General features: G+C 59.4%; 55 protein-coding genes, 2 tRNA genes, 1 pseudogene and 1 riboswitch (1 of these 59 cut by a window edge). Of the genes and pseudogenes, 36 read left to right on the forward strand and 22 right to left on the reverse strand.

All coding sequences use genetic code 11. The features are described from left to right. Positions 1 to 450 precede the first annotated feature (450 nt). From ACTQX9_RS04335 to folB, 10 genes and pseudogenes are all read left to right on the forward strand, one after another. Positions 451 to 1,050 (forward strand): annotated as a pseudogene (locus ACTQX9_RS04335) (alpha-amylase family glycosyl hydrolase); the annotation flags it as partial. 32 nt (positions 1,051 to 1,082) lie between these two features. Continuing rightward, positions 1,083 to 1,349: a hypothetical protein gene (locus tag ACTQX9_RS04340; protein WP_441540719.1), complete on the forward strand. Its 267-nt coding sequence runs from the start codon at positions 1,083 to 1,085 to the stop codon at positions 1,347 to 1,349. Between the two features lie 33 nt (positions 1,350 to 1,382). Then, a tRNA-Gly gene (locus tag ACTQX9_RS04345) sits at positions 1,383 to 1,458 on the forward strand. A 3-nt stretch (positions 1,459 to 1,461) separates the two neighbouring features. Beyond that, positions 1,462 to 1,536: transfer RNA gene (locus ACTQX9_RS04350), tRNA-Val, on the forward strand. Positions 1,537 to 1,752: 216 nt separating this feature from the next. Then, positions 1,753 to 1,935 carry a hypothetical protein gene (locus ACTQX9_RS04355; RefSeq protein WP_154517425.1) on the forward strand — a complete coding sequence of 61 codons (183 nt, stop codon included), beginning with the start codon at positions 1,753 to 1,755 and terminating at the stop codon, positions 1,933 to 1,935. Positions 1,936 to 2,502: 567 nt separating this feature from the next. Then, the gene (nrdD, locus tag ACTQX9_RS04360; protein ID WP_427718616.1) at positions 2,503 to 4,725 is read left to right on the forward strand and encodes an anaerobic ribonucleoside-triphosphate reductase; all 2,223 of its coding nucleotides are present in this window, start codon (positions 2,503 to 2,505) and stop codon (positions 4,723 to 4,725) included. Positions 4,726 to 5,151: 426 nt separating this feature from the next. Next, complete coding sequence (gene nrdG / locus ACTQX9_RS04365) at positions 5,152 to 5,733, forward strand: anaerobic ribonucleoside-triphosphate reductase activating protein (RefSeq protein ID WP_441015851.1); 582 nt, start codon at positions 5,152 to 5,154, stop codon at positions 5,731 to 5,733. Positions 5,734 to 5,800: 67 nt separating this feature from the next. Next, the gene (gene folE, locus ACTQX9_RS04370) at positions 5,801 to 6,358 is read left to right on the forward strand and encodes a GTP cyclohydrolase I FolE (RefSeq protein WP_441540597.1); all 558 of its coding nucleotides are present in this window, start codon (positions 5,801 to 5,803) and stop codon (positions 6,356 to 6,358) included. Positions 6,359 to 6,360: 2 nt separating this feature from the next. Further along, on the forward strand, positions 6,361 to 6,942 hold the full coding sequence (locus tag ACTQX9_RS04375; RefSeq protein WP_195838586.1) for an HD domain-containing protein: 582 nt from the start codon (positions 6,361 to 6,363) through the stop codon (positions 6,940 to 6,942). A gap of 43 nt (positions 6,943 to 6,985) precedes the next feature. Next, a complete protein-coding gene (folB, locus tag ACTQX9_RS04380; RefSeq protein WP_427718610.1) occupies positions 6,986 to 7,471 on the forward strand; it encodes a dihydroneopterin aldolase in 486 nt (161 codons plus the stop codon). Positions 7,472 to 7,477: 6 nt separating this feature from the next. Here the strand turns inward: folB and ACTQX9_RS04385 are convergent, their stop codons facing one another. Both ACTQX9_RS04385 and ACTQX9_RS04390 read right to left on the reverse strand, forming a co-directional pair. Beyond that, positions 7,478 to 8,254 carry a M48 family metallopeptidase gene (locus ACTQX9_RS04385; RefSeq protein ID WP_441540598.1) on the reverse strand — a complete coding sequence of 259 codons (777 nt, stop codon included), beginning with the start codon at positions 8,252 to 8,254 and terminating at the stop codon, positions 7,478 to 7,480. 74 nt (positions 8,255 to 8,328) lie between these two features. Further along, a complete protein-coding gene (locus ACTQX9_RS04390) occupies positions 8,329 to 9,342 on the reverse strand; it encodes a dipeptidase (protein ID WP_427747977.1) in 1,014 nt (337 codons plus the stop codon). A gap of 120 nt (positions 9,343 to 9,462) precedes the next feature. Here ACTQX9_RS04390 and ACTQX9_RS04395 point away from each other — a divergent pair, with 120 nt between their 5' ends. The 3 genes from ACTQX9_RS04395 (at position 9,463) to ACTQX9_RS04405 (ending at position 11,354) form a co-directional block, all read left to right on the forward strand. After that, positions 9,463 to 9,891, forward strand: a complete 429-nt coding sequence (locus ACTQX9_RS04395; protein ID WP_117640821.1) for an FKBP-type peptidyl-prolyl cis-trans isomerase — start codon at positions 9,463 to 9,465, stop codon at positions 9,889 to 9,891. A gap of 3 nt (positions 9,892 to 9,894) precedes the next feature. Then, positions 9,895 to 10,473, forward strand: a complete 579-nt coding sequence (locus ACTQX9_RS04400; RefSeq protein ID WP_441041021.1) for an urease accessory protein UreE — start codon at positions 9,895 to 9,897, stop codon at positions 10,471 to 10,473. An 83-nt stretch (positions 10,474 to 10,556) separates the two neighbouring features. Continuing rightward, complete coding sequence (locus tag ACTQX9_RS04405) at positions 10,557 to 11,354, forward strand: HAD-IIB family hydrolase (protein ID WP_427718600.1); 798 nt, start codon at positions 10,557 to 10,559, stop codon at positions 11,352 to 11,354. Between the two features lie 75 nt (positions 11,355 to 11,429). On the opposite strand, the gene ACTQX9_RS04410 is transcribed toward ACTQX9_RS04405, so the two are convergent. The 5 genes from ACTQX9_RS04410 to ACTQX9_RS04430 all read right to left on the reverse strand — a co-directional run bounded on the left by ACTQX9_RS04410 (position 11,430) and on the right by ACTQX9_RS04430 (position 15,040). Continuing rightward, the gene (locus tag ACTQX9_RS04410; RefSeq protein ID WP_441015836.1) at positions 11,430 to 11,810 is read right to left on the reverse strand and encodes a Fur family transcriptional regulator; all 381 of its coding nucleotides are present in this window, start codon (positions 11,808 to 11,810) and stop codon (positions 11,430 to 11,432) included. A gap of 61 nt (positions 11,811 to 11,871) precedes the next feature. Further along, complete coding sequence (locus tag ACTQX9_RS04415; RefSeq protein ID WP_427795950.1) at positions 11,872 to 12,282, reverse strand: acylphosphatase; 411 nt, start codon at positions 12,280 to 12,282, stop codon at positions 11,872 to 11,874. A gap of 2 nt (positions 12,283 to 12,284) precedes the next feature. Beyond that, positions 12,285 to 13,391, reverse strand: coding sequence for a Gfo/Idh/MocA family protein (locus ACTQX9_RS04420; RefSeq protein ID WP_427718592.1), 1,107 nt, complete (start codon positions 13,389 to 13,391; stop codon positions 12,285 to 12,287). 74 nt (positions 13,392 to 13,465) lie between these two features. Further along, positions 13,466 to 13,951 carry a ribonuclease HI gene (gene rnhA / locus ACTQX9_RS04425; protein WP_427727777.1) on the reverse strand — a complete coding sequence of 162 codons (486 nt, stop codon included), beginning with the start codon at positions 13,949 to 13,951 and terminating at the stop codon, positions 13,466 to 13,468. Positions 13,952 to 14,092: 141 nt separating this feature from the next. Then, positions 14,093 to 15,040, reverse strand: coding sequence for a LysR family transcriptional regulator (locus tag ACTQX9_RS04430; protein ID WP_441540599.1), 948 nt, complete (start codon positions 15,038 to 15,040; stop codon positions 14,093 to 14,095). Between the two features lie 274 nt (positions 15,041 to 15,314). On the opposite strand from ACTQX9_RS04430, the gene ACTQX9_RS04435 reads away from it, so the two are divergent. The 3 genes from ACTQX9_RS04435 to ACTQX9_RS04445 all read left to right on the forward strand — a co-directional run bounded on the left by ACTQX9_RS04435 (position 15,315) and on the right by ACTQX9_RS04445 (position 18,118). Next, complete coding sequence (locus tag ACTQX9_RS04435; RefSeq protein WP_441056953.1) at positions 15,315 to 16,625, forward strand: O-acetylhomoserine aminocarboxypropyltransferase/cysteine synthase family protein; 1,311 nt, start codon at positions 15,315 to 15,317, stop codon at positions 16,623 to 16,625. Between the two features lie 312 nt (positions 16,626 to 16,937). Beyond that, entirely contained in the window at positions 16,938 to 17,714 is a 777-nt protein-coding gene (locus ACTQX9_RS04440) for a hypothetical protein (RefSeq protein WP_441041010.1), read from the forward strand. Between the two features lie 185 nt (positions 17,715 to 17,899). After that, positions 17,900 to 18,118, forward strand: a complete 219-nt coding sequence (locus ACTQX9_RS04445; protein ID WP_154517389.1) for a hypothetical protein — start codon at positions 17,900 to 17,902, stop codon at positions 18,116 to 18,118. Between the two features lie 91 nt (positions 18,119 to 18,209). On the opposite strand, the gene ACTQX9_RS04450 is transcribed toward ACTQX9_RS04445, so the two are convergent. Together ACTQX9_RS04450 and ACTQX9_RS04455 are read right to left on the reverse strand one after the other, a co-directional pair. Further along, a complete protein-coding gene (locus ACTQX9_RS04450; RefSeq protein WP_441540600.1) occupies positions 18,210 to 19,124 on the reverse strand; it encodes a ketopantoate reductase family protein in 915 nt (304 codons plus the stop codon). Positions 19,125 to 19,241: 117 nt separating this feature from the next. Further along, positions 19,242 to 19,436 (reverse strand): hypothetical protein, encoded by a 195-nt coding sequence (locus ACTQX9_RS04455; RefSeq protein WP_427793860.1) that lies wholly within the window; start codon positions 19,434 to 19,436, stop codon positions 19,242 to 19,244. A gap of 162 nt (positions 19,437 to 19,598) precedes the next feature. On the opposite strand from ACTQX9_RS04455, the gene ACTQX9_RS04460 reads away from it, so the two are divergent. From ACTQX9_RS04460 to ACTQX9_RS04480, 5 genes are all read left to right on the forward strand, one after another. Beyond that, positions 19,599 to 20,786, forward strand: a complete 1,188-nt coding sequence (locus ACTQX9_RS04460) for an aldo/keto reductase (protein WP_441540601.1) — start codon at positions 19,599 to 19,601, stop codon at positions 20,784 to 20,786. 98 nt (positions 20,787 to 20,884) lie between these two features. Next, complete coding sequence (locus tag ACTQX9_RS04465) at positions 20,885 to 21,751, forward strand: deoxyribonuclease IV (RefSeq protein ID WP_441540602.1); 867 nt, start codon at positions 20,885 to 20,887, stop codon at positions 21,749 to 21,751. A gap of 147 nt (positions 21,752 to 21,898) precedes the next feature. Next, on the forward strand, positions 21,899 to 22,759 hold the full coding sequence (locus tag ACTQX9_RS04470) for an ABC transporter substrate-binding protein (RefSeq protein ID WP_441540603.1): 861 nt from the start codon (positions 21,899 to 21,901) through the stop codon (positions 22,757 to 22,759). Between the two features lie 191 nt (positions 22,760 to 22,950). Further along, entirely contained in the window at positions 22,951 to 24,237 is a 1,287-nt protein-coding gene (locus tag ACTQX9_RS04475; RefSeq protein ID WP_427795943.1) for an ABC transporter permease subunit, read from the forward strand. A gap of 12 nt (positions 24,238 to 24,249) precedes the next feature. Beyond that, positions 24,250 to 25,002 (forward strand): amino acid ABC transporter ATP-binding protein, encoded by a 753-nt coding sequence (locus tag ACTQX9_RS04480; RefSeq protein WP_022094423.1) that lies wholly within the window; start codon positions 24,250 to 24,252, stop codon positions 25,000 to 25,002. Positions 25,003 to 25,118: 116 nt separating this feature from the next. Here ACTQX9_RS04480 and ACTQX9_RS04485 read toward each other — a convergent pair whose 3' ends face one another. Further along, a complete protein-coding gene (locus tag ACTQX9_RS04485; protein ID WP_441041003.1) occupies positions 25,119 to 25,364 on the reverse strand; it encodes a hypothetical protein in 246 nt (81 codons plus the stop codon). Between the two features lie 147 nt (positions 25,365 to 25,511). On the opposite strand from ACTQX9_RS04485, the gene ACTQX9_RS04490 reads away from it, so the two are divergent. Further along, a complete protein-coding gene (locus ACTQX9_RS04490) occupies positions 25,512 to 25,730 on the forward strand; it encodes a heavy-metal-associated domain-containing protein (RefSeq protein WP_441540604.1) in 219 nt (72 codons plus the stop codon). Between the two features lie 20 nt (positions 25,731 to 25,750). On the opposite strand, the gene ACTQX9_RS04495 is transcribed toward ACTQX9_RS04490, so the two are convergent. Both ACTQX9_RS04495 and ACTQX9_RS04500 read right to left on the reverse strand, forming a co-directional pair. Further along, a complete protein-coding gene (locus ACTQX9_RS04495) occupies positions 25,751 to 26,176 on the reverse strand; it encodes a hypothetical protein (RefSeq protein ID WP_441540605.1) in 426 nt (141 codons plus the stop codon). Then, positions 26,169 to 27,740, reverse strand: coding sequence for a Y-family DNA polymerase (locus tag ACTQX9_RS04500; protein ID WP_441540606.1), 1,572 nt, complete (start codon positions 27,738 to 27,740; stop codon positions 26,169 to 26,171). The genes ACTQX9_RS04495 and ACTQX9_RS04500 overlap by 8 nt, the downstream gene beginning before the upstream one ends. A 214-nt stretch (positions 27,741 to 27,954) precedes the next feature. On the opposite strand from ACTQX9_RS04500, the gene ACTQX9_RS04505 reads away from it, so the two are divergent. Together ACTQX9_RS04505 and pgi are read left to right on the forward strand one after the other, a co-directional pair. Beyond that, positions 27,955 to 28,479 carry an iron-containing alcohol dehydrogenase gene (locus ACTQX9_RS04505; RefSeq protein WP_427727800.1) on the forward strand — a complete coding sequence of 175 codons (525 nt, stop codon included), beginning with the start codon at positions 27,955 to 27,957 and terminating at the stop codon, positions 28,477 to 28,479. Positions 28,480 to 28,678: 199 nt separating this feature from the next. Further along, positions 28,679 to 30,373 carry a glucose-6-phosphate isomerase gene (gene pgi / locus ACTQX9_RS04510; protein WP_117817172.1) on the forward strand — a complete coding sequence of 565 codons (1,695 nt, stop codon included), beginning with the start codon at positions 28,679 to 28,681 and terminating at the stop codon, positions 30,371 to 30,373. Positions 30,374 to 30,514: 141 nt separating this feature from the next. On the opposite strand, the gene ACTQX9_RS04515 is transcribed toward pgi, so the two are convergent. The 3 genes from ACTQX9_RS04515 to ACTQX9_RS04525 all read right to left on the reverse strand — a co-directional run bounded on the left by ACTQX9_RS04515 (position 30,515) and on the right by ACTQX9_RS04525 (position 33,539). Beyond that, positions 30,515 to 31,819 carry a VirD4-like conjugal transfer protein, CD1115 family gene (locus ACTQX9_RS04515; protein ID WP_427718552.1) on the reverse strand — a complete coding sequence of 435 codons (1,305 nt, stop codon included), beginning with the start codon at positions 31,817 to 31,819 and terminating at the stop codon, positions 30,515 to 30,517. After that, positions 31,812 to 32,429 carry an ATP-dependent Clp protease proteolytic subunit gene (locus ACTQX9_RS04520; protein WP_427718549.1) on the reverse strand — a complete coding sequence of 206 codons (618 nt, stop codon included), beginning with the start codon at positions 32,427 to 32,429 and terminating at the stop codon, positions 31,812 to 31,814. The genes ACTQX9_RS04515 and ACTQX9_RS04520 overlap by 8 nt, the downstream gene beginning before the upstream one ends. A gap of 63 nt (positions 32,430 to 32,492) precedes the next feature. Beyond that, positions 32,493 to 33,539, reverse strand: coding sequence for a hypothetical protein (locus ACTQX9_RS04525; RefSeq protein ID WP_427793870.1), 1,047 nt, complete (start codon positions 33,537 to 33,539; stop codon positions 32,493 to 32,495). 333 nt (positions 33,540 to 33,872) lie between these two features. Here ACTQX9_RS04525 and ACTQX9_RS04530 point away from each other — a divergent pair, with 333 nt between their 5' ends. Both ACTQX9_RS04530 and ACTQX9_RS04535 read left to right on the forward strand, forming a co-directional pair. Beyond that, positions 33,873 to 34,715, forward strand: coding sequence for a Cof-type HAD-IIB family hydrolase (locus ACTQX9_RS04530; RefSeq protein ID WP_427747959.1), 843 nt, complete (start codon positions 33,873 to 33,875; stop codon positions 34,713 to 34,715). Between the two features lie 64 nt (positions 34,716 to 34,779). After that, entirely contained in the window at positions 34,780 to 35,439 is a 660-nt protein-coding gene (locus tag ACTQX9_RS04535; RefSeq protein ID WP_338404326.1) for an HAD family hydrolase, read from the forward strand. 60 nt (positions 35,440 to 35,499) lie between these two features. On the opposite strand, the gene ACTQX9_RS04540 is transcribed toward ACTQX9_RS04535, so the two are convergent. Both ACTQX9_RS04540 and ACTQX9_RS04545 read right to left on the reverse strand, forming a co-directional pair. After that, positions 35,500 to 36,282 carry a TatD family hydrolase gene (locus ACTQX9_RS04540; RefSeq protein WP_441540607.1) on the reverse strand — a complete coding sequence of 261 codons (783 nt, stop codon included), beginning with the start codon at positions 36,280 to 36,282 and terminating at the stop codon, positions 35,500 to 35,502. A gap of 14 nt (positions 36,283 to 36,296) precedes the next feature. Beyond that, entirely contained in the window at positions 36,297 to 37,094 is a 798-nt protein-coding gene (locus ACTQX9_RS04545; protein ID WP_154517356.1) for a tRNA threonylcarbamoyladenosine dehydratase, read from the reverse strand. A gap of 300 nt (positions 37,095 to 37,394) precedes the next feature. Here ACTQX9_RS04545 and ACTQX9_RS04550 point away from each other — a divergent pair, with 300 nt between their 5' ends. The 3 genes from ACTQX9_RS04550 to ettA all read left to right on the forward strand — a co-directional run bounded on the left by ACTQX9_RS04550 (position 37,395) and on the right by ettA (position 40,231). After that, positions 37,395 to 37,673, forward strand: a complete 279-nt coding sequence (locus ACTQX9_RS04550) for an autorepressor SdpR family transcription factor (RefSeq protein ID WP_154517353.1) — start codon at positions 37,395 to 37,397, stop codon at positions 37,671 to 37,673. Further along, a complete protein-coding gene (locus tag ACTQX9_RS04555; RefSeq protein WP_441540608.1) occupies positions 37,666 to 38,367 on the forward strand; it encodes an SdpI family protein in 702 nt (233 codons plus the stop codon). The genes ACTQX9_RS04550 and ACTQX9_RS04555 overlap by 8 nt, the downstream gene beginning before the upstream one ends. Positions 38,368 to 38,551: 184 nt before the next feature. Next, positions 38,552 to 40,231: an energy-dependent translational throttle protein EttA gene (gene ettA / locus ACTQX9_RS04560; protein ID WP_055251458.1), complete on the forward strand. Its 1,680-nt coding sequence runs from the start codon at positions 38,552 to 38,554 to the stop codon at positions 40,229 to 40,231. Positions 40,232 to 40,290: 59 nt separating this feature from the next. Here the strand turns inward: ettA and ACTQX9_RS04565 are convergent, their stop codons facing one another. Together ACTQX9_RS04565 and ACTQX9_RS04570 are read right to left on the reverse strand one after the other, a co-directional pair. Further along, positions 40,291 to 41,592 (reverse strand): hypothetical protein, encoded by a 1,302-nt coding sequence (locus ACTQX9_RS04565; RefSeq protein WP_441540609.1) that lies wholly within the window; start codon positions 41,590 to 41,592, stop codon positions 40,291 to 40,293. Positions 41,593 to 41,730: 138 nt separating this feature from the next. Then, on the reverse strand, positions 41,731 to 42,693 hold the full coding sequence (locus ACTQX9_RS04570) for a hypothetical protein (protein ID WP_441540610.1): 963 nt from the start codon (positions 42,691 to 42,693) through the stop codon (positions 41,731 to 41,733). 203 nt (positions 42,694 to 42,896) lie between these two features. Between ACTQX9_RS04570 and ACTQX9_RS04575 the strand changes: the two genes are divergently transcribed. The 6 genes from ACTQX9_RS04575 (at position 42,897) to ACTQX9_RS04600 (ending at position 49,264) form a co-directional block, all read left to right on the forward strand. Continuing rightward, positions 42,897 to 44,876, forward strand: a complete 1,980-nt coding sequence (locus tag ACTQX9_RS04575; RefSeq protein ID WP_441538094.1) for an NAD(+) synthase — start codon at positions 42,897 to 42,899, stop codon at positions 44,874 to 44,876. Between the two features lie 118 nt (positions 44,877 to 44,994). Beyond that, positions 44,995 to 46,158 carry a pyridoxal phosphate-dependent aminotransferase gene (locus ACTQX9_RS04580; RefSeq protein ID WP_154517336.1) on the forward strand — a complete coding sequence of 388 codons (1,164 nt, stop codon included), beginning with the start codon at positions 44,995 to 44,997 and terminating at the stop codon, positions 46,156 to 46,158. Positions 46,159 to 46,359: 201 nt separating this feature from the next. Next, positions 46,360 to 47,310, forward strand: a complete 951-nt coding sequence (locus ACTQX9_RS04585) for an L-lactate dehydrogenase (RefSeq protein ID WP_089573042.1) — start codon at positions 46,360 to 46,362, stop codon at positions 47,308 to 47,310. A gap of 173 nt (positions 47,311 to 47,483) precedes the next feature. Continuing rightward, positions 47,484 to 48,488 (forward strand): nucleoid-associated protein, encoded by a 1,005-nt coding sequence (locus ACTQX9_RS04590; RefSeq protein WP_441540611.1) that lies wholly within the window; start codon positions 47,484 to 47,486, stop codon positions 48,486 to 48,488. A gap of 84 nt (positions 48,489 to 48,572) precedes the next feature. Then, positions 48,573 to 48,923 (forward strand): hypothetical protein, encoded by a 351-nt coding sequence (locus ACTQX9_RS04595; protein ID WP_441540612.1) that lies wholly within the window; start codon positions 48,573 to 48,575, stop codon positions 48,921 to 48,923. Then, entirely contained in the window at positions 48,920 to 49,264 is a 345-nt protein-coding gene (locus tag ACTQX9_RS04600) for a type II toxin-antitoxin system RelE family toxin (RefSeq protein WP_441540613.1), read from the forward strand. The genes ACTQX9_RS04595 and ACTQX9_RS04600 overlap by 4 nt, the downstream gene beginning before the upstream one ends. Before the next feature lie 219 nt (positions 49,265 to 49,483). Here ACTQX9_RS04600 and dapD read toward each other — a convergent pair whose 3' ends face one another. The 3 genes from dapD to dapA are packed head-to-tail and all read right to left on the reverse strand — an operon-like array spanning position 49,484 to position 53,285. After that, complete coding sequence (dapD, locus tag ACTQX9_RS04605; RefSeq protein WP_441540614.1) at positions 49,484 to 50,203, reverse strand: 2,3,4,5-tetrahydropyridine-2,6-dicarboxylate N-acetyltransferase; 720 nt, start codon at positions 50,201 to 50,203, stop codon at positions 49,484 to 49,486. Between the two features lie 39 nt (positions 50,204 to 50,242). After that, positions 50,243 to 50,983 (reverse strand): 4-hydroxy-tetrahydrodipicolinate reductase, encoded by a 741-nt coding sequence (dapB, locus tag ACTQX9_RS04610; protein WP_441540615.1) that lies wholly within the window; start codon positions 50,981 to 50,983, stop codon positions 50,243 to 50,245. Beyond that, positions 50,976 to 53,285: a 4-hydroxy-tetrahydrodipicolinate synthase gene (dapA, locus tag ACTQX9_RS04615; protein ID WP_427718484.1), complete on the reverse strand. Its 2,310-nt coding sequence runs from the start codon at positions 53,283 to 53,285 to the stop codon at positions 50,976 to 50,978. The genes dapB and dapA overlap by 8 nt, the downstream gene beginning before the upstream one ends. Positions 53,286 to 53,350: 65 nt before the next feature. Further along, positions 53,351 to 53,519, reverse strand: a riboswitch (Lysine riboswitch). A 144-nt stretch (positions 53,520 to 53,663) separates the two neighbouring features. On the opposite strand from dapA, the gene ACTQX9_RS04620 reads away from it, so the two are divergent. Continuing rightward, positions 53,664 to 54,574 carry the 5' portion of an N-acetyldiaminopimelate deacetylase gene (locus tag ACTQX9_RS04620; RefSeq protein ID WP_441540616.1) on the forward strand. Its footprint extends 277 nt past the window's final position, so 911 of the gene's 1,188 nt are visible here — the first part of the coding sequence; it begins with the start codon at positions 53,664 to 53,666; its stop codon lies off the right edge, out of view.

A 54,574-nucleotide genomic window follows, 5' to 3' on the forward strand; every position in this document is an offset into this window, starting at 1 on the left:
GTTAAGCAAACGCGGAGCGTTTGTAGCGAGCTGGCGAGGTCGCCGGCAGGCGGCCGAAGCCGGTGCGGATCCGCGAAGCGGATACGCGGATGCCCCGTTGTCCGCTCCAAGTACAACAGCCCGACTACCACGGTAGCCGGGCTTTTTTGTACCCATTGCAGAGGCTCGAACCCGAGAGGGAACGAGCGTTAAGCAAACGCGGAGCGTTTGTAGCGAGCTGGCGAGGTCGCCGGCAGGCGGCCGAAGCCGGTGCGGATCCGCGAAGCGGATACGCGGATGCCCCGTTGTCCGCTCCAAGCACAACAGCCCGACTACCACGGTAGCCGGGCTTTTTCGTACCCATTGCAGAGGCTCGAACCCGAGAGGGAGCGAGCGTCTTGGGGCGTGGCTGTGGCGTTGTTTGCCGCGAATAACAGCTTTGGGCGTATCATCGCGGGCATTACCCAGCAGATGGACTATCTTGAGCGGCTGGGCATCGAGGCCATCTGGCTGAGCCCATTTTACCCATCGCCTCTTGTCGATGGTGGCTATGATGTGGCGGATTACTGCAATGTCGACCCACGTCTCGGCTCGCTTGACGACTTCGATGACATGGTCGCTGCGGCTCACGCGCGCGGCATCAAGGTCATCGTCGACATCGTGCCCAATCATTCATCCAACCAGCACCCCTGGTTCAAAGCCGCTCTTGCCGCCCGCCCCGGATCGCCCGAGCGCGCCCGTTATATCTTCCGCGATGGTCGCGGCGAACATGGCGAGCTGCCTCCCACCAATTGGAATGCCAACTTTGGCGGCCTCGCCTGGACGCGTGTTGCGGACGGTCAGTGGTAGCTGCATATGTTTACGCCCGAGCGGCCGGACTTTGTCTGGTCATGCCCCGAGGTACATGCGTTCTTTTGTGACGTCCTGACGTTTTGGGGCGATCGAGGCGTTGATGGCTTTCGCATTGATGTGGCGCACGGTCTCGCCAAGGACCTCGACCGCGATGACCTCGACCGGTGGCATCTCGCCGAGGGCGATGACATGGTTGACGACGGCACCCATCCGCTGTGGGACCGCAACGAGGTCCACGAGATCTATCGCGAGTGGCGACGCGCTATGCCCTGCCGCAAATCAAGGCGACGCGCTACCACCAGATTTCGCTCGACTGGCTCTTACGCGACGGGTCGTCTTATGACGAGGACCGTGAACTCGGCGAGCGCCGCGCGCGGGCGGCCCTTTTGCTTGAGCTGGCGCTTCCGGGCTCGGCATACGTGTATCAGGGTGAGGAGCTCGGCCTTTTTGAGGTGGCTGATGTCTTCGTGAGGTTCGCGAGAGCGTCGCAAAACTTTTCAAAAAAAGTTCTTGCATAGGATGCGGGTATCACGTAAGATTAATCCCCGTAAGCGGACATGGCTCAGTTGGTAGAGCACAACCTTGCCAAGGTTGGGGTCGCGGGTTCGAGCCCCGTTGTCCGCTCCATTTGGGCGTTTAGCTCAGGGGGAGAGCGCTTCCCTGACACGGAAGAGGTCACAAGTTCAAATCTTGTAACGCCCACCAAATGTTCGCAGTCCAGAGGCTTTGCTTCTGGACTGTTTTGTTATAAACACACATAATATGCCGTCAAATTATCGACCTCGGTCGCTTTTTCACGTTGCATTTGCTGCCTAGCATAATTTGTCGTTATTGGCCTCTTGGTCTCGTGGGAGATGATTATTTTGATCATAACCGTGCACGTCGCCCGCGTTTCCATGGTTGACCCCCGCGCAATCTTTTATGGTGATCGGTTTTGGCGAGATTGCCTTCCAGGGAGGATTCGGAACGATTGAAGGCCGTACGTTCTTCGCGCGCTGGGCGGGCCTTGTCACAAAGGGGTGGGCTTTTGTGGTTATCGCCGGCGTGCTGCTCGATCCCTTTACAGCGGCTCTCGGCCGCATGATAGCTCGCGAAGAGAACTAATAGCCCCTCGCCTATCGAATGCCGGCGGACGGGGTGCCGGGGCTGTAGTCTTCCGAGCGTTTGCAGCCCCGTCGCTCCGTCCGCCGGCATTCGACCGCAACATGTTGGTCAAGCATAATCTTTTGGATTCTTTTCGCGTGAGCGGCTTGGTTTTGATAGGATTTGTCGGCGGCTTGACGAGGGGGTTTTATAACTGCCTTGCAGGTAGCCGCGTTGGTAACGTTTTACCGACTTGCCAAGAAACCCTCATAATTAATGTGTCTGTAAAATGACCAATTGCTTTGACCTGCTGAAACACTATATGTTGTGTTTGACCTAAAAAAAGAATACAGGATATAGAGGCGTCTTTGTCGTATGATAGATGGCGGACAGAGAACGAAGACCTTGTTCGTCCCATTTGGACACGCCTTTGAGCCGCTTGATCGGCCGCGAGGATTGTCCGCATGAGGACCTATGGTTTATCGAGAACACAGATTGCGCGACGGCGCCGCAAGACAGGGACAAGCCCTGCCAGGCATCGTTTGGCTCTGAAGCGCAATGGGATTACGACGCGAAAGAGGCAAGAGGATGAAGATCATCAAGCGCAGCGGTACCGAGGTTGCCTTTGACATCGATAAGATCGTCAATGCGATTCGCGCCGCCAACTTGGAGGTCGAGGAGGGCTCTCGTCTTACCGACCGCCAGGTGATCTATGCGGCGCAAAACGTCGCCGAGGCATGTGAGAAGGCCGGCCATACCGTATCGGTCGAGGAGATCCAGGATCTGGTCGAGGACGAGATCATGCGTCTCGACTGCTATGAGGTCGCTCGCCGCTACATCATCTATCGTTATGTTCAGAGCCTGAAGCGCCAAAAGAACACGACCGACGACAAGATCCTGTCGCTGATCGAGTGCAATAACGAAGAAGTTAAGCAGGAGAACTCCAATAAGAATCCGACCGTCAATTCCGTTCAGCGCGACTATATGGCCGGCGAGATTTCCAAGGACCTGACCCAACGCGTGCTGCTGCCCCAGGAGATCGTGGATGCCCATAATGAGGGCCTGATCCATTTCCACGATTCGGATTACTTTGCCCAGCACATGCACAACTGCGATCTGGTGAACCTGGAGGACATGCTCCAGAACGGCACCGTTATCTCGGGCACGCTGATCGAGAAGCCGCACAGCTTCTCGACCGCCTGCAACATTGCGACGCAGATTATCGCCCAGGTTGCTTCCTCCCAGTACGGCGGTCAGTCTATTTCGCTGACCCATCTCGCCCCGTTCGTTGAGGTGAGCCGTCAAAAGATTCGCGGCGAGGTTGCTCGCGAGCTTGAGGAGCTCGGTGTTTCGGCATCTGCCGAGAAGGTTCGCGAGGTCGTTGAGGAACGCCTGCGCGATGAGATTCGTCGCGGCGTCCAGACGATTCAGTATCAGGTCGTGACCCTTATGACCACGAATGGCCAGGCGCCGTTCGTGACGGTCTTTATGTATCTCAATGAGGCCCGTACGCCCCAAGAGAAGCACGACCTTGCCATGATTGTGGAGGAGACGCTTCGTCAACGCTATGAGGGCGTTAAGAACGAAGCCGGCGTGTGGATCACCCCGGCGTTTCCCAAGCTCATCTACGTGCTCGAGGACGATAACATCCGCGAGGATTCGCCGTACTTCTATCTGACCAAGCTCGCCGCCAAGTGCACCGCCAAGCGCATGGTGCCCGACTACATCTCCGAGAAGAAGATGCGCGAGCTCAAGCTGTCTAAGGGCGAGACCGCCGGCAACGGCGATTGCTATACCTGCATGGGTTGCCGCAGTTTCCTGACGCCCGACCGTTCGGGCAACGGCTTTAACAATGTCGCCAACGCTCTGAACTATGACCCGACCAAGCCTAAGTACTATGGTCGCTTTAACCAGGGTGTTGTGACCATCAACCTGCCCGATGTTGCGCTGAGCTCGCATCAGGACATGGACAAGTTCTGGAAGATCTTCGATGAGCGCCTTGAGCTGTGCCACCGCGCCCTGCTGTGCCGTCATGAGCGCCTGATGGGCACGCTTTCGGATGCCGCGCCGATTCTTTGGCAGTACGGTGCCTTGGCGCGCCTTAAGAAGGGCGAGACGATCGACAAGCTGCTCGTGGGCGGCTATTCCACCATTAGCCTGGGTTACGCCGGTCTGTATGAGTGCGTCAAGTACATGACGGGCCACAGCCACACCGAGAAGGAGGGCACGCCGTTTGCCATGGCCGTCATGCAGCACATGAACGACAAGTGCGCCGAGTGGAAGGCCGAAAGCGATATCGACTTCTCGCTGTACGGCACCCCGCTTGAGTCGACGACCTACAAGTTCGCCAAGTGCCTGCAGCGCCGTTTCGGCATTATCCCGGGCGTGACGGACAAGGGCTACATTACTAACAGCTATCACGTCCACGTGTCCGAGGAGATCGATGCCTTCGACAAGCTTAAGTTTGAGGGCATGTTCCAGCAGCTTTCGCCGGGCGGTGCTATCTCCTACGTTGAGGTTCCCAACATGCAGGACAACCTCAAGGCGGTCATTCGCGTAATGCAGTACATCTACGACAACATCATGTACGCTGAGCTCAACACCAAGAGCGATTACTGCCAGGTGTGCGGCTATGACGGCGAGATTCGCATTGTCGAGGACGATGGCAAACTGGTGTGGGAGTGCCCCAATTGCGGCAATCGTGACCAGGAGAAGATGAATGTCGCCCGTCGCACGTGCGGCTACATCGGTACCCAGTTCTGGAACCAGGGTCGAACCGAGGAGATCCGCGACCGCGTGCTGCATCTCTAATAACCATCCCAGGCTGCCCCGTAGCGAGGCCCCGGACCTTTACTCGCTATTTCGGACAGTCCTGGCTCACGACGGAGGCGCCACTGGCGCCTCCTGTTCGTGCGGAACTCATATCGAGCAAAGGTCCGGGGCCTCGCTACGGGGCAGCCAAGTTGATGTAGCTGAGATGCAGTATGCGGTCTGCTCACTCCTCGAAGTTCTTAGCGGAAATAATTCGAGCTGCAGCTGCGATTTACTTGCGATGCCGGTTGAGCCGCAACCCAGTTTTTATTGGGCCTCGAACCCCATACTCGATGTTCGCTTCGTTCATCGAGTGTCGCTCGCGAGGGATCTGGAGCATATCGTCCCGCCCGTAGTTTCGCAGGCCGAAGGCCGAGAATGTTTGAGGACGGGATGATATGCTCCAGACCCCCAGGAAGGTTACCTATGAACTACGCGAACATTAAGTATTTCGACATTGCTGATGGAGAAGGCGTTCGTACCTCTCTGTTTGTGAGTGGGTGCCGTCGTGGGTGCAAGAATTGTTTTAACTCCGTCGCGTGGGACTTTGCCGCGGGTGAACCGTTCGATCGTGCCGTCGAGGACAAAATCATCGAGAGTCTTGATCATCCCTTTATTGATGGCCTGACGATTCTGGGCGGGGAGCCTATGGAACCCGAGAACCAGGCGGGGCTCGTTGATTTTATCGAACGCGTGCGTGCGACCTATCCTGTGGAGTCTGGGAAGACCATTTGGTGCTTTACCGGTGATGTGCTCGAGGAACTAATGCCGGGCGGCCGCCACCATACCGACGTGACGGACCGTATCCTTGCTTGCCTCGACATGCTGGTAGACGGTCCGTTCGTTCAAGATCTGTACGATATCTCGTTGCGCTTTAGGGGCTCGAGTAATCAGCGCGTGATCGACATGAACGCCTCGCGCGCTCGTGCTGCGCGCGAGGGCGTTGCGCTTTGCGACGCTGTGGAGCTTTGGCGGGACGATCCGGTCTATTCGACCCATACTATGTAGCTGGAAGAGGTTGCGTGCCAGCGTGGTACCATAGCGCGAACGCGAAATCGAAAAAAGTGAGGCCCAGATGGTCGATCAGGAAAAAGTCGAGACTGCTATTAAGCTGCTGCTTGAAGGTATAGGCGAGGACCCAACTCGTGAGGGCCTGCTGGAGACCCCGGCACGCGTCGCCCGTATGTATGGCGAGATTGCCGGCGGTATGGGCCGGAGTGCCGAGGAGCACCTGTCCAAAACCTTTGCCGTCGCTTCGAACGATTTGGTTATCGAGCGCGATATTACGTTTTACTCGCTGTGCGAGCACCATCTGCTGCCTTTTTATGGCAAGGCTGCGATCGGCTATATCCCTAACGGTCGCGTGGCGGGTCTGTCTAAGCTTGCTCGCACGGTTGAGGTCTATGCCCGTCGTCTGCAGCTGCAGGAGCAGCTGTGCGCGCAGGTTGCCGATGCCCTCATGGAATATCTTGCTCCCCAAGGGGCGATCGTGCTGATGGAAGCCGAGCATATGTGCATGACCATGCGCGGCGTGCAAAAGCCCGGTACCAAGACCGTAACGCTTGCTCGTCGCGGTGTCTTTGAGACCGATCCCGCGCTCGAGGAGCGATTCTTTAGGATGCTGGACCGCTAGCCATGAGAGTCGTCAACGACTTTACATCGAAGACCGATGAGGGGACGCCGCGTCGCGGCTTTATGGCTTCGGGCCTGACTCCCTTTGGCGCCATGCCTCGCATTGATTACATTTGTGCCAACGGGCTGTTCCGGCGGCACCTGGGCAACATTGCACAGTTGGAATCGGGGCGCATCTTTTGCCGCCACGGTATTGACCATCTGCTGGATGTCGCGCGCATTATGTGGATTAAGAATCTTGAGGAACAGCTCGAATTTGACCGCGAGGTCATCTACGCCACGGCACTTCTTCACGATATCGGCAAAGATGAACAGTATGAATCGGGTATATCCCATGATGTTGCAAGCGAGCGCGTCGCTGATGCGATTCTTGGCGGCATGCCCGATGACGTGGCATTTGATCCGGCCGATGCCGCGGCCATTAAGACGGCCATTTTAGGCCATAGAAAGCTGCGCGTGAACAGCCAACCGCTTGAGCGTCTGCTCTATGCAGCTGACAAAGCGTCGCGCGCCTGCTTTGCATGCCCCGCGCGCAATGCCTGCAACTGGAGCGATGATAAAAAGAACCTGTCGATTCGCGTGTAGTTGGTTTGCGCGGTCGGGGTTCTAAACGAAGGAGACGATCGCGATGACCAACAAGAAACTGCCCGAGAATGCAACCAAGACTGAAGGCGCCGAGCTCGCCCGCCGTGGAAGGGGCGAAATATCCACCGCAACGGCGGTGCCCCACGTGAGCTATGACGATCTGCGCCATGCCGATCGCATCACCGTTGAAGGTCTTGAGGTCTTTGCCAACCACGGCGTGTATCCCGAGGAGAACGCCCTGGGCCAGAAGTTCATCGTGTCCTTGGTGCTCTATGCCGACCTGCGTGCAGCAGGGGAGCACGATAACCTGGATGCCTCGATTGACTACGGCTCGGTGTGCCACGATGTCGATGGCTATCTGCGCGAGCATACGTTTAAGCTCATCGAGGCCGCAGCCGAGGGCGTGGCCCAGATGCTGCTACGTCGTTACCCCCTGCTGCTCGGCGTGCGTGTTAAGCTCGATAAGCCTTGGGCGCCCGTCGGTCTTCCCCTGGCAAGCTGCGGTGTCGAGATCGAGCGCGTGCGCTAACCGGTTCTAATACGTCTCTATGGGTGGCTGCTTGAGCCGCTGCGACAGAGCTCTATTGTTGGGGCAGTACGTGTCGAGCAGGGCGTGAAACCGCTGATTGTGGCTTGGCTCGAGCAAGTGGACGAGCTCGTGGGCGACAACCATGTCAAGGCACTCGACGGGGTAGGCGGCAAGCTCGCGTGCGATGCGAATGGCGCCGGTTTTGGGCGTACACGAGCCCCAGCGCGTTTTCATGCTGCGCACGGAAACGCGGGAAGCGGCGACACCCATTGCGATTTCGTATGTGCGAACCATATCGCGCAGCGCCGTGGTGACCTCGGATGTATAGAGCTGGTCGATGCGGGCTTGGAGCTCATCGGGCGTTAGGCTGTCGAGGATTGCGTGCCGCTTGGCCTGTGGGTGTTCGTCTGGCTCGTCGGTACCCATAAAACTTGCGAAGGTGGCCTGTTTGGGTCGCGGTGCGGGTGATGCAAAGTTGTGATCGAGCGCATCTTGTACCGTGATGGGCTTGCCCCAAAGCGCAATGATGGACGAGGGGCTGAGCGGCTCTCGCTCCGTCGCCTGACGTTGCTCGCGCTGGGCAAGTCGGCTGATAATCCAGGCGCTGTTGCGCTTCACAAATGCTTCGATACGCTCGCGGCTGGCGCCGAGCGGCGCACTGGCGTGGACCTCACCGCTCGATGTGACGCGTAGGTTGAAGTTCTTGACACGCTTTTTGGTAACGACGACGGGGATGGGCATCCCATCCGGTCGGGATACGGAAATCGTAAACTGCTGCGTCAAAAGCGGTCCTTCAGATTGGGGACGGGCCGGCATGTCGACCGTTCGGCATGCCGGCCCGCTCAAGGGATGTGAAATTAATAACGCTCAAAGAAGGCAAGCGCGTTGTCGCTGCAGAGCTTTTGCATCACGGTCTTGCCAAAATGCTTGGAGAGCATGTTCTGGAACTCGGGCATCTTGCTGGCATCGGAGAGGAAAGCGGGCACCGTGGCGCCGTCCCAGTCGCCGCCGAGCGCGATGACGTCCTCGCCGCCCAGGTCGAGCCAGTGCTCGATATGTGCCGCTAGCTGATCGAAGGTGACGTCTGCGGCGGTCTTGTCGGTTGCGTCGTTGGAAAGGAACTCGCTGCAGTAGTTGAGGCCGACGATGCCACCCATGTCGCGAATGGTGCGGAACTGGTCGTCGGTAAGGTTGCGTTTGGCGCCGCAAACCGCACGGGAGTTGGAGTGGCTGGCGACGAAGGGACGCGTGGCGCGGGCGGCGACCTCGTCAAAGCACTCATCGTTGAGATGGGAGACGTCGAGCACCATGCCGGCGTGCTCCATCTGCGTAAGTGCCTCGATGCCGGCGGCGGTGAGGCCGGCGTGGGTATCGTGTCCGCTCGCGAGCGGCCCCTGCGCGTTCCAGCTGAGTGACGACATGAGTACGCCCAAGCTCTTGAGCACCTCGATCAGTGCGGGGTCCTCGGCAAAGAACGTGGCGTTTTCGATGGTGTGGATGCAGGCGACTTTGCCGTCCTTGAGCGCGGGGCGAATGTCCGCGGCGCTGCGTACGTTGACCATGCGGTCGTGGTTGAGCATGGCCTGGCCGCTCATATGCGCCATGATCTGCGCCTGGAAGCGCGCGGCGTGGGCGGTGGGAATCTCGTCGGGGATAAACGTGGCGAAGCACTGTGCCCACGGTGTGTTGCCGATCTTTGCGAGCGAGATGGCGCAGGCGTTGCCCTCGATGAGGTCGAAATCTTGCGGATGCGTCTCGTCGCCGGGGAAATAACCGTCGGTGCCGGCGGTAAAGCGCAGGTCGAGATCGAGCGTGGCCCAGCCGATGCGGTCGGCGGTGTCACAGTGTAGGTCAAATACGGGATATGCCATGGTTCCTCCGGTTGCAGCGTTTCTTTGCAAACTGTCTTCGAATTGTATGACTAGGGTATAGTTAGCGCCATACGTTCATGGCGGCCCGCGTTGTGTGCCGCCCTTATCACGGAGGTTTCCATGTCCAACCAGGGCAAGAAGGTCAAGACCCATTATCGCGGCACGCTCGACGACGGCACGCAGTTCGATAGCTCCTACGATCGCGGCGAGCCGCTGGAGTTCACCTGCGGTGCCGGTCAGATGATCAAGGGCTTCGATGCCGCCGTTGTCGACATGCAGGTGGGTGAGAAGAAGACCGTGCACATTCCTGCTGCCGATGCCTACGGCGAGCACAATCCCGAGATGGTTATCACCTTCCCGGCCGAGCAGGTTCCCAACATCGAGCAGATCGAGAAGGGCATGAAGCTCTTCCTGTCCACGCCGAGCGGCATGCCTGTCCCTGCCGTTGTCATCGATGTGACGCCCGAGGCCGTGACGCTCGATGCTAACCACGAGCTGGCCGGCAAGGATCTCAACTTTGATATCGAGCTCGTCGAGGTCGAGGATTAGGGTATGTCTGAACGCTTGGTTTCGACGACATGCTTGGGAAATCTCAACGATCCGTCCTATGAACTCCTGCTTCGTCGGGAGCTGGGTGGCATCTTTGAAGTTGACGAGCTGCTGCTCGATTGGGACCAGGCTGATGTTTGCGCGTTTGCGGGCGTGACGGAGCTGGGGCGCACGGTCGATGTCCGGCTAGATGCTGCCGACGGTAGTCGTCTTGCCGACGGCGACGTGCTCGCCATCGACCGTTCGGGCATGGTGCCCATGGCGGTTGTCGTGCGCCTGCGCAGCGCCGAGGTCTATTTGGTCGAAGTCGACCGCATGGATCCGATTGCGCTCGCGCATGCGTGCTGGGAGATCGGCAATATGCACGCGCCGCTTTTCCGAGGCGATTCGGACGAGCATACCGTGCGCATGTATACGCCGGTGCAGCCTGTTTTGGGCCGCATGCTCCGGGGCGTCGAGGGTGTTCGGCTCTCGGTGGTTACCCGTGAACTCGATACGGACCGGCGCTTTGCGTCGAGTGCGGCGGAGGTCGTCGTGAGTATGGCTCCCGACTTTACGATCGTAAAAAAGGCGCGCGGTTAACGTGCGTATAAGCAAGACGGACTTTGAGAGACAGCTATTCAAAGTCCGTCTTGCTGTTGATGAGATGCTGTGGGGGAAAGCATATGGGTCTTGAGGGAATCAAGCTGATTGCATGCGATTTGGACGGCACGTTGCTGCATCCGGGGGAGTGCGAGCCGCGTTCCGAGGCCTTTGAGCTCATCGATGAGCTGCATCGTCGTGGCATCGTGTTTATGCCGGCGAGCGGCCGTCAATATGCGAGCTTGCGCTATCTGTTTGCCCCGGTGGCCGATGAGCTCGCCTATGTATGCGAAAACGGAGCCCTCGTGATGAGCGAGGGGCGTGCCGTTGTCAAGCGTTCCATGGAGCGTAACCTTGCTATGGATATCGCGAATGCCGTGGTTGCGTATCCCCATGCCGACGTGACCCTTTCCTGCGAGGGGCACCTCTACACCATAAGTGGCAACGATGCATTCGTCGACCATTTGCGCTACGAGGTCCATTGCGATGTGGCGGTGGTCGACCGTCCCGAGGACATCGACGAGGACGTCATTAAGATCGCGTTTCAAACGCCCGAGACAGAGCAGCCGGCGGCGCTGGAGTATTTCGTCCGTCGCTTTGGCGACCGGGTCGATGTGATGACGTCGGGAACCGAATGGACCGACTTTATCGGCTTTGATTCGGGCAAGGGGTCCGCGCTTGCCGATTATGGTCGTGCGCTGGGGATCTCACCTAACGAAATGATGGCGTTTGGCGATAATGAAAACGACCGCGACATGCTCAACGTGGTGGGCCATCCCTATCTGATGGAGAGCTGCAATCCCAGTATGCGCGGTATCAACGACCGCGTCCGTTACGTGCGCACGGTCGAAGAGGAGCTGCGTCGCCTACTTGCTGAGTAGACATTTTGGACATGCCTGGAAATCTTCCTTTTGCCGCAATCGGTGAAAAGTTGATTTTAAGGCATGTCCCATAATCTACCTACAGTTGGGGCAGAGGCCCTCGAAGATGGTGTAGTGCGAGCTGACGCTCCATCCGATTTGTTCGGATGCCCTGGCGTCGAGCTGGGTATTGAAGGGGAGCGGCACATCGATGACGCGGCCACACGAGGTGCAGATGATATGCGCATGCGGTTCGATGGCACGATCGAAGCGGCTGCCGCCCGGCGTTTTAATCGAGAGAATCTCCCCGGCATCGGCCAAGAGATTGAGGTTGCGGTAGACCGTACCGCGGCTGATTTTGTCATCCTGGGCGCGCACGACGTTGTAGATTTCGTCGGCGGTGGGATGGTTGTAGCTTTGGCGCACGGCATCAAGAACCAGCTTTCGCTGCCTGGTATTCCTTCTTTGCACCGCCATGCGCCTCGCCTCTTTTCTATTAACGGTCGTAGGTAAATGATACCGTATTTAGCACACAATACTAATAATGAGGAGTGAAACCGTCTTCATTGGCAAGTGGGGCTCGGACCTGAGCGTCTACGAGGCGAAAACGCGTTCCCATGCGCTCGTAGGAGGCATGAAGCGCCTCGAGATGAGATAGGATGTTTGCCGGAGCTCCCTGTATCTCCATCTCGACTGAGCCGTCTTCCATGTTACGCACCCAGCCGGTGAGTGCGCGTGCCTGCGCGAGGTTGGTGTTGGTAAAGCGAAAACCAACGCCTTGGACCTGTCCCTCCCAGCGCAGGAAATAGCGCAGGGGAGTGTCTTGAGTGGCCTCGTCGCTTGCGAGCACAGTAAGCCTGCGGCGCAGCTCGAGCTCGACACCAGAGGGCTTTTGGGGCTCGCGGCTTCCGCCGGCGACGCCCGAGAAAAGCTTGTCGAAAATACCCATCGCTAGGCCTGCTTGACAGAATCGGCGGGGAAGGTAATGCCGGCCTGTTGGCGCACGGCATCCATGATGCGCAGCGAGACAAGCGTGACATCGCGATAGTGGCCAAGCTCGTGACGTCCCGCCGGGGTCTCCCAAATCTCTTCCTTGACGTTATCGATGCCGCCGATGGCGGTGATAAAGTCTGCGAGTTCGTATTCCATGGTGTTGCTCGATTTGGGAAGGTCGAGCACGCGGCCGTTGTCGCTCTGTTCGCGCGGCGCCTCGGTCGCCGAGCCGCGTACGACATCGCCGCGATAGTCGATGCGGACGTTGCGGGGCGTGGACAGATGGTCAATCTGGATAGTGCCACGCTCGCCTTCGATCTGCGAGGGCAGTAGGTCATTCGTAATTTTGGAGTGCGCGAGCTCGACGGAGATACGGCCACCGCCGTAGCTGGCGAGGATGGAACCGCAGCCATCGATGGGGCCATGGGTGAGCTCTTGCGTGGTGGGGTCGAGCAGAGTAGCCATGCTCGTAAGGCCGGAGGGCATGCCGAAGATCTCGACCATGGGCTCGACGGTGTAGACGCCAATATCCATGAGGGAGCCCGAGGCCATGTGGCAGTCGAAGATGTTGGTGGCGCGTCCCGCGAGAACCTCGTTGTAGCGTGAAGAATACTTGCCAAAGCGCAGTGAGGCGCGACGAATGGGCGCAATCTCGCCCAGGGCGTCCTCGATGGCGTGGAAAGCGGGGTCATGGAGCGGGCGCATGGCCTCGAGGGCTACGACGCCCGCCGCCTCGGCGGCGCGGAAGACTTCCAGCGCCTGCGCCTCGGTGGCGCAGAAGGGCTTCTCGACGATGACGTGCTTGCCGCTGGCGATGCAGGCAAGGGCCTGCTCGTAGTGAAGTGCGTTTGGGCTGCCGATATAGACGGCGTCGACGTCGGCGGCTGCTGCAAGCTCATCAAGTGAAGTAAAGTTTCGCTCGCCGCCGTGCTCGGCAGTAAAGGCGGCGCCGCGCTCGGCGTTGCGCGAGAGCGTGCCTACGAATACAGCCTGGTCGTTGGCATTGACGACCTGGATAAAGTCGTCGGTGATCATGGATGTGCCGATGGTCGCGATGCGCAGCATACGTCCCCCTTGCGTTGTTTTGGTCTACAGGATGAGTGTAGCGCGTGGGGATATAAAGCTGCGCGAAAACGCTATTACAGGTCGCTCTCGTTAAAGCCGGTGTCGATATCGAGGTTGACTCCATCGGCCGCAGTGGTGGCGAGCTCGTCGCAGCGCTCGTTGAGCTCGTGGCCGGCATGCCCCTTAACCCAGATGAACTCCACCTTATGCTTGCTCTTGGCGGCAAGCAGGCGCTCCCACAGGTCGCGGTTCTTAACGGGCTGCTTGTTGGCAGTTTTCCACCCGCGCTTTTTCCAACCGTCGATCCAGTGCTTGTTAAAGGCGTTGACGACGTACTGCGAGTCGGAGTGGACCTCGACCTCGCAGGGACGGTTGAGTGCCTCGAGCGCCACGATGACCGCCATGAGCTCCATGCGGTTGTTGGTGGTCTTGGCGTAGCCACGCGAAAGCTCGGAGGTGAAGGTCTTGCCGGCGGGGTTGGTGTATTTGAGCACGGCGCCGTAGCCACCGCGTCCCGGATTGGATCGAGCCGAGCCGTCGGTATAGATGATGACCTTCACAGACTTCCTTTCGTCGAGTTCCTCTCTTGCGGCTGTCTATTGTAGCGCCCGGTCCATCCTGTTTTATGCGAGGCGCGCCGCTCCACAAGGATGGTGGAGGCGTTGTCGCCAAGAAAGATGGGCGACCTGAATTGTCAAGAGCTAGAGGGCTTTTAAATCTGCCATTTCTATCCCGTCCCCAAATGGTTGGTTTTCGTGGATGATGCGTTCGAGTTCGTCGAGGTATTGCCGCAGCAGGGGAGAGGGTTTGCGCTCATCGTGCATGATGTAGCCCACGCGTATCGTTGGGGCGTCTGCCAACGGGATCGATGCCATGCCCCATTGCATTTCATTGGAGAGGACACCGGTCGACAAAGTGTAACCGTTCGACGTGATGAGCAGATTGGTGAGCGTGCCACGGTCGGAAACGCGGATGTTGCGGTCGCAGGGGATATAGCTAAACGGCTCCTCGGCGTAATAGAAGGAGTTCGAGGTCCCCTGCTCAAAGCTGTAGCGCGTATAGGGCGTAAGGTCGGCAAGCGATAGCTGGGGGCGGCGTGCGAGCGGATGGCGCTCGCTAACGAAGACGTGGACCGTTGCATCGAAGAGGGGATGGAAGCTTGCGCGGGCGTCGGCGAAGGCCTTCTGCAGGACGCGGGCGTTAAAGTCATCCAGATACAGAATGCCGATATCGCTGCGAAATGCGCGGACGTCGTCGATGATCTGTGACGTGGTGGTCTCGCGCATGATGAACTCAAACTTACTGTCGCGGCAGCGCTCGACGACGTTGACAAAGGCCTCGACCGAAAAAGCGTAGTGCTGGGCCGAGACGGCAAGGCGTGCCTGGGGTGTGCCGCCGTCCTCGTAGCGGGCCTCGAGCATATCGGCCTGCTCTACGACCTGGCGCGCATAGCCTAAAAGCTCGGTGCCGTCGTTGGTGAGTGTGACGCCGCGACTGGAACGCGTAAAGATTTCCAGGCGGAGCTCCTGCTCTAGGCTTTTGACGGCGTTGGAGATATTGGATTGCGCGGTATAGAGGCGCTGAGCTGCGGCGTTAATTGAGCCGGATTCTGCCACGGCGATAAGAAAACGAAGCTGTTGGAGGGTCATCGGCACCCGTCCTTTCGATAGCTATCTAAAAAACCGATAACAAGTTAGCGCTTTTAAGTGATTGACCGCGCGAAACAATACACGTACTATTCAAAACACACAAAGGAGGTAGGTAATTAAGCCGACCACGAGAACGGGTTGTCAAAAGGAGGACCGCATATGAACTGCTTACTAAGACGAATGCCGGGCTCCTGCTTGCGCCCGTCGGCGTGATCAGGAGACAGCGGCTTACTTCTCTTACTCTTATTACTTTTGTTTGATCAAGGAGATCATCATGAGCCAGTTTATCAACAACCCCGAGCACACCTTTGGTTTCGACACCCTGCAGCTGCACGTTGGCCAGGAGAGCGCCGACCCCGCATCTGATTCCCGCGCCGTGCCTATCTACCAGACCACGAGCTATGTGTTCCGCAACTCCCAGCACGCTGCTGACCGCTTTGGCCTTGCCGACGCCGGTAACATCTACGGTCGTCTGACCAACTCCACCCAGGGCGTCTTTGAGGACCGCATTGCCGCGCTCGAGGGCGGCGTTGCAGGTCTTGCCGTCGCCTCTGGCGCCGCCGCCATCACCTATACCCTGCAGGCCCTCGCTCAGGCCGGCGACCATGTGGTGGCCCAAAAGACCATCTACGGTGGTTCCTACAACCTGCTGGAGCACACGCTCTCCCAGTTTGGTGTCGAGACCACCTTCGTCGATGCCCACAACCTGGACGAGGTCGAGGGTGCCATCAGGGACAACACCACGGTCATTTACCTCGAGACGCTCGGTAACCCCAACTCCGATATCCCCAACATCGACGCTATCTCCGAGGTCGCTAAGAAGCATGGTCTTCCGGTTGTTGTCGATAACACCTTCGGCACCCCGTATCTGTTCCGTCCGCTGGAGCACGGCGCCAACATCGTCGTTCACTCTGCAACTAAGTTTATTGGCGGCCACGGCACCTCGTTGGGCGGCGTGATTATCGATGGCGGCAACTTTGACTGGAAGGCGAGCGGCAAGTATGCGCAGATTGCCGAGCCCAATCCCTCCTACCATGGCGTCTCGTTTACCGAGGCCGCCGGCCCCGCTGCCTTCGCGACCTATGTCCGTGCTATCTTGCTGCGTGACGAGGGCGCCTGCATTAGCCCGTTTAACGCCTGGGTCCTGCTCCAGGGCACCGAGACCCTGTCGCTGCGCGTTGACCGCCATGTCGAGAACACCAAGAAGGTCGTTGAGTTCCTGATCGGTGACGGCCATGTTGCCAAGGTGAACCACCCGAGCCTGCCCGAGCACCCCGACCATGAGCTGTACCAGAAGTATTTCCCCCGTGGCGGCGCCTCGATCTTCACCTTCGAGATCAAGGGCGGCCAGGAGGCTGCTTGGAAGTTCATCGACCACCTGCAGGTGTTCTCGCTGCTCGCCAACGTAGCCGACGTCAAGTCGCTCGTCGTGCACCCGGCTACCACCACGCACTCCCAGCTCTCTTCCGAGGAGCTTGCCGAGCAGAACATTACGCCCTCTACAATCCGTCTTTCCATTGGTACCGAGAACGCCGAGGACATCATTTGGGATCTGAAGCAGGCCTTTGCCGCGCTGGACGAGTAGGGCGACTTGTGCAAGGGCCCCTTGCGACTCGATAGGTATAACTGCATAAAATGCCTGCTCAAGGCGCCTGCGCGAACAATGGTTGCGCAGGCGCCTTTTTTGCATAGGAAGGGCGCTATTACAGGGTTTTTGGCATGCTTTATGCATGCGAGTTGTGGAAAACTCCTGTTGAGAGGATGTGAGTTTTACGCAAATGACGTGCACCTTTTGAGAAAAACCGCAGGTCGCGATTTACTCGGGGTACTATGCAGCGCGATCGAATCACACGCAGCTTAAACGCAGCAAAAACTCACTACGGAGGTTTTCAGCTACATGAGGATCGATTCACGAAAACCGAAGGCCGCCGCCCTTTCTGCCACGCTTGCCGTGGCGCTTTTAGTGGGTGCCGGCGTAACCGATGCCCACGCGGCAACACTGTCCGACGCGGTCGGATCCACGCCGTCCGAGGCGACCCTGATGCAGCCCGTCGACTATCGTAGCGACGGCTTTGGCTCCATGCAGGAGTGGAACGCCTCGATGGGGGCCAAGCGCGATTCCCTAGAGGTCCGCGCGCAGATCATCATGAACATGTACGGTGACTATGCCACCGATGACGAGCGCGCCGTACTGCAGGGTTGTATCGACGGTGCGGGCAGTCTTTTGACGATGGAGGAGGTCGACGCGAAGTCGGCCGAGCTCGACGAGCTTCGTTCCACGCTCGAGGATGCTAAGCGCGAGGCGCTCGAGGCTGCGGCCGTCGAGGCAGAAGCTGCCGAGGCCGTTCGGGCTTCGTATTACAACGCCGGCTCCGGCTCGTCTTACGCGTCTGCTGCGTATTACGCGAACGGCTCGGGCCTGACGCGCTCGAGCGGCGTCAATAACTACAACGGTCGTCGCGAGACCTATTACAGCAGCAACGTGCTGTATCACCACCGCACGGGTGAGTGGACGCTGGATTCCGAGGGCTTTTGGCGTGATTCCGACGGCTACTACGTGGTGGCTGCGAGCGATAAGTCCCAGGGCTCGACCTTTACGGGCTCTAAGGGCGAGTGCAAGGTCTACGATTCGGGTTGCGCAGCCGGAACTACCGATTACTACACCGGTTGGTAATCTGTCGGCATCGATTGCACATGATGGACGGGCGTCTTTACCGAGCTTTCGGGCAATGTAGGGGCGCCCGTTTTTATATGCATTTGGGTTAACAGAGCCCTTACCGTGGCACTACGTTGGGCATATGGGCGCGGGGCACACTAAGTCATGAGAAACAAGGTCTTTCTCGTGGAGGAAGTGATCCCATGAACGCTCGAGATGTCGCTATTGCCGTCGTTGCCCTTTTGATCGGATGTCTTGGTCCGACGGCGGCGTTAGTTGCCGGCTTGCAGTCCACTACGGGTGCTGCTCCTGTGGTTGTGAGCGCCTTGATTGCAGCGGCGCTGTTGGGAAGCGCCGGCGTGGTGCTTTGCCGCGATGACGAGGACGAGGTCCCGGAGTCGCAAAACGAGCCTCAGTTTTAGCCTCGGCCTAAATGCGACAGGCCTTCGCGAGCGATGGGATCCTCGCGAAGGCCTGTCTGCTTACATTGCGCGCGTCGCCGTGCGGGCGAGGCTACCAGCTGCTTTCTATTTCGCGAATCCTCTGGTAGAGCCAATCGTTTTGCGGCACTTGGATATCGTGTTTGGCGGCCAGGCGGCAGATGGTGCCCGCGAACTCCTCGACTTCGGTTTTACGTTGTGCGATGCGGTCCTGCGCCATCGAGGGCATGCCGGCGGGGTCGATTCCCTCGATGAGGTGCACCATCTGCGTCAGGTCTTCCTCGGTAAGCTCAACGCCCTCGGCGTTGGCGACCGCAAGTGTCTCGCGCATGGCGGAAACAAAGCAGCGACGCTGCTCGGAGTCCTGTTCCGTGGCACTCCCGTACGTGCCGCCGTAGGCCATGCAGGTCTGGTTGATGCCATCGTTGAGCATGAGTTTGGCCCACATGCGGTGCGCAATGTCGCTCTCGACGGTATGGGCGATGCCGCAGCGCGTGTAGAGCTCATCGATGGCGGTGACGGTTGCGGGCTCGGTGCCTGCTGCCGCGCCAAAGCGAATCTCGCCCGCATTGGTAAAGGTGAGCGCGCCGTTAAGGAATACGGCGTCCATGCCCTGGCAGATGCCCAGGACGGTGTGCTTCCAGCCAAAGCGCTCGGCTATTTTTTGCTCGCTCGTAATGCCGTTGCACAGCGAGGCGATGAGCGTGTTGGGTCCCACGACGCGCTCCATAGTCTTGAGTGCTTGGTTGAGCCCCGTCGTCTTGACCGTGAGAATGACCAGATCGGCGGGCGTTGCCTCGCTGGCGCGGACGGACTTGAGCGCGCAGGGCTTTCCGTTGACGGTGAGCGCATCGCCCACGTGGCGCTCGAAACGCGTGTCATCCATGACGTATTCGACGGCATCGTTGCCGAGGGTCTTGGCAATCATGCTGCCGTAGAGCAGGCCGACGCCGCCCTTGCCGATAAAGGCGACCTTGTTGATCTGCATGTGAATCATCTCCCCATATAAAAGGCGCCCGCATATGGGGCGCCTGATGGATTGTATGCCGCTGGGGCATGTGGCGTACACCGGAGGCTGAATTTAGAAGAACAAATGCATGGGAACTTATGCCGCGGGGCAGATGGCAAAAACGCGCGCGGGATATCCAACGCCATCGCGCACCTTGGGGAAGGTGCAGAAGATGACGGCGCCCGTGGCGGGAAGCTCGTCCAGATGGTCCATGATCTCGATCTGGTAGCGGTCGACCGAGAGGGTGCATTGTTCGCCGGGATAGGGGTAGGCATCCTCGTGTGTGGTCACGCTCGCCTCCTTTCATCGGGCTTTTTGCTGATGTTAAAGCGGTGCCGTGACAGCTCGATTTCTGCTGCGTTACGATACGTTCTCGATTGCGATTCCGATGTGTTTCGGTGGCGTGACGGGTTTGTTTCGCCGCGTCAGAGCTTCGATGAGGGAGGAGGGGCCGTGCAGTATCGCGTTGACCCCAAAAGCGGTAACCGTATCTCGGCGTTGGGGCTGGGGTGCATGAGGTTTCCCGGTGCGCCGGGACGCCCCGATGCGAAGACAGCCGATGCTATCGTTTCCCGCGCCGTGGAGCAGGGGATAAATTACCTGGATACGGCTTATCTTTATCCCGGCAACGAGGCGTGCGTGGGCGCCTCGCTTGAGCGCTTGGGCCTGCGCGACCAGGTTTTGCTCGCGACCAAGCTGCCGCACGCCTCGTGCAAGTGCGCGGAGGATTTCGACCGTTTCTTTGATGAGCAGCTGCGCCGCCTGCGGACTGACCATATCGACTACTACCTTATGCACAACATCACCTCGCCCGCCCAGTGGGAACGCGTGGTGGCGTTGGGCATCGAGGACTGGATCGCGCGTCAAAAGGCGGCGGGGCGCATTCGCCGGATCGGTTTTTCGTACCACGGCAGTGCGGCGGACTTCCTCACGATGCTCGATGCTTATGAGTGGGACTTTTGCCAGATCCAGTACAACTACGCTGGAGAGCACTATCAGGCGGGGACGGCGGGGCTCATGGCGGCTGCTGAACGCGGGCTTGCGGTATTTGTAATGGAGCCGCTTTTGGGCGGACGTCTGGCAGGTAAGTTGCCGCCGCGGGCCCGCGCTGTGCTCGATAGCGCCCGTGACCCGCATTTGTGCACTCCTGCCGCTTGGGGGCTTTCGTGGGTGTGGAATCATCCTCAGGTGACGATGCTGCTTTCGGGTATGACCGATACCGCGCAGGTGGATGAGAACGCGGCGTTGGCCGATCGGGCCCTGCCGGATTCGATGACAGCTACTCAGCTCGATGCCATCGCGCACGTGCTGACGGAGTTTGAAAAATCGAATCGCGTGCCCTGCACGGGATGCGGCTATTGCATGCCGTGTCCTAAAGGCATCAATATTCCTGGGTGTTTTGCCGCCTACAACGCAAGCTATGCGCACAGCTGGTTTACGGGTCTATCGCAGTATTTTACGGCGAGCGCGGTGCGCACAAGCGAGCCCAAGTTGGTGAGCAATTGCGTCAAATGCGGCAAATGCGCGCGGCACTGCCCGCAGCATATCGATATTCCCGAGCGTCTCGACGACGTACGCCGCCGTTTTCAGCCTGGACCCGTGACGGCGGTGCTTAAGGCCTTCGGCAAAACGCTCTCCTGATGCCCCTTTTATAACTTGCGGTGGAATAGTTCCTGTTTGCGGCAGAATAAGGCATCAACAGGAACTATTTCACCGTAACTGATGAGGGGGAGCTGGGGATGCTGACGATCGGGTGTCACCTATCCACGACGAAGGGCTATCGGGCGATGGGGGAGACGGCGCTATCCATTGGCGCCAATACCTTTGCATTCTTTACGCGCAACCCGCGCGGCGGCAAGGCGAAAGACCTTGACATGGATGACGTGGCGGCCCTGCGCGAGCTTATGGAACAAAACAATTTTGGCCCCCTCGTGGCCCATGCTCCCTATACCTATAACCCCTGCTCGGCCAAAGAGCGGGCGCGCGAGTTTGCCCTGGAGGCCATGGCTGAGGATCTGCAGCGTCTGGAAGCGCTGCCCGGTAACTACTACAATTTCCATCCCGGTGCGCATGTGGGACAGGGCTCCGACGCCGGCATTCAGATGATCGTCGACGCCCTGTGCCAGGTGATGTTTGAGGGCCAGCAGACGACGGTGCTGCTCGAGACCATGGCTGGCAAGGGCACCGAGGTGGGCCGCAGCTTTGAGGAACTGGCGATCATCATCGAGGGCGTTGCTGACAGGCGCCCCGAGCTGTCGGCCAAGCTGGGCGTTTGCCTGGACACCTGCCATGTAAATGACGCCGGCTATGATATCGTCCAAGATCTTGACGGTGTGCTCGACGAGTTCGATCGTGTGGTGGGTATCGAGCGCCTGCGCGCTGTGCATATCAATGATTCCAAGAATCCCCGCGGTGCCCATAAGGACCGGCATGAATGCATCGGCAAGGGTTACCTCGGCAGCGAGGAACTTGGCGGTGGAATGCAGGTTATGCAGAATATTGTATCGAATAGCTGCCTGCGATCACTGCCATTCATTTTGGAAACGCCGAACGAACTTGCAGGTTATGCGGCTGAAATTAAACTATTAAGGTCATTGCAGCAGTAATGACTGTCATAAAGTGGAGTGTTCCATTCACGTTATGGGTTTGTTTCAATCAGTTTTCTAATTGCAGATTCTCTCACGCGGGTGCATAATAGCCCTCAGTTTTTGCAGGCCCCTGAATCACATGGGGCCATTGGAAGGAGACTGATTATGAAGCTGAAGAAGCTTGGCGCATTTGCCGCCACGGGCGCCATGGCGCTCGCCCTCGCACTGACGGGCTGCGGCTCGTCCAACGCCACCTCTGGTTCTGATGCCGGTTCCAGCAGCTCTGACGACGCTAAGGTCGAGAAGGTCGACGGCTCCAAGGAGTACGCGCTCGTCAAGGACGGTACGCTGACCGTCGGCACCTCTGCCGAGTACGCTCCGTTTGAGTACAAGGATGACAACGGCGATTATCAGGGCTTTGACCTTGAGCTCATCAAGGCTATCGGCGACAAGCTGGGCCTGGATGTCGAGTACGTCAACAACGACTTCGACACGCTCGTCCCCGGCGTCGCTTCGGGCACCAAGTATGACGTCTCCATTGCGGCTATCACCGACACGCCCGAGCGTGAGAAGGAAGTCGCTTTCTCCGATTCCTACTACATGGACGATCAGGCTATCGTGACCAAGGTCGATAACACCGACATCACGGCCGACAATTACAGCGAGAAGCTCAACAACGCCGACGCTACCATTATCGTCCAGTCTGGCTCGACCGCCGAGGCCTTTGCTCAGGAGAACTTCCCCAAGGCCAAGATCGTCCCCTACAAGGACGCTACCGATTGCTTCAGCGCCCTGCAGTCCGACAAGGGCGATGCCGTAGTCACCAACCGCTCCGTTGCCAGCCAGCTGACCGCCGAGCAGTTCAACACCTGCCACACGGTTAAACAGATCAGCACCGGCGAGGAGTACGCCATTGCCATCAACCAGGGCAATACCAAGCTCAAGGACGACATCAACCAGGCCATCAAGGACCTGACCGACGACGGTACCGTTGACGCCCTCATGGCTAAGTACAACATCAAGTAAACAGATACTTGATTGCGTGTGGGCCCTTTCCGTTTAGCGGAGAGGGCCTTTGCGCTTCTCTCGACGGAGAGTGTTTCCGTCTCTTTTTGCCGGCAACTTCTACGATAGGAGCCACCTTGTCTCGACTGAACAAAGGGGCCGCGGAGCAGCGTTCTTCACTACCCGCCTTGCTCCAAAAGCTAGCCTGTGTCATGGCCGTGGCGCTCGCGCTGGTGTGTGTGGGGGCATCTGCGCCCTCGACTGCCCAAGCGCTTGAGACCGCAAAGATTACCGCCCGACCCAACACCGGTTCGGGCAGCGATGTGGTCGGCGGCACCGAGACACGCATTACCTGGGAAGTTCAGGCCGATGCCGACGAGGAGCTGAGCGGTCTTTCGCTGACGTTTGTCGACGGCACGACGTTTGGTACCGATGACACGCGATTGACGATGCTCTCGGGCGAGGACCTCATGGATCGCACGCCCATGAAGCCCACGTGCACGGCTGATGGCCAGACGCTCAAGATCGACTTTGGCGAGACGGCGCCTGCCGGCGGCTTTTTCCGTGTCGAGGTATACGGCGTGACCTTCCCCGTCGAAGGCGGCGACGAGGCCTTTGGCGGCACCTATACGCTCGCCGACGGTTCGACCAAGAAGATTTCCAAGATTCCTTCCGTCGAGATTAAGGGCGTGACGGCCTTCGATAACTTCCAGGCCGATCTTAAGGAACAGCCGTGGGTCGAGGCTTGGAATTCCAATATGTTCCTGCGCCTGTTCTTGAACCCGGTCATTTTGGTCCAGAGCCTGCCGGTCGTATTTAAGGGCTTCCTTATGTCGCTCTCGATCGTGCTTGTGGCGTTTCCGCTGGCAATCCCCTTTGGCTTTGCCTTGTCGCTCATGCGCATCTCCAAGTCGCGCATCCTGCGCTGTCTTGCCGGCATTTACGTGAATATCATCCGTGGTACGCCGGCGTTCTTGCAGATCTATATCGCGTTCTTTGGCCTGCCACTTGCCGGCGTCAAGGTGGACGACTACGTCTTGGGCGTTATCGTCATGGCCATGAACTCGTCTGCGTACCTGTGCGAGATCTTCCGTGCCGGTATTCAGTCGATTCCCAAAGGCCAAAACGAGGCTGCCCGCTCGCTGGGCATGAATGCCTTCCAGACGTTGCTCTACGTTATGATTCCGCAGACGTTCCGCAATGTCCTGCCTACGCTGACCAGCGAGTTTATCCTGCTTTACAAGGATACGTCGCTGCTCGCCGCCGTGGGCGTGGTCGAGATCGTCATGAATGCCCGCACCATCGTGGCGACGACGGGCTCCATCACGCCGTATGTGGTTGCCGCCCTGTTCTATCTGGTCATTACCCTGCCGCTTGCGCGCTTGGTGAGCGGTCTTGAGGCGAGACTTCTGGGGACGGCCGAAACCAAAAAGAAGCGTCCCACCAAGAGCGCCGGACAGGTTGTCGCGACACCCGCCGATCATATTGCAGGTCTGTAAGGAGGTTCTATTATGAGCGAAACCAATAACTCGAACGAGGTCGTCGTCAGCATCAAGAATCTCCAGAAGGCCTTTGGCGATAACGTGGTCCTGCGCGACATCGATCTGGATGTGCACAAGGGTGAGGTCGTCGTGGTCCTGGGCCCCTCGGGCTCGGGCAAGTCGACGATGCTTCGCTGCATCAACCGTCTTGAGGAGCCCACGAGCGGATCGATTGTCGTCGAGGGCGTGGATGTGTGCGCCAAGGGCGTCGACCTCAATAAGGTGCGTACGCACTTGGGCATGGTGTTTCAGCAGTTCAATCTGTTCCCGCACCTGTCGGTCAAAAAGAACGTCATGCTTGCGCAACAAAAGGTGCTCAAGCGCAGCAAGGAAGAGGCCGAGAAGATTGCCGTCGAGGAGCTGACCAAGGTCGGTCTGGCCGAGCGCATCGATTTTATGCCGAGCCAGCTTTCGGGCGGCCAGCAGCAGCGCGTGGCCATCGCCCGCGCCCTGTCGATGAATCCGCACGTGATGCTCTTTGACGAGGCTACGTCGGCGCTTGATCCCGAGCTCGTCCGCGACGTCCTTGGCGTCATGCGCGATCTTGCGCGTGACGGCATGACGATGATCGTGGTGACGCACGAGATGGGCTTTGCCCGCGACGTCGCCGACCGCGTCGTCTTTATGGACGGCGGCGTTATCGTGGAGGAGGGCACGCCGAGCGAGGTCTTCGACCATCCCAAGAGCGAGCGCACCAAGGCGTTTTTGGGCAACATCTCGTAGCTGCTTTATGTGGCTGACATAGCAGATAACGGGGCTGGATTTGGATCCAGCCCCGTTTTTGTTGGGATGCGAATGTGTTTTGGTGCAGAGCCGCGTATGGGCGGAGCTTATCGCCGTTAGGCGAGCTCGGCTCCAAGGGCGCGACAGGCGGCCTCTGCCTCATCGTCGGGGGCGTCATAACAGATGACGGAATCGACGACGTGGACGCCGGCCTCGTCGGCGTCCGCCTTCCAGTTGTCCATCCATTCGCCCTCGGCCCAAGAATAGGAGCCAAAGAGGACGACCTTCTTGTCGCCGAGGGTCTCCTTGACTTCGTCCCACATCGGCTGGAACTCATCGTACTCGAGCTCCTCGGAGCCCATGGCGGGGCAGCCGAAAGCGAGGGCGTCATAGCCGCCGGCTTATTTTTTGGATTCCGGCGTATTGTCGCATCGACGCATGGCACATGCTGTTGCGGCGATGGGGCGGGCAGAAAGAAGGTCAAGAGGGTCGCGGTCGCGGACACCGATGTGTCTCACTATCCCTATAGCGATGAACTGCTTATTGGCGGTATGAGCTGCCGCGGCTGCGCGCAAAATGTGACGAACGCGCTCAACGCTCTCGATGGCATTTGGGCCACGGTGACGTATGCAGACCACACGGCGTGCATCCGTTCTAAAAACCCGATCGATCGTGAGGTGCTTGAGGCTGCCGTGAGGGATGCGGGCTATTACGTCATAAAGCCGTAGGGCCGGGCGTGCGCTTGCGCTTAGGCTCGGCCGCGCAGCTCGATGTCTTGGATATCGTCGAAGCCGATGGCGATGTCTCGGAGTTTGAGCAGCTTGAACGCGGGGAGCACTTCGTCGAGAATGCCGGTGCGGCTGCGATAGCCGTATGTATCGTAATAAGTGACGCGCACCAAGTCGCCGCGTTTGAGGCCCTCGAGCTTTTTTGAAAGCTCGAGGGCTTTTTCTTCCGTGAGTTCGCATTTGGGCTCAACAGAGATCTCTTGTTTGCGCACGAGCTCGTAGTATCCCGTGAGGGCGGCAAAGGGCATAAACTGCGCGGCGCGGTTGGCGCGAACGGCACCGTTAGCGGTGAGCTTGGGGTCGGCGGAGCGACGTCTTCCCTCGGGGTCCGCCAGGCGTTCAAAAGGCGTCGGTGGCCGCATCGGCTGTTGTTGGGACTTAGGCACGATGTCCTCCTACCTGATCGTTGCGTTCGCGTGCGGTGGCGCCCGCGGTAAAGCTTAATCCCTTGACCAGGGCGTTCTTGCCGTACTTGCCCTTCACGGCCAGAACGGCGCGGGCCAGGTCGCGCTCGCGTTCATCGGCCTTAACATCGCTAAACAGATCGATGGTGGCAAATTCCTCGGGCATGAGGTTGCCAAAGCCCAAATTGATGCGCTTGACCGGTCGTTTGGGATCGACGGTCTGCGCCCAGAGCTCATCGAAATGGCCCATGATCTTCTTAAACGAATTGGTGCGCTCGGGCAGCTTGCGCGAAGCGTTAGAGTGCGCAAAGAGCGCGGCATAGCCGCCACGCGGTTTGCCGCCATGCTCTCCCACAAAGATGCCGTCGATTGCCTGTGCTTCGCGCACCAGACGGCGTCGTTCGTCATCGCGCTGGACGGGCTTGGGTGCACGGGGTGCGAGCTCGGGGCCGGCGGTTGCGGCGGGTTCGATGCTCGACGTGCTCGAACGCAAATGCCCGCATCCGTCTACATATTGCGCTGTGCCGCTGGCGTCGAGGCGGCGTATGTCGGCGCGCTCGCTCGCGTAGCCCACAAAGAGCGAGATGCTGTCGCAGACTACATGCTTATCGACCAAGTCCAGTACGGCGGCATCGACCATCTCGCGCAAGATGGTGTAGGCCTGCTCGTAGGCATAACCCTTCGAGAGCACTTGTCCTGTGGTGGTTGAAGTTGCCTGCGGGCGATAGGCCTGAATATCGGCGATAGTTGTCGGCTCGCGCCCAAAGGCGTGGTCGATGAGATACTCGGCATTGACGCCGAGTTCGTCGTAAAGCAGGTTTTCGTCGAGCGCGGCGACGCCCATCAGATCGTATACCCCGTACTTTTCGAGGCGGGCTGCCACGCCGGGGCCGATGCCCCAGATATCGGTGATGGGGCGATGGGGCCAGATCTCCTTGCGAAAGGTCTCGTCGTCGAGTATGCCGATGCGGCTGGGTACGTGCTTAGCGGTAATGTCGAGCGCCACCTTGGCCTGGAATAGGTTGGGGCCGATGCCGACTGTCGCCGTGATACCGGTGCGCGCGAGGACCTCATCGCGCAGCATGCAGGCAAAGCTTTTGGCATTGGTATGGTAGAGCTTTAGATAGGGTGTCACGTCGATAAAGCACTCGTCAATTGAGTAGACGTGAACGTCTTGCGGACTCACGTATTCAAGGTAGATACCGTAGATCTGCGCCGACGCCTCCATGTAGTGCTGCATGCGCGGTACGGCCTTGATGTAGTCGATGCCGTCGGGAATCTCAAACAGGCGACAGCGGTTGTGTATCCCGAGGTCTTTCATGGCCTGGGTAATGGCGAGGCAGATGGTCGTACGCCCGCGTGATTCGTCGGCAACGACCAGGTGGGTGGTGAGCGGATCGAGCCCGCGGTCAACGCACTCGACGCTGGCATAAAACGTCTTGAGGTCGATGCAGATATAGGTGTGACGCCCGTGCCCCACGCGTTCTCCCATCAAACACATGTTCTTATCGAATGCATGTTCGATAATACCCGCTCGTCCGGACATCGTCAAAACCTGCCAAAAAGGGACAGGTTTATTTTGGTAGGTAAAACGCTTGACCGACCAAAACAAACCTGTCCCTTTTTGGCAGGTATGGTCGGGCGGTTGCATCGGGTTTTAACGCAGCTCTAAAGAGCGCGAAACAGCTCGGAAAACCTCGCTTCGTAGCATGAGCCTAACGATCGATACCACCATAAAGCACGGAAGGGTTGTGGGGATAATGGTCAACTATGGGTTTGGTATGCCGACGCGCCTTGTTGCGGATGGAGACGTGGCTCGCTGGTGTGGACGATTGGTCGCTCACTACGGCGGCACCAAGGCGCTGGTGGTGCTGGGTGGCGACAAACATACGCGCGATGAGCTTGTCTCGGCGGCGCTCGGCTCGCTTGACCGAGCTCTGCTCGAGCGCGTGCTTTTTCGTTGCGGCTCGGTTGAGGGCGACGGGGGAGACGAGCTGATCGACGAAGCTGTGGCCCTGGCGACCGACGAAGGCGTGGACTTTGTCCTGGCGATCGGCGATGCCGATACTGCTGGCTTTGCGCGCGAACTCGCGCGTCGCATGGCGGCGCTCGATGCCGGCGAAGACGGTTTTGTCCCTTATGGATGTATTGTCTCGGAGGGCAAAGTGCCTGCCGTCGTGGGGGCCGGTGAGGTTCCCGTTTTTGCCATCATCGCGCCCGAACTGCTTGAGGGCATTGGGTCTCCTCTGCGTGAGCTGCTCGGCAGCGTGTGCGCCGCGGCCTAATGTCTGCCATAAAGAGATGGGCTATTTTTGGTAGGTAAAGCGTTTGACCTGCCAAAATAAACCTGTCCCTTTTTGGTCGGTCGCCGTTTGGGGGCGGATTGGCAACGCTGGCTGATTACGGTCTTGACCTGCGCTAGAATAGGGGCATCTGATTATCCGGGCGCATGGAGGTTTGCGCCCGTATGTTGAGGAGGACTTTATGGCAACTGTTGCCGCACCTATCGACGCTACGTCGACCGCCGCTTGGAAGGCGCTCGAGGCTCATCAGGAGAAGCTCGAGGCCGAAGGTATCGACCTCAAGGCCTGGTTCGCTGCCGATGCAGAGCGCGTGAACAAGCTGAGCTTTGACGCCGGTGACCTGCACTTCGACCTGTCCAAGAACCTGGTGACCGATGAGACCGTCAAGCTGCTGTGCGATCTTGCCCGCGAGGTGAAGCTCGAGGAGCGCCGCGACGCCATGTTCTCCGGCGAGCACATCAACACCACCGAGGACCGTGCCGTCCTGCACACCGCGCTGCGCCGTCCGGCAAGCGAGAAGGGCCAGCTCATCGTCGACGGCCAGGACGTCGTTGCCGACGTGCACGAGGTCCTCGACCGCATGTACGCCTTTGCCGAGCGCGTGCGCTCCGGTGAGTGGAAGGGCGTTACCGGCAAGAAGATCGAGCATCTGGTGTCCATCGGCATCGGCGGCTCCGACCTGGGCCCGGTCATGGCTTACGAGGCTCTGCGCCCCTATGCCGACGCCGGTATCGACTGCCGCTATATCTCCAACATCGACCCCAACGATCAGGCCGAGAAGCTCAAGGGCCTGGATCCCGAGACCACGCTCGTGATTATCGTCTCCAAGACCTTCACCACGCTCGAGACCCTCACCAACGCTCGCGAGGTCAAGACCTGGATGCTCGAGCAGCTCAAGGCTCAGGGTGCCATCGACGGCTCCGATGAGCAGAACGCCGAGGCCGTGGCCAAGCACTTCGTTGCCGTTTCCACCGCACTCGACAAGGTCGAGGCCTTCGGCATCGACCCCGCTAACGCCTTCGGCTTCTGGAACTGGGTCGGCGGCCGCTATTCCGTCGACTCCGCCGTGGGTCTGTCGCTGATCGTCGTGCTCGGCCCCGAGCGCTTCCAGCAGTTCCTCGAGGGCTTCCACGCCATCGACGAGTACTTCTGCAACACCCCGCTCGAGAACAACGCCGTCGCGCTGATGGGCCTGCTCAATGTCTGGTACGTCAACTTCTTCGGTTCCAAGAGCCACGCCGTACTGCCGTACTGCCAGTACCTACACCGTTTCCCGGCCTACCTGCAGCAGCTCACCATGGAGTCCAACGGCAAGCACGTCCGCTGGGACGGCAGCGCTGTGACCTCCGATACCGGCGAGATCTTCTGGGGCGAGCCCGGCACCAACGGTCAGCATGCCTTCTACCAGCTGCTGCACCAGGGCACTGTGGTGGTTCCGGCCGATTTCATCGCCTTTGCCAATACCGCCAACCCTGCGACCGATAGCGGTCAGGACGTGCATGAGCTGTTCCTGGGCAACTTCCTGGCCCAGACCAAGGCGCTCGCCTTTGGTAAGACGGCCGACGAGGTTCGTGCCGAGGGCACGCCCGAGCAGATCGTCCCGGCCCGTTGCTTTGAGGGCAACCGCCCGACGACCTCGATCTTCGGCGACACGCTGACCCCGTTCGCACTCGGCGAGCTCATCGCCCTGTACGAGCACATCACGTTTGTCGAGGGCACGGTCTGGGGCATCGACTCCTACGACCAGTGGGGCGTCGAGCTGGGCAAGCAGCTTGCCAAGCAGATTACCCCGGCCTTCCACGATGACGCCGCCAAGGCCGAGCAGGACGCTTCGACCCAGGCGCTCATCGAGTTCTATCGCGCGCATCGTAAGTAGTCGCTGCTGTTAACGCATCGCGCCTTATAGTCAGGGGCCCGTATCCTATCGGATGCGGGCCCCTTTGCTTTGCCGTAGTCCCGGGGCGCACGGCCTTTGTGGAACATCGCCGGGGCGCCGCGCGCCGCGAGAACCCTGCGCCTAGATCTCGGCCTCCGCATGGTCTCGCTGCGCCTCGGGCAGCTCCCCGTAGAGCGGATGGTCTTCGAGCCTAAAGCGCTCGACCTGTTCGGGAGTGTGGCCGCGCACAAAGAGCCACGAGCGATCGATCGGCGTCGCCATGAGCGTGCTGGGCAGCGCGTCGGCGCGTTCGGAAAACACCCGGGCACTCTCGGGATCCTGGAACGCCAGCACCAGATGCGTGTCGCAGTTGCCCATGATGGAGCGTGCGCGTGCCTCGCCATAGAGCGCATCGAGCTGGTTGGTCGACTGCAGCAGCAGCGTTGCCCAGATGTTGCGGCTTCGGATAATCGAGAGCACGTTGTCGATCTGGGGGATCTGCAGATTTGCGAAGTCATCGAGCATAAAGCGCACGGGCACGGGCAGGCTGCCGTCGGGCTGCCTATCGGCCTCACGAATGAGGCCCATAAACGCCTGCGAAATAAAGAGGCCGGTCAGCGGATCGAGATTGCGGTCAATATCGCTCACGGTTACAAATAGGGCGCAGGGGGTGTGTCCCATGGAAGCGAAGTCCACCTGATGGCACTCACGATAGAGCTGTGCCGCACCGTCGAATCCCAGACACATGACCTTTTCGGCAAGGATGCCGACGATGCTCGCGTGCATGCGCTCGGCATTTTGCGTAATGGCGTAGCGCCGCCATAGCGAGAGGGCATAGCTTTGGGGGTCGATCGTGATCAGGTCGTCAAACAATCGACCCGTGGCACCGTCTTGCAGGTGCTCGATCAGCTTGATGACCGAGCTGATCGTCTGCTCGTCGGCGGGTAGCTGTTCGGTGACGTAGGCGATAAGACACGACAGCAGGTTTGCCGCCGCATGATCCCAAAAAGGCTGGTTGTTGTCCTCGATGGGGCAGATGGCCTTTGCCACCGAGAGGATGTCCTGCTGGTTGGGCCTGCCGTCCGCCTTGCGGCGAATGTGCCTCAGGGGGTTGTAGCCGCAGCGCTCGATGCCGGGCGCAAGGGCCGGGACGGTGTTGAGGTCGGCGAAGTTGAGACATTGCACGCGGTAGCCGTGGGCTGCCAGCACGGGTCCCACTTCGCGACAGAGCGTGCCTTTGGTGTCGAGCACGATGTAGCTTGCGTTCATTTGCAGCAGGTTGGGCTTGAGGACGTTTCGGGTCTTGCCGGCTCCCGAGGGGCCGATCACAAGTGCGTTGTTGTTGAGTCCCGTTTGGCGGGTGTCGCAGGAAAGCATTCGATCCTTGGCGAGGATGGTGGACGATGCGGACTCAGATGCGGCGAGGCGGCTGGTGAGGTTAGACATGGGCGACCTCCTTGGTGGTCGAGAGGATTTCGTGGGCAAAGCCGAGCTCGACGGCGCGCTCGGCCGAAAGGTAGGTGTCTTTTGCGGTGAGGGACTGGATGCGCTTGGGCGTGAGGCCGCTGCGGTCCGAGAGGATTTGCGTGAGGGTCTTGCGGGTCTGCATGAGACGCCGGCTGGTTTCCTGCAGCGCAAGTGCCGAGCCGCCTGCCCCCTGGGGGATCAGCGGGTCGTGAATCATGAGCTCTGCATGGGGCGCCATACGGCGATCGTCGCCGCCCATAAAGATCACGGCGCCCATGGACGCGGCGAATTCCAGGCAGACGGTGCGGATGGGGCACGATGCGAGGCGCATGGCGTCATAGATCGCAAGACCCGATCGCACGCTTCCGCCGGCGCTGGCGACAAATATGGTGATGGGGCGGCTGGGGTCGGCGGCATCGAGCAGGCGGATCTGCTGGCATAGGTCGTGGGCCATCGGGGTTTCGATGTTTCCCATGACGGAGAGCTCGCGACGGGCGAGCATCTCATCGTAAATGCTGGTGAGCGTGATACCTCGGGCGGATTCACGCATGGTGAGGGGGCTGATGATGGGGGAATGATTGGTGTCCATGAGGACTCCTTTCTGTTGGTTGTGTTGTGGAATAGGATTGTTGCCCGCGGAGGGGCTGGCGGGCTACAGGGTTCGTCCGAGCCTGAGATCGAGCTCGGTTGTGGGGCAGGCTGCCTGTTCGTACGGCTCGCAAGCGCCAAGGGCTCCAAAGCGATGGAGCGTTGCGACGGGCGTGGTGTAGGCGAGCCGCAGCTGATGCTCGACAGGGGCACATCCGTCATTTTTGTAATGAGCCGCGTAGTACTGCGCGATGCTGGCGTTCATCTCGCTGCCATTGCGATGGCGCTCAAACTGGCGTCTGCAGGTCTCGATGATCTTTGCTACCGACTTGGGTGCCGTCGCGGGAACAAGGGCGAGATAGCCCTCAAATAGCTCGTTGATGCTCAGGAGGCACAGCAGGTCGATCAGCGTCCTTATGGCTGCTCCCTCGGCGGAAAAGTGCGCGGTCATGCGGTTATATCGGTTGCGGTCGACGATGGCCGCATGGGGTCTTGGAGTTTTCTGCCCCGTGGTCCCGGGCTTTTGCCGCGCCTGTGTATTGAGCTCGACGTTGCAGCGCTTGAGGCCGTCCAACGGAAGGAACAGTGCGGTGCGCAGGGTGTTCCGCTTGCTTTCGAGTTCATGACGCTCGTCGGGTTCCCATTCGAGCTTGAGTTTCGTGTCGAGCGCCGTAAGCATATGGGCTAGGCAGCCTACGGCAAGAACGTACGAATCGTTGCCGCGTTTTGGGGCATAGGGGTCTGTCAGCTTGCGAATGTCGGGGTCGCCCATGATCTTTGTGCAGCGCTTCAGCAGTTGAGGGTGGTCGGCCAAGATCGTCGCGAGCGGTAGCGACGCGTAGTTCTTGATGGTCGCGGCGGCAAAGGCGGCGTCATATTCGTTTGCATATGCTCGCTCAATGCGGGCATCCAGAATGCTTTTCTTATCGCCGTCTTCAGCGTGGTGGTTTGTCATAGCTTCTCCAATCGGTTGATGTTCGTGCTGTTTGTTGATGTGTTGGTTGTCGTGAGTGATGTGCTTGCCGTGGGTGATGTGCTGACGTTGGGGTGCTATGCGGTTTTCAATGAGCCCGTGAGACAGTTGCTGCAGGGGCGGGATGGAACGGCCCATGCAAGGCGGAAGGCATCGTGCTCAAAATCGAGACAGCAATGCCCTAGGTGCCTCACATGTGGCAGTTACCTCATTAAGTTGTCATTACGTTTGGGGTTGTACTTTGCCGATCTTCCTTCTCTTACACGCTAAAACTCAAACTTCATATGCTCGATCTACTTAAAACCGCAACGGCGGTCTTTTATCAACTTATATGTCGGAACGCGTCTTTGCAAGTACTTTTTTGCCTTTGTTTCAAATGGGGTGGTTTTGCAACCGTCATACGTGCGCTGTGCGAACGTGCCCCGGCTCGGATAAGATAGTGCGCGATAAAAACGATGCAAGGAGGCGCATATGGCAATCAAAGCCATCGCAATGGATATCGACGGTACGCTCACCAACGACCAAAAGGTCATCAGCCCGCGTACGCGCGAGAAGCTGCTCGCGGCGCAGGAGTCGGGCATTAAGCTCATTTTGGCTTCGGGCCGTCCCGCATGGGGGCTGCACGCCTTGGCGCAGGAGCTCGACCTTCATAACCATGACGGTCTGCTGGTGGCCTTTAATGGCGCTCACGTCGTCGATGCCCAGACCGACGAGGTACTGTTCGATCAGGCTATGCCTGCCGATGAATTGCATCGCCTGATTGATCATCTGCGCAATTTCGACGTGATCCCTATGATTTCGCTCGGTCGCGATCTGCATGTCGAGGATTCGTACCGCTGCATGATTACGCTGCCGGATGGCTCGCAGAAAAACATCGTCAAATACGAGCGCGACGCGTGCGATCTTAAGATTCGCGAGGTGGAGAGCCTGCATGAGGTCGTGGACACTTATCCCGTGGACAAGCTGCTCACTGCGGGCGACCCGGCCTATCTGCAAGCGCATCACGAGGAGATGTATGCGCCCTTTACTCAGACGCTTTCGGGTATGTTTACGGCCGACTGGTACTTTGAGTTTACGGCGTCCGGTATCGACAAGGCCCGCGCGCTCGAGGGTGCCCTGCCCAAGCTCGGCATCGATGCCAGCGAGGTCGTCTCTTTTGGCGACGGCCAGAACGACAAGTCCATGATTGAGTGGGCCGGCACCGGTGTTGCCATGGGCAACGCGGTTGACGAGGTTAAGGCCGTGGCCCAGATGGTGACTGCCAATAACAACGAAGACGGCATTGCGGTGGCGCTGGATAAGCTGCTGGGTTAGAATCGCCGATTAATGCATGGTTCGGGCGCCTGCTTACAGGCGCCCTTTTGTTAGGGAGGGTGCCGTGTCCGCATTTCCGTTCGACGCCGTTATCTTTGACATGGACGGAGTCATTGTCGATACCGAGTATTACTACCTGGGCGAGACTGCCGCGTTTGCCAAGGAGCTTGGGCTTAACCTGACTCAAGAGGAGTTGAACGGGCAGGTCGGTACCTCACATCAGTTCTTCCTGCATATGCTGGTCGATTGGTTTGAGCGCGCCGGTAAGGGGCATTTCACTGGCGAGGAAGCGTTGGCCCGTTGGGACGAGTGGGCGCATAAGCGTCCGCGCGACTATCAGGCTTTGATTAACCCAGGCGCCGTGGATACGATTCGAGAGCTGCCGCGCCGCGGCGTTCGCGTGGCGCTTGCCAGCTCGTCTCCCATGGATAGCATCGAGGAAGTGCTCAATGCGTGCGGGCTGTCGGATGCCTTTGAGTATGTGGTGAGCGGCGAGCAGTTTAAGGAGAGCAAGCCCGAGCCCGACATCTACCTGCATGCGCTGGACCTGCTGGGACTGCCCGCGAATCGCTGCTGCTGCGTTGAGGATTCGGTGCCTGGTATCACTGCCGGCAAGCGAGCCGGCCTGACGGTCATTGCCAAGCGCGAGGAACGCTTCGGCTTTAGCCAAGATGCCGCGGACAAGATTATCGACCAGCTGCCGGAGCTGCTGGAGCTTGCGTAGGACTTGGACGGCACGTCTACCGTCATAATGGTATCGTTGTCGTCTTTTTGCCCACAGGGGTTAGCGAAGGCCAAAAATAGAGTGTGCATTTGTTAAAACTGCCGATTCGATACGCTTTGCGTCACAATTTTTGAGCGAGGCGATGCGCATCGAGGTCCTTGTGAGCGATTTGATGAGCGACTGCGCGCTTGTTTCTGTGTTTGCCTCCGCTGGTGCATCGGTTTCAAGCAGTAAGCGGTCGAGCGGAATCTGTCGTACGTATTCGCGTCCTCGTTTAGACGCGAGCATGCGTTCGTTGACAGAAAAATAGCAGCCCACATTACGCGCGCGGACGAGTTCGTCCGAAGTGCCGCTAAACCAGTGGAAGATGATAGCGGGGGAGTCGGGGTTTGGGATGAGTAGACCATGCGATTCGAGGACGTCCAGTACGGTTCCTGCCGAACGAACGGCGTGAATCGATATTACGCGCCCGGCAAGAGGACACTGCACGAGCGCATCGCAGAGCCGGTCAAGTGCCTGCATTTGAAGCGGTTCGCTTCCGGCAAAGCGCGCGGAAAAGTCGAGTCCGACTTCGCCGATATAGCGCTCTTGGGCAGCAACTTTGCAAAGCAGATTGATTTCGGCAGGACCGCAGCGGCCGTCGGCGAGCCACCAGGGATGGAGGCCAACGCCCGCGATAATGTTTGGGTAACGGCTGGCCCGCTTTTTTGCTGCCGCGAAGTCGCGCGGGTCGACCCCGCAATCAAAGACCCCCATTCCTATAGCCGCAGTTTCGTCGGCAACAGCATTCGGGTAAGCCATCAAATCAAGATGGCAGTGTGCATCAAATAACCGGGGCTCCATCTCGGCGCACTCCGCTAGTCCAGGCGCTGGCCATCGGCGCGCACGCGCTCGGTGCCGCGGCCACTGATCTGGCGGATAACCTCGCCGGCAATCATCTGACCCATGATGGGCGGCATAAAGCTGGCGGTTCCCAGCTCGGTACGCTCGTGGATGTTGGAAGGGTCGCGGGGCTGTGTCTTAACCGATTCCTCGCAGCTAAACAATACATGTAGGCTCTTGATTCCGCGCTTCTTACATTCTTTGCGCATAATGCGGCTCATGGGGTCACGTACCGTATCGAAGATGTCGGCAAAGCGGAGGCACTCGGGATGGAGCTTGTTGGCCCCGCCCATGGAGCTAACCAAACGAATGTCGTGGTCCTGAGCATATTTGGCAATGGTGAGCTTGGCCGAGATGGTGTCGATGGCGTCGACGACGTAGTCGAGCTTGCCGTCCGTCTGCTCAAAAACGCTCGCAAAGAACTCGTCGATGTTGTCGCTCAACAGGTATTCGGTGCGCTTGATAACGGTGGCGGCGGGATTGATATCGCGAATCATGGCTTCCATCACGTCTACCTTGCGCTTGCCGACGGTGCTGTGGAAGGCGATGGCCTGGCGATTGATATTACTGGGCGCGATGATGTCCTTGTCCAGAATGACGAAATGACCGATGCCGCCGCGGGCGAGTGCCTCGCAGCAATTGGAGCCCACACCTCCGCAGCCGAGCACCAGCACCGTAGCATCGGCGAGCTTATCGAGTGCCTCGCGGCCCATGATGATCTCGAGCTTGGTGTCGCGTGTCTCGATTGCGGCTGCGGCAACGGTTTCGGTCATAAATATCCTCCGATGGGGAAGCGAATCGTGTTTTAGCTATCGCCATTATAGGTATTATCACGATTCCATTTGAACCCTTGGGGTTTGTTGAAATGGGATCGGGATTCGCATAAGATTGAAGCAGATGGCGCCCGTTGCCGCGGGTTAGCCAACTCCGAAACACGTTTATGGCGTGAGAAGTGGCCGTCTTCGCATTACGCGGGGGCGGCTATTTTTTTGAGTATAAGATTAGATAATTAGACAAACATTTAAATATCGAGTATAGTGTGCGCGTCGAACGAAATACTGAGAGGAGGTCCTATGCCGGGAGAGGGTTTTAAAGCGCTGGCCGATCCTACGCGGCGGCGCATTTTGGAACTACTACGCGAGGGCGACCGCACGGCTGGGGAGCTTGCCGAGCATTTTGACATCAGCAAGCCATCATTGAGCCATCATTTGGCGACGCTCAAAAACGCCGGGTTGGTGACCGATGAACGTCATGGCCAAAACATCGTTTACAGCTTAAACACCACCGTCATGCAGGACTTGATCGGTTGGTTTATGGGCTTTACAAACACTGAAGGTGATAAGGATGAATAACGAAAACAAGGGCATTCACGCCACGGGGGTATCGCCACGCGTGTGGATCGCGCTGGTCGCTCTGTGCGTCGCCAATATCGTAGCGCACCTTATGGTGATGCCGAGCTTGCCTGCGCAGATTCCCACGCACTGGGGCGCGAACGGCGTTGACGGTTGGGGTCCCAGCTGGATGGCCTCCGCGCACGGCGTGCTGCCCCTGGTGCTTCTCGCAATGTTCTGCGTGGTGCCGCGCATCGATCCCAAAGGTGAGGCATATCGAGCCTCGGGCAAGTTCTATCAGGGCTTCGTAATCGCCTTCACCCTGTTCATGTGCGCCATAAGCTGGCTGGGAGAGCTTACGGTCTGGGGCGTGGTGCCGGCGGTCGGTTCGGTCAACGTGCTGATTTCCGGTGCTGTCGGTTTGCTGTTCATTGGCGTAGGCAACTACTTGCCGCGTGTGAAGCAGAACTATACGCTCGGTATCAAGACGCCCTGGGCGCTTGCCGATCCCGAGAACTGGCGCCGTACGCAGCGTTTTGGCGGTGCCTGCTTTATGGTGCTGGGTGTTGGTCTGATTGTGATGGGCGTTGCGGGTAGCGTGCTTTCAAGTGAAGTTGTCGCCGCGGTGATTGCGGTTCTGGCGTTTGGTTCGGTCGGAGTCGTCTACGTCTACTCGTATCTGCTGTGGCGCAAATCGCAGCGAGCCGCTCGTTAAGGTTGCGGAAAACTAGCGTACGCAGTTCATAGTATGTTCCGGGGGACTTTTCCCAGGTAGTATTAGGGGGTGTGGGTAACCGTGCCCCTTTTTCGTTACGTTTTAGAGCTGGTTTTCTCATCTCGTTTCCACTAAAGCGAAACAAGAATAGGGAAACAGCAGGTAGAAAGGATAAAACAGGCAAATGGCAGAGTTTATCTACCAGATGTATCAGGCTCGCAAGGCTCATGGCGACAAGGTGATCCTTGACGACGTGACCCTGAGCTTCTATCCCGGTGCCAAGATCGGCGTCGTGGGCCCTAACGGCATGGGCAAGTCGACCCTGCTCAAGATCATGGCCGGCATCGAGGAAGTCTCCAACGGCGATGCCAGACTTACCCCCGGCTACACCGTGGGTATCCTGCAGCAGGAGCCGCCGCTCGACGACGACAAGACCGTCATCGAGAACGTGCGCATGGCATTTGGCGACATGATCGCCAAGGTCGATCGCTTCAATAAGATCGGCGAGGAGATGTGCGACCCGGACTGCGACATGGATGCCCTCATGGCCGAAATGGGCAAGCTCCAGGACGAAATCGATGCCGCCGATGGCTGGGATATCGATTCCAAGCTCGGCCAGGCTATGGATGCCCTGCAGCTGCCCGATTCCGACATGCCGGTCAATGTGCTTTCCGGCGGCGAGCGTCGTCGCGTGGCCCTGTGCAAGCTGCTGCTCGAGGCTCCCGACCTGCTGCTGCTCGATGAGCCCACCAACCACCTGGACGCCGAGTCGATCCTGTGGCTCGAGCACTTCCTGCACAACTACCAGGGCGCGGTGCTTGCCGTCACGCACGACCGCTACTTCCTGGATAACGTTGCCGAGTGGATCTGCGAGGTCGACCGTGGTCACCTCTATCCCTACAAGGGCAACTACTCCACGTATCTGGAGACTAAAGCCGCCCGTATCGAGGCTCAGGGTAACCGCGACGCCAAACTCGCTAAGCGCATGGAGGCCGAGCTCGAGTGGGTGCGCAGCTCGCCCAAGGCCCGCCAGGCCAAGAACAAGGCCCGTCTGGCTCGCTATGAGGAGATGGAGGCCGAGGCCCGCGCAAGCCAGAAGCTCGACTGGACCGACATCCGCATCCCTGTGGGCCCGCGTCTGGGCAACAAGGTGCTCGAGGCCCATCACCTGCACAAGGAGTTCGATGGCCGCGTGCTCATCGACGACCTATCATTCACTCTGCCGCGCAACGGCATCGTGGGCGTCATCGGCCCCAACGGTGTCGGTAAGACCACGCTGTTCAAGACGATTGTGGGTCTGGAGCCGCTGACTTCGGGCGAGCTCGAGGTGGGCGAGACCGTCAAGATTTCTTACGTCGATCAGAACCGCTCCGGCATCGACCCCGATAAGAACCTGTGGGAGGTCGTCTCGGACGGCCTGGACCACATGATGGTCGGCGAGACCGAGGTCCCCAGCCGCGCGTACGTGGCGAGCTTTGGCTTTAAGGGCCAGGACCAGCAGAAGCGCGCCGGCGTACTTTCCGGTGGCGAGCGCAACCGTCTGAACCTGGCGCTTACGCTCAAGCAGGGCGGCAACCTGCTGCTCCTCGACGAGCCCACGAACGACCTCGACGTCGAGACGCTGTCCTCGCTCGAGGCGGCGCTGCTCGAGTTCCCGGGCTGCTCGGTGGTCATTAGCCACGACCGTATGTTCCTGGACCGCGTCGCCACGCACATTCTGGCGTGGGAGGGCACCGACGAGAATCCGGGCAACTGGTATTGGTTTGAGGGCAACTTCGAGGCCTATCAGGCCAACCGTATCGAGCGCCTGGGCGAGGACGCAGCCCAGCCGCATCGTATTCACCGCAAGCTGACGCGCGATTAGTCGAGCTCAGGTGACCTAACGAGAAAGGGACGATAACCTTGAGGGTTATCGTCCCTTTTTTACTTGGTAGAAGGCTCGACTTTATCGATGGTCCAGGTGGCTCCGAGACCGCCGGTGGTGTTGCGGCGGATGCGCACGGTGACTTCGTGGCGCTCGCCGGCCTGCGTGTAGCGCAGGGGGAAGCTTGCGCGGTTTCGCGCGGCCTCGATGGTACCGCGCTCGCGGGCGATCCAGTAGTACTCGCCGACGATGCCGAGCGTGTCGGCGCCGTAGGGGAGATAGGTCGACAGCTGGTGTAGCAATGGGCCGGGGCAGAAGACCTCGGTTGTGAAATCGACGGGGAAGTCCTCGGGGATGGCGGGCGCTGCGGGTGTGGTGACAGGTACTGCAACGGGGAGCGGAGCCGGTGCAGGTGCGGGAATCTGGTCACAGGCAGATGCGGATGCGGACTCGATGGCAGGCTCAGGCGCTGTTTCCGGCTTAACTGCGAAATCCGTCGGTTCCACGGAGACGGACGTGTCTGCGGTCTCGGTTTTGGCATCGGCTCGCGGGGCATCCTCTGCCTCGACAGATGGCTTTGCCTCGGCTGGCGTGGAGGCCATGGTGGTGATGCCGGCGTTTGCGTTCTCGGGGTCATAGACGACCGTGAGCGAGATGGCGGGCTGCGGCGTCTCGGGCTCTGGCGTCGACTCGGTAGCGTCTTGATCGTCGGGCTCGTCGGACTGATCGTCCTCGGCCTCGTCGCCAAAAACATCGCTGTTTTGAAACGCAGACGTCTCGGGTTGGTTGGCGGCTTCTTCGGTTGTCGACTTGGGAGTCTCGTTGAGCTCCGCGGTGGCTTCCTGCCCTGATATGACTTCGGGATCGGTCGTGGAGGCGATTTCGGTTTCGGCTCCTGCTGTTACCTCAATAGCGACTTCGATCTCTGTCTCGGGCTCGGGTTCCGGTACGGCTTCAACCATGGCTTCGGGCTCGGGATGCTTAACGTGCTTGGGACGCACGGCCTTGAGGTCCTTCTCGCCGCGCTTTTTCTTTTTGTAGGACTGCTTGGCTCCCTTGGCAGCCTTGGGCTTGTCCTCGCCTTTGGCAAGGGCGGCATCCCAGGCTTCGTTGGCGATGACGGTGGCATACAGACGGCCGCCCTTAAAGACGGTCAGCTTAATGCAGTCGTCGAGCTCCTCGAGCAGCTCGCGCGTGGACTCGAAGCCCAGGTCATAAGCGGCCATGTCACCAGCGGCGAGCGCCTCCTCGACCTGCGTCATAAACGTTTGCTTGCCGCACCCAATCGCGTCGCGCAGCAGGCGATACAGATAGATGTGGTTGCCCAGCGATAGTGTGGGCTTAACTATTGTCTTGCTCATGGCAAATCTCCTCTATACACACCAAAGCATCTTACCATCGCATGGGGCTTGCCATCTCGTCGTCCAAGGCAAACGGGCGCGACCGTTGCCGGTTCGCGCCCGTTATGCAGGTCGGTTATCTATGAGAGGCAAACGTGCCTAGTTGCCCGATGCCGTGCCTTGGCTCGAGCTGTCAGATGGCGTGCCGGACGCGGATCCGCTCGAACTGTTCGAACTGTTCGAGCTATTGGTGTTGCTGTTGTCGGTGGAGCTTGTGCCCGATGTATTGCCGCTCGTCTGGTCGCTCGTGCTCGGTTGAGAGCCGTCGGTCGTTTGGCTTGAGTCAGTCGTGCCGGATTGCGTGCCGCTGTTGTTCACAGAGGAATCGGCGCCCTGCGATTGATCGGGGGTGTTCGAGGACGAGTCGGTGGATGCGGAGGTGTCCTGCGAGTCGTCCTGCTGGCTTTGCGATTGACCGGAGCTATCCGCGTCGTGCTCGGTCGTGCGCGACGAAAGGATTGACTCGGGGCGCTCGCCCAGACCTTCACCGGCGGTGGTGATAAGGATGGCGCCGGCGCAGGCGATGACCGCGACGATGGCGATGGCGATCGAGAAGACGATGACCTTCTGTTGCGTCTGGCTGCGCTCTGCCGCCGCCTTGGCACGCAGACTGTTGGGGGCGACGCGCGCCGTGGTCGCGCGCCCCGCAACCTGGCGCATCTCCTGCGTAGTCGCGGCGCCGCCCAGGTGCTCCTCGGCATTAAGGTCAACGGGCTCATAGGCGCCGGCAGGGTAGTCGACGGCGGCGTGCGTACCTTTGAGGGCTTCGGCGCTGGCAGAGATAAAGTGGCGGTAGACCTGCGAGGACACAACGGTGATGACCGAGCTCACGGCGGCACCGATCACCGATCCGGCGATGCCGATCTTGGAAGCAAGTGCGACGCTCGTGGCGGCAGCTGCGGCGCCGGCGATGATTTGGGGAATGGAAATGTCGTCGAACAGGCCCTTTTTGGGCGCGATGGCCATGGTCTGTCCGATGGAATGGTTTTCGTGAACGCCGTTGTTGAGCGCGGCCGGTGTCATGACGCGCGTGCGCGGCGCGTCGGTGTACTTGGTTGTCATACGGGGCCCTCCCGGTGTAAATCTGCTTCGTTTCGTGTAGCCATCAGGGTACCCACCAGATGTGAATCGTACGTGACATTTAACAGATACCATCAACTCATCAATAGCTCACCAAATTGGTGGGATGCGGTTACACCCGGCGGTTGAACTACAATAGGGCTTGCTAATTGTTGTGAATGGCGTCTACGCACGGGAGCATTCTTATGAATCTTCACCTTTCTCAGTCTGATGGCTTTTTGCGTGTGGCGGCGGCCTCGCCGCGGATTCGCGTGGCCGATGTCGAGGGCAATGCCGAGGTTGCGCTGGCGGCTGTTCGCGAGGCGGTCGAGCGCGGTGTCCGTGCTCTGGTGCTGCCCGAGCTTAATCTGACTGGCTATACCGCGGCTGATCTGTTCCATAACCGCACATTACTGCATACCTGCGAGACCGCACTGGCACATATTCTCGATGAAACCCGCGAGCTGCCGATTGTCTTTACCATCGGTCTTCCCGTTGCGGTGGCCGAGAATATCTACAACTGTGCCGCCGTGTGCTGCGCGGGCGAGCTTTTGGGCCTTACGGCCAAGAAGTATCTGCCCAACTATGGCGAGTTCTATGAGCGCCGTTGGTTTGCTCCGGCGCCCGCCGATCCCGTGTGGGTTGAGTTTGCCGGTCAGGGTCCAGTTCCGCTGGGTTCGGGGCTTGTCTACCGCTGCTGTGATGAGGGCGCCGAGGATTTGGTACTCGGTATTGAGGTCTGCGAGGATCTGTGGGTGCCGGCGCCCCCTTCGACCGAGATGGCGCTTGCCGGTGCGACGGTGATCCTCAATCCGTCGGCCTCGGACGAGATTATCGGTAAGGCAGATTACCGTCGCAGCCTTATCTCTAACCAAAGCGCGCGCCTGTACTGTGCCTATGCCTACGCGGACGCGAGCGAGGGCGAGTCCACGACCGACATGGTCTTTGCAGGCGAGAACCTCGTCTATGAAAACGGTTCGAAGCTCGCCGCCACGAAGCTCCTCACCTGCGATATGGCGGTGGCCGACGTTGACCTCGACCGTCTGGTTGCCGAGCGTCGTCGTTCGACCACGTGGACGCGCGCGGACGATGCGCCGGAGGCCACGACCGTTGAGTTTTCGTTTGAGGGCGTGCTGGCCGAAGAACCTGTCCTGCGTGATGCGCTCGACATCGACCGTGTCTTCCCCCGCGCGCCCTTTGTGCCGGCCGACCATGGTGACCTGGCCGGGCGCTGCGAGACGATTCTCAATCTGCAGACTGCCGGCCTCAAGACTCGCCTTGCCCATACGGGTACCAAGGCTGCAGTCATCGGTCTTTCGGGCGGCCTGGATTCCACGCTGGCACTGCTTGTGACCGTGCGTGCCTTCGATGCACTGGGACTGCCGCGCACGGGTATCACAGCCGTGTCCATGCCCGGCTTTGGCACGACGCGTCGCACCAAGTCCAATGCCGAGTCGCTCGCTCGCGACCTGGGCGTGAGCTTCCGCGAGGTTTCGATCCACACGGCCGTGGAGCAGCACTTCAAGGACATTGAGCACGATCCGGCCGTCCAAGACGTGACCTACGAGAACAGTCAGGCCCGCGAGCGTACGCAGATTCTGATGGATCTGGCCAACCAGGCTGGCGGTTTTGTCATCGGCACGGGCGACCTGTCAGAGCTGGCGCTCGGCTGGGCTACCTATAACGGCGACCACATGAGCATGTACGCCGTCAACGCGAGCGTGCCCAAGACGCTTGTGCGCCATCTGGTACGTTATGCCGCCGATGTCTTTGGCGGGCGTATTGCCGAGGTCTTGCTCGATATCCTCGATACGCCGGTGTCCCCCGAGCTTCTGCCGCCGACGGGCGACGGTGAGATTGCGCAGAAGACCGAGGATTTGGTGGGCCCGTACGAGCTGCACGATTACTTCCTCTATTACCTGCTGCGTTTTGGCTTTGAGCCGGGCAAGATCTACCGTATGGCGCTCAAGAGCTTTGAGGGTGTCTATGACGCCAAGACCGTCCACACGTGGTTGCGTACGTTCTATCGTCGCTTCTTTGCCCAGCAGTTTAAGCGCAGCTGTCTGCCCGATGGTCCCAAGGTGGGCTCGGTGACGCTCAGCCCGCGTGGCGATTGGCGTATGCCGAGTGACGCCAGCTCGCGTCTGTGGCTTGCGCGGATCGACGCGCTCAATCCAATTGACTAAGGTTGGCTAAATTGAACCAATACGGGGGTTGCAAGCGTTACACTTTTGCAATCTGATGGCCCGTATCGCGCGGCGCTCTTGTCGGAGCGCCGTATTTTTTATATCGAAAGGTGGCACCATGCAGGCATCGCAGCGTCTCGACCGCTTTGGCGCGGAGGTCTTCGCCTCGCTCAACAACAAACTTCTTGCGCTGAAGGCTCAGGGCAAGACCATTTACAACATGAGCGTGGGCACGCCCGACTTTAAGCCGTACGACCACGTGGTCGAGGCGCTCACGCAGGCCGCCCAAAATCCCGAGATGTGGAAGTATTCCCTGCGCGACCTGCCCGAGCTTAAGCAGGCCGTGTGCGATTACTATGAGCGTCGCTTTGGCGTTTCGGGCATTACGCCGTCCATGGTGCAGTCGTGCAACGGCACGCAGGAGGGCGTGGGTCATTTGGGCCTGGCCCTGCTCGATCCGGGTGACACCATTCTGGTTCCCGATCCGTGCTATCCGGTCTTTGAGGCGGGCGCCAAGATCGCCGATGCCAAGCTCGAGTACTATCCGCTGGTGGCGGAGCACAATTACCTGCCCTATGTGGCGGGCATCGATCCCGAGGTGGCCGATCGTGCCAAGTACATGATCGTGTCGTTGCCCGCCAACCCGGTGGGCTCGGTGGGCACGCCCGAGGTCTACGAGGAGATCATCGCCTTCGCCCGCGAGCACGACCTGCTGATCGTCCATGACAACGCGTACTCCGACATCGTGTTTGACGGCGAGCCCGGCGGCAGTTTCTTGCAGTATCCCGGCGCGCTCGAGGTGGGCGTGGAATTCTTCTCGCTTTCCAAGTCGTTTAACGTCACCGGTGCGCGCATCGGCTTTTTGGTCGGCCGTGAGGATGTGGTCTCTGCCTTTGCCAAGCTGCGCAGCCAGATCGACTTTGGCATGTTCTTCCCGATTCAGAAGGCCGCCATCGCCTGCCTCAATGGTCCGCGCGATGAGGTCGAGGCGCAACGTCTGAAGTACCAGGAGCGCCGCGATGCCCTGTGCGACGGTCTTGAGGACCTGGGCTGGGAGCGTCCCAACGCGCATGGCTCTATGTTTGTGTGGGCCAAGCTTCCCGGTGGCCGCACCGATTCCATGGCGTTTTGCGAGGAGCTTATGGAGAAGGCCGGCGTTGTGGTGACGCCGGGCGCGAGCTTTGGCCCTTCGGGCGAGGGGCACGTGCGCATGGCGCTGGTCCTGCCGCCCGATCAGATCGCTTTGGCTGTCGAGGCCATCCGCGAGGCGGGCCTGTATTAGAAGGCTATTTGGGCTCGTCAATAGCTCGAAACCGATTTCGTGCAGTTATTTTACGAATCCTGCAAACAATTTCGGTAAACGGTCGATTTTTGGCTGCGTATAGGAGCATAATCAAAGTCCCGATTGGATGTATTGGGATTACGGCAAGCCGTTCGGGTCGTTCCCGGGCGGCTTGTTTGTGGAGAGAGATGGGAGTTTCTAATGGTTAACGAGAAGAAGGTCGCTATTGTCGGCTGCGGTTTCGTCGGTTCGTCTTCGGCGTTCGCGCTGATGCAGAGTGGTCTGTTCTCCGAGATGGTTCTCATCGACGTGGACAAGAACCGCGCCGAGGGCGAGGCCCTGGATATTGCGCACGGCATGACGTTTGCCGAGCCGATGAAGATCTACGCCGGCGATTATTCTGATGTCGCCGACGCCGCCATGATCGTCGTCACCGCTGGCGCTGCTCAGAAGCCCGGTGAGACCCGCCTGGACCTGGTCAACAAGAACGTCAGCATCTTTAAGTCCATTATTCCCGAGATTAAGAAGTCTGGCTTCGACGGCATTCTGCTCATCGTCTCCAACCCGGTCGACGTTCTGACCTACGCCGCCATCAAGATGTCCGGCCTGCCCGAGGGCCATGTCATCGGCTCCGGCACCGTGCTCGACACCGGCCGTCTGCAGCAGATGCTCGGCGCTCATGTCGAGGTTGACCCGCGCGATGTCCAGGCCTATGTCATGGGCGAGCACGGTGACTCCGAGTTTGTCGCCTGGTCCAGCGCTCAGGTTGCCGGCGTGCCCCTGAACACCTTCTGCGAGCTTCACGGTCACCTGGAGCATGAGGCTGCCGAGAAGCGCATCGCCGAGGACGTCAAGAATTCCGCCTACACCATCATCGAGAAGAAGCACGCCACCTACTACGGTGTCGCTATGGCAGTAAAGCGCATCTGCACTGCCGTCATGCGTGACGAGCAGACCGTTCTGCCCGTCTCCTCGCTCATGGTGGGCGAGTACGGCCTGTCCGATCTGGCCATCTCCATGCCGACGGTTGTTGGTCGCGACGGCGTTGTCTGCCGCGTTCCCGTGCCGCTGAACGATGACGAGCAGCATGAGCTCACCGCCTCCGCAAAGGCCCTCAAGGACATTATCGACAGCGTCGACTTTTCCTGCTAAATTCGGCTCGTATAAGCAACAGGCTACAACGAAGGCGTCCGGGCCCATGTGACCCGGGCGCCTTTTTTATGCAAAGGGGACAGGCTTGTTTGCACCAATCTTCGATGCGCCTGGGGTGGACTCGACCGCTATACTGGTTCGTGCCAAAAGCGATCTAGAACGGAATGCCGTATATGAAAATCAATCACGCGATTCTGCATATCCTGGACTTTGACTCTGCCGTCAACGTCATGAGCCAGCGCGAGCTGGATATCGAAAGCCGTACCGTGCGCAGCTTTGTGACCATGCATCTGCGCCGCGCACGTACCTCGACCGACAATAAGCGCGCCACGTTTGCGGAGAACTCTGCGTTTGGCGGCGAGCTCAAGGGCTATTTCTTTGGTGAGCGTGAGTTCGTGGACTTGTCTCAGCAGATTGCGGAGTTCATCTCTTCCGAACTCACCAAGGCCGAGAAAGCCGAGTCCACTGACGTGCTTGTGGCGGACTTTGACGATGATGAAGATGCCCGCTGGTTTGCCGTGATGCTGCTGGGCTCCAAGCAGGCATTCATGCACGAGGTAGGTCGCGAAGAGGGCGAGGTTCGTAACGACATCGCGCGCCACTACGCCATTTTGCCAAACCCCTCGCAAAAGGTGCCGAGCTATGCCATCGTGCGTGCAAGCACCATGGAGATCGGCTATGTGGATAAGAAGCGCAAGATTGCCGGCGAGGACCGCATGCTCATTCCCGACGGCCTGCTGCAGTGCGACACGGGGGTTTCGGGTAAGGAGGTCATCGACACGGTGACGCGCGTGGTCGAGGAGGTCGCCGATGAGCACGGCGCCAACACGGCCGTAGCGCTCGCCAAGGTCAAAGCCGCCGTTGCCGAGAAGGTTGAAGACGACGAGGAGCTGCCGCCTTGGGATATCGTCGATGAGGTCTTTGAGGACGAGCCGGTCATCAAGGAGAGCGTGCGTGCGGCGCTGACCGAGGAGAAGGTGCCCGAGCGCGTACCCGTGGAGCGCAAGCAAGTCGAGCGCGCGGCCGTACGCAATCACAAGATTCGTACCGACACGGGCATCGAGATCAGCTTCCCGGCCGAGATGGGTTCAAACTCCGAGTACATCGAGTTCGTCAACGAGCCCAACGGCCTCATCTCCATCGAGCTCAAAAACATCGGTAGCATCGAGAACCGATAAGGCTTTTAACTTTTGAATAAAAGTCTGGATTATATTTTGAAGTATACTTTGAAATATAATCCAGATTATTTTTTGGAGGTCAAAATGTCCCCACTTGTTCTGGAAAAACCGGTGTTTACAAAAGACCAGGTTGTTTCTGCTACCGAAGCAAGCAAGTCCTTATCCGCCATTCGTAAACGCGCAAAACGCGCGCCTCAGTTCATTGCTGATCATAATGATATCGATACCGTGATTATCGACTATGCTGCCTATGAGGAAATGTACGGCGCGCTGCAGTATCTGCGTGAACTTGAGATAAATCGCATCGCTGCGGATCGAGTCAAGCATGGTCCGCATGAGTTTGTTCCGTTTGAGGACGCCTTAACTGCCGAGGACCTCGCGGAGCTTGAGTCGATGGATCCGGACGCGATTCCCGACGAGGACCTTTTCGAATGAGCGGGCATTTTGTTGTCGGCTTTTTGAATCGAGACGTCGAGAAGGAATATCAAAAACTAGATGGATCCCAGCGCAGGCTCGTCCGTATTGCCGTCGCAAAATTAAAGACGCGCGCTGATGAAATCGGAACGCCGCTTCACGGCGAGCTCGCCGGCTGCAAAAAGATTAAATGGCGGAATGCGGGACTCAAAATGGTTTTCCGAATCCGAGAGGACGGAATGGTTGAGATTGCCGAGATCGTGGCAATAGGGCGGCGCGATCGTTCCGAGGTCTATAAGACGGCCGTAGGGCGCCTGTCAAAGCAACCCGCCATGGTTGAATACGACGGAGCCCTGAGATGATGAAGGCCGAAGCTCCGATGGTGCTTCGGCCTTTTTACTTGGGGCTTAATCACGTTGCAGGTTGAGCATAAGTCAGCGAAAACGACCCAGAGCGAGCAAGGTGACGTGAAAGAGGAGGGCATTGACCTTCTGGTCATGCCCGACGATTGAACGTCAGATTGTCGCTCTGGGTCGTTTGGAGCGTCGAGCCGTTACGCGGTTTGGTAAAACCGCGTAACCCTACAGCTGGCGCAGACCTTCCTCGAGACCGGTCTTGCTATCGGTCTTCTCGTCGCGCATCTTGATAACGCGGGCGGGGACACCGGCGACCACGGCGCCGGCGGGGACGTCCTCGACGCACACGGCGCCGGCGGCAACGACAGCACCCTTGCCCACGCGCACGCCTTCCAGGACCACAGCATTGGCGCCGATCATAACGTTGTCCTCGATGATGACGGGCGTGGCGCTGGCGGGCTCCACGACGCCTGCCAGCACGGTGCCGGCGCCGATGTGGCAGTTCTTGCCCACGGTGGCGCGACCGCCCAGCACGGCGCCCATATCGATCATGGAGCCTTCGCCAATGACGGCGCCGATGTTGATGATGGCGCCCATCATGATAACGGCACGGTCGCCGATCTCGACGCGGTCGCGGATGATCGCACCCGGCTCGATGCGGGCGTTGATGCCCTTGAGGTCGAGCATGGGCACGGCGGAGTTGCGGCAGTCGTTCTCCACATCGTAGTAGTCGATGGAATCGACGTTGGCGTCGAGGATTGCCTTGAGCTCATCCCAGTCGCCAAATACAGTCTTGCCACGGCGGCCGCCATAGACATGCGCACTGCCCCACTGGACCTTCATGCCCGGCTTTTCGCGCACGTACAGCTTGACGGGCGTCTTCTTGGGCGCGGTGGCGATATAGTTGATAATCTCCTGTGCATCCATTTCGGCTGCGTTGCTCATTTGCGGTCTCTCCTTTGGGTGGATCCGGTTGATACCTGGTTAGGCAAACATGACCTGGTCGAACGTATAGAAGCCGGGTTCGCGGGTGACGAGCTTCTGCGCGGCTGCCAAGGCGCCGTTGACAAAGATCTGACGACTCGTGGCGCGATGCGCGAGCGTGACCTCCTCGTCCTGGCCAAAGAAACTCACTTCGTGCACGCCGGCGACAGTGCCGCCGCGCAGCGAGTGCACGCCGATCTCCTTGGGGTCGCGCGCTCCGCACATGCCCTCGCGGCCATAGACGGGGTGGTAGCCTGCCTCGGGCTCGGCTTCGACGACGGCGTCGAGCAGCAACTTGGCAGTGCCGCTGGGGGCGTCGACCTTTTGGTTGTGGTGCGTCTCGACGATTTCGCAGTCAAAGCCGGGCAGCTCTCGCGTGGCCTGTGCCACCAGATGACGCAGGGCTGCGATACCGATGGAGTAATTGCCGGAGTGCATGACGCGGGCGCTCTGACCCAGCTCGCGCAGGCGATCCATCTGCTCGGGCGTATAGCCTGTGGTGCCCGAGACCAACGCCGCACCCGTGCGCTCGACATAGGCGACGACGGCGTCGAAGGTCGCAACGTTCGAGAAGTCGATGATGGCGTCGGCCGCCGGGGCGCTCTCGAGCTCTGACAAGTCGAAGCCGATCTGGGCGACGATGTCAAAAACGGGCTCTCCGGCAGCGTCGACAATATCCTCGGCGGTAGTGCGGATGAGCGAGCCCATGCGGCCCGTTCCCATAATGACGGTCTTAATCAAGTAGACCAGCTCCCTTCAGAGCATCGGTAAGTGCGGATCGCGTGTCGTCTGCCATGGGACACAGCGGCATGCGGTAGTTTGCCTCGATCATACCCATCTGGGCGAGCGCTTCCTTGACGGGGATGGGGTTGACCTCGCTAAAGAGGGCATTGATGAGCGGCTGCCCGGCAATCTGGATATCGCGGGCACGTGCCACGTCACCGTCCAGATAGGCGCGGCACATGTCATGTACGAGCTGCGGCTGCACGTCGGCCCACACGCTGATGGTGCCCGAAGCACCCAGACTCATGAGCGGCACGGTGAGCGCGTCCTCGCCCGAGTACATGCGGAAGTCGTCGGACAGCAGGTGGGCGATCTTGGCAGCGTAGGCGACGTTGCCCGAGGCTTCCTTAATACCCATGATGTTGGGGTGCGCGGCCAAGCGCTCCACGTTGCGCTCGCTGATGCCGCAGCCACAGCGGCCGGGGATGTTGTACAGGATGCAGGGGATGTCTACGGCATCGGCGACGGTCTTAAAGTGCTGGTAGATACCCTCTTCGTTGGATTTGTTGTAGTAGGGGGTAATGAGCAGCAGGCCGTCGGCTCCCAAGCCCTGGTAAGTGAGCGACTTGGTGAGCATGGTCTGCGTGGAGTTGGAGCCCGAGCCGGCGATGACGGGGACGCGTCCTGCAACTTGCTTGACCACCGCGGCGACAACGGAGTTGTCCTCGTCGTCGGTCATCGTGGCGCTCTCGCCGGTGGTGCCCAGGGCGAGGATGGCGTCGGTGCCATTTTGCAGGTGGAAATCGATAAGGCGCTCGAGCGCATCAAAGTCGACACTGCCGTCCTTTTTAAACGGCGTAACCAGGGCGACGATTGAGCCCTCGAGATTGCGGATGTCCATGTTCTTCTCCTTCGCTTCGGCGATCTGGATGCGCTTGTTCCATTGGGCGGCGACTGCCAGGCGCTCGTCTTGGGCGCGGCGGCGGGCACTTTCGGCGCGCGACTTGGCCAACAGTTCTCGGCCGCACGGCAGCACGTCGAGCGTGGCAAAGTAATCGCCCGGGCGCTCGGCGCGGCGGATGAGGTCGGCCGCGCCATCGGGGCGCAGCAGGACCTCGGCGGAGCGCAGCCGTCCGTTGTAGTTGTAGCCCATGGAGTAGCCATGCGCACCGGTATCGTGGATTACAAGCAGGTCGCCCATGTCGATATGCGGTAGCTCGCGATCGATGGCGAACTTGTCGTTGTTCTCGCACAGATTGCCCGTGATGTCATAGGTGTTCGTGACGGGCGCTGTGCCCTTGTCGGCGCCGCCCGGCTGACCCATCACCGTAATGTGGTGGTAGGCACCATACATGGCGGGGCGGATCAAATCGACGGCGCTTGCATCGACACCGATATAGTCCTTGTAGATCTGCTTCTCGTGGATGGCCTTGGTGACCAGGCAGCCGTAGGGGCCCATCATAAAGCGGCCCATCTCGGTGTAGATTGCCACATCGCCCATGCCTGCGGGGACCAGGATCTCGTCGTATGCCGCGTGCACTCCCTCGCCGATGGCGTGAATGTCGTTGGCCTGCTGCTCGGGCAGGTAGGGGATGCCGACGCCGCCGGATAGATTGATGAAGGCGACGTGTGCGCCGGTCTCGCGCTCCAGGCGCACGGCAAGCTCAAAGAGGATGCGCGCGAGCTTGGGGTAGTAGTCGTTGGTGACGGTGTTGCTGGCAAGGAAGGCGTGGATGCCAAAGTCCTCGGCACCCTTGGTCTTGAGCATACGGAAGGCCTCGAAGAGTTGCTCGGTGGTCATGCCGTATTTGGAGTCGCCGGGGTTGTCCATGATGCCGTTGGAGAGCTGGAACAGGCCGCCCGGATTAAAGCGGCAGCTGACCGTCTTGGGGATGGGCCCCGCAACACGCTCAAAGAACTCGATGTGGCTGATGTCGTCAAAGTTGACGATGGCACCCAGCTTGTCGGCGAGCTCAAAGTCCGCAGCCGGCGTGTCGTTGGACGAGAACATGATGTCGTGTCCCGTGATACCCAGCGAGCGGGCGATCATGAGCTCGGTATAGCTCGAGCAATCGCAGCCGCAGCCGTATTCGTTGAGAATGGAGATGAGTGCCGGGTTGGGGTTGGCCTTGACGGCAAAGTATTCCTTAAAGCCCGGGTTCCACGCAAAGGCGTCGCGCACCTCTTGCATGTTGCGGCGGATGCCCGCCTCGTCGTATAGATGAAACGGCGTGGGGAACTGCTCGACGATATGCTCGAGCGTCTCCTTGTCCACAAACGGCTGCTTGGCCGCATATGCCTCGTTGGGGGTCAATGCCATGTCCCGTAAACCTCGCTATCCAGACGGCGCCATCTGCGCATCGAATCCGCATAGCGTGGACCCAATGTCCGGATAGCGCTCCCGCATTGCTGCAGACAGTCCTGTGGGTGTTTCCCACAGGCCCACCAGGTTGTTCGTGCCCGAAAAACCCAGTTCGGCGGGTTTCGCCTCCCCGCGGGGTCAAAGCCTGCCGACTCGCCCGCGGCTCTTCGTGCCCGCGCCTCTATCAAGTGGTAAAGACCCTATCACGTTGCACTTTACCAAACAAGAGTATTCGTATATAACGTTTAAAAAATGCAGGGATATGCTGGAAACATGTGCGCCACAATCCTGTATCACAATAAGTTGCAACAGATGTGCCTCACGAAGGGATCCTCTATGACCGAGCTCCAAGAACTCCGTCGCTATCGGCGCGATCTCCATCGCATTCCGGAGCTCGATTTCGATCTTCCGCAAACCATTGCCTATATCGAGGGCGTGCTGGCACCGCTCACCTGCGAAGTGACCCATCCGTGCCCCAGCTGCGTCTGCGCTTTCTTCGATGCCGGCGTTGATGCCGCGCATGCCACGGCGATTCGCGCCGATATGGATGCGCTGCCCATTGAGGAGGCGACAGGGGCGGCCTTTGCCTCGACCCATCCCGGCAAGATGCACGCTTGCGGACATGACGGTCACATGGCCATGGCACTTGCCGCCGCGACGTATGTCGACCGTACGATTCGCGAGCAGCCGGGCGCCATGAGGCGCAACGTGCTCTTTGTGTTCCAGCCGGCCGAGGAAACGACCGGTGGTGCCAAGACGGTATGCGAGAGCGGCGTGTTCGAGCGCTATGGGGTCGACCGCATTTTTGGCTTCCATGTGTGGCCCGATCTGCCTGCCGGCACGTTGGCGAGCTGTTCCGGTCCGCTGTTGGCGCGTTCGAGCGAGACGCATATCTATATTCACGGTACGAGCATCCATATTGCTAAGACCTATGGCGTGCCGGTCGAGGAGTCGCACGATGCCGCGTTGGCGGCAGCGAAGTTTTTGGTTGCCGAGCGCGAGCTGATGGACGAGCTGGGCACCGACGAGCCCTGTATCGGCAAGTTTGGTCTGCTGCAGGCCGGTACGGTTTGCAACGCGGTGGCGGGGGAGGCCCATGTGGCCGGAAGCCTGCGTGTGTTTACGGACGACATGTTCGATCGGGCGCGCGAAGGCGTGCGCCGCGTGCTGGACGATGCCTGTGCCGCAACGGGCTGCACATACGATCTCGACTTTGCCGAGGGCTATCCGCCGGTCGACAACGACCC

The organism is Collinsella sp. LCP19S3_F2, from assembly GCF_052121015.1.
Lineage (GTDB): Bacteria > Actinomycetota > Coriobacteriia > Coriobacteriales > Coriobacteriaceae > Collinsella.

Excerpts from the sequence above, each read along its gene's own strand:
- ACTQX9_RS04355 (WP_154517425.1), top strand. The coding sequence starts at position 1,753 with ATGGTGATCGGTTTTGGCGAGATTGCCTTCCAGGGAGGATTCGGAACG.
- nrdD (WP_427718616.1), top strand. The coding sequence starts at position 2,503 with ATGAAGATCATCAAGCGCAGCGGTACCGAGGTTGCCTTTGACATCGAT.
- nrdG (WP_441015851.1), top strand. The coding sequence starts at position 5,152 with ATGAACTACGCGAACATTAAGTATTTCGACATTGCTGATGGAGAAGGC.
- folE (WP_441540597.1), top strand. The coding sequence starts at position 5,801 with ATGGTCGATCAGGAAAAAGTCGAGACTGCTATTAAGCTGCTGCTTGAA.
- ACTQX9_RS04375 (WP_195838586.1), top strand. The coding sequence starts at position 6,361 with ATGAGAGTCGTCAACGACTTTACATCGAAGACCGATGAGGGGACGCCG.
- folB (WP_427718610.1), top strand. The coding sequence starts at position 6,986 with ATGACCAACAAGAAACTGCCCGAGAATGCAACCAAGACTGAAGGCGCC.
- ACTQX9_RS04390 (WP_427747977.1), bottom strand. The coding sequence starts at position 9,342 with ATGGCATATCCCGTATTTGACCTACACTGTGACACCGCCGACCGCATC.
- ACTQX9_RS04395 (WP_117640821.1), top strand. The coding sequence starts at position 9,463 with ATGTCCAACCAGGGCAAGAAGGTCAAGACCCATTATCGCGGCACGCTC.
- ACTQX9_RS04400 (WP_441041021.1), top strand. The coding sequence starts at position 9,895 with ATGTCTGAACGCTTGGTTTCGACGACATGCTTGGGAAATCTCAACGAT.
- ACTQX9_RS04405 (WP_427718600.1), top strand. The coding sequence starts at position 10,557 with ATGGGTCTTGAGGGAATCAAGCTGATTGCATGCGATTTGGACGGCACG.
- ACTQX9_RS04410 (WP_441015836.1), bottom strand. The coding sequence starts at position 11,810 with ATGGCGGTGCAAAGAAGGAATACCAGGCAGCGAAAGCTGGTTCTTGAT.
- ACTQX9_RS04415 (WP_427795950.1), bottom strand. The coding sequence starts at position 12,282 with ATGGGTATTTTCGACAAGCTTTTCTCGGGCGTCGCCGGCGGAAGCCGC.
- ACTQX9_RS04420 (WP_427718592.1), bottom strand. The coding sequence starts at position 13,391 with ATGCTGCGCATCGCGACCATCGGCACATCCATGATCACCGACGACTTT.
- ACTQX9_RS04430 (WP_441540599.1), bottom strand. The coding sequence starts at position 15,040 with ATGACCCTCCAACAGCTTCGTTTTCTTATCGCCGTGGCAGAATCCGGC.
- ACTQX9_RS04435 (WP_441056953.1), top strand. The coding sequence starts at position 15,315 with ATGAGCCAGTTTATCAACAACCCCGAGCACACCTTTGGTTTCGACACC.
- ACTQX9_RS04440 (WP_441041010.1), top strand. The coding sequence starts at position 16,938 with ATGAGGATCGATTCACGAAAACCGAAGGCCGCCGCCCTTTCTGCCACG.
- ACTQX9_RS04445 (WP_154517389.1), top strand. The coding sequence starts at position 17,900 with ATGAACGCTCGAGATGTCGCTATTGCCGTCGTTGCCCTTTTGATCGGA.
- ACTQX9_RS04450 (WP_441540600.1), bottom strand. The coding sequence starts at position 19,124 with ATGCAGATCAACAAGGTCGCCTTTATCGGCAAGGGCGGCGTCGGCCTG.
- ACTQX9_RS04465 (WP_441540602.1), top strand. The coding sequence starts at position 20,885 with ATGCTGACGATCGGGTGTCACCTATCCACGACGAAGGGCTATCGGGCG.
- ACTQX9_RS04470 (WP_441540603.1), top strand. The coding sequence starts at position 21,899 with ATGAAGCTGAAGAAGCTTGGCGCATTTGCCGCCACGGGCGCCATGGCG.
- ACTQX9_RS04475 (WP_427795943.1), top strand. The coding sequence starts at position 22,951 with ATGGCCGTGGCGCTCGCGCTGGTGTGTGTGGGGGCATCTGCGCCCTCG.
- ACTQX9_RS04480 (WP_022094423.1), top strand. The coding sequence starts at position 24,250 with ATGAGCGAAACCAATAACTCGAACGAGGTCGTCGTCAGCATCAAGAAT.
- ACTQX9_RS04485 (WP_441041003.1), bottom strand. The coding sequence starts at position 25,364 with ATGGGCTCCGAGGAGCTCGAGTACGATGAGTTCCAGCCGATGTGGGAC.
- ACTQX9_RS04500 (WP_441540606.1), bottom strand. The coding sequence starts at position 27,740 with ATGTCCGGACGAGCGGGTATTATCGAACATGCATTCGATAAGAACATG.
- ACTQX9_RS04505 (WP_427727800.1), top strand. The coding sequence starts at position 27,955 with ATGGTCAACTATGGGTTTGGTATGCCGACGCGCCTTGTTGCGGATGGA.
- pgi (WP_117817172.1), top strand. The coding sequence starts at position 28,679 with ATGGCAACTGTTGCCGCACCTATCGACGCTACGTCGACCGCCGCTTGG.
- ACTQX9_RS04515 (WP_427718552.1), bottom strand. The coding sequence starts at position 31,819 with ATGTCTAACCTCACCAGCCGCCTCGCCGCATCTGAGTCCGCATCGTCC.
- ACTQX9_RS04520 (WP_427718549.1), bottom strand. The coding sequence starts at position 32,429 with ATGGACACCAATCATTCCCCCATCATCAGCCCCCTCACCATGCGTGAA.
- ACTQX9_RS04525 (WP_427793870.1), bottom strand. The coding sequence starts at position 33,539 with ATGGGCCGTTCCATCCCGCCCCTGCAGCAACTGTCTCACGGGCTCATT.
- ACTQX9_RS04530 (WP_427747959.1), top strand. The coding sequence starts at position 33,873 with ATGGCAATCAAAGCCATCGCAATGGATATCGACGGTACGCTCACCAAC.
- ACTQX9_RS04540 (WP_441540607.1), bottom strand. The coding sequence starts at position 36,282 with ATGGAGCCCCGGTTATTTGATGCACACTGCCATCTTGATTTGATGGCT.
- ACTQX9_RS04545 (WP_154517356.1), bottom strand. The coding sequence starts at position 37,094 with ATGACCGAAACCGTTGCCGCAGCCGCAATCGAGACACGCGACACCAAG.
- ACTQX9_RS04550 (WP_154517353.1), top strand. The coding sequence starts at position 37,395 with ATGCCGGGAGAGGGTTTTAAAGCGCTGGCCGATCCTACGCGGCGGCGC.
- ACTQX9_RS04555 (WP_441540608.1), top strand. The coding sequence starts at position 37,666 with ATGAATAACGAAAACAAGGGCATTCACGCCACGGGGGTATCGCCACGC.
- ettA (WP_055251458.1), top strand. The coding sequence starts at position 38,552 with ATGGCAGAGTTTATCTACCAGATGTATCAGGCTCGCAAGGCTCATGGC.
- ACTQX9_RS04565 (WP_441540609.1), bottom strand. The coding sequence starts at position 41,592 with ATGAGCAAGACAATAGTTAAGCCCACACTATCGCTGGGCAACCACATC.
- ACTQX9_RS04570 (WP_441540610.1), bottom strand. The coding sequence starts at position 42,693 with ATGACAACCAAGTACACCGACGCGCCGCGCACGCGCGTCATGACACCG.
- ACTQX9_RS04575 (WP_441538094.1), top strand. The coding sequence starts at position 42,897 with ATGAATCTTCACCTTTCTCAGTCTGATGGCTTTTTGCGTGTGGCGGCG.
- ACTQX9_RS04580 (WP_154517336.1), top strand. The coding sequence starts at position 44,995 with ATGCAGGCATCGCAGCGTCTCGACCGCTTTGGCGCGGAGGTCTTCGCC.
- ACTQX9_RS04585 (WP_089573042.1), top strand. The coding sequence starts at position 46,360 with ATGGTTAACGAGAAGAAGGTCGCTATTGTCGGCTGCGGTTTCGTCGGT.
- ACTQX9_RS04590 (WP_441540611.1), top strand. The coding sequence starts at position 47,484 with ATGAAAATCAATCACGCGATTCTGCATATCCTGGACTTTGACTCTGCC.
- ACTQX9_RS04595 (WP_441540612.1), top strand. The coding sequence starts at position 48,573 with ATGTCCCCACTTGTTCTGGAAAAACCGGTGTTTACAAAAGACCAGGTT.
- ACTQX9_RS04600 (WP_441540613.1), top strand. The coding sequence starts at position 48,920 with ATGAGCGGGCATTTTGTTGTCGGCTTTTTGAATCGAGACGTCGAGAAG.
- dapD (WP_441540614.1), bottom strand. The coding sequence starts at position 50,203 with ATGAGCAACGCAGCCGAAATGGATGCACAGGAGATTATCAACTATATC.
- dapA (WP_427718484.1), bottom strand. The coding sequence starts at position 53,285 with ATGGCATTGACCCCCAACGAGGCATATGCGGCCAAGCAGCCGTTTGTG.